A 43,758-nucleotide genomic window follows, 5' to 3' on the forward strand; every position below is an offset into this window, starting at 1 on the left:
GGCTGACGGGGGGGCAAGCGCGGCAGACCCGTTTCTCCCCAAGGCACCGGGGGCGTAGTAGAATGGCGGGTACAGGGAGCCGACCTATGAGCCGAGAATTCAACGTGATCATCGAGCGCGACGCAGAAGGCTACTACGTGGGTTCCGTTCCTGCCTTGAAGGGGTGCCACAGCCAGGCTAAGTCCTTGGACGAGCTGATGGTTCGCATCCGCGAGGCTATCGAGCTTTGTCTTGAAGCCCAAGGTGACAAGCTGGAGCCGCTCGACTTCGTCGGCGTCCAGAAGGTCACCGTTGGCTGATGGCCCGGCTTCCCAGATTGACTGGCAAGGAAGTCATCGCGGCGCTGCAACGGGTTGACTTTGAGGTGGCACGCGTCAAGGGTAGCCACCATTTTCTACGACACCCGGACGGTCGCGTGACGGTTGTCCCCGTCCACGCGGGCGAGATTATCGGTCCGGGACTGCTGGCGAAGATTCTTCGCGACTGCGACCTGACCCGCGAGAAATTCCTCGAGCTCTGTCGCGGGTGACACGAGTCGAACTCGCTCCGCTGCTGGCACCCTGAGCCAGGGGCTCAGTCGAAGCACCAGCCGGCCGTCTCGAGACCCCTGGTCCATATCAAGAGGTATGGCCGGGTGCGCTTCGGCCACTCCGAGCTGACGGGGGCAAACAACTCGAGACAGCATCCTTATCTGTGAGTACATTGTGATTACATCGTTCGGAGATCAGCCATGAAGGCGCGCCTCGTCCGAATGGGCAACTCTCGAGGAATTCGCGTCCCGAAGCCTCTGATGGAACAGACCGGCTTGGAAGAGGACGCGGAGATCGTGGTGGGTCGCTCTCGCGCAGGGTGGGTTGAAGCGTTTCGGACCATGGCCGGGCACGGTGACGACGAGTTGCTCGATGAAGCCCGATCCACTCGCTGGGACGAGGACGAATGGTAATGGCGGTAAAACCCGCCATCCGGGCGCTCGCCGCGGTCGCCATCCTTCTGATGACCGCCTGTGACGGTCGCCGGCGACCGAACATCGTCCTGATTGTGGCCGACGACCTGGGTTACGCGGACATCGGCGTCCACGGCAGCCGGGACATTCCAACGCCGAACATCGATCGGATCGCTCGCGAAGGGATTCGCTTCACAGACGCCTATGTCAGCGGCCCCTATTGCAGCCCGACGCGAGCAGGTCTCATGACGGGCCGGTATCCGCAACGGTTCGGCTACGAATTCAACCCCGATGGATCCCCGGATTTCGGATTGCCCCTGACCGAGACGACGATCGCGGACAGGCTGAAGGCTGCCGGTTACCGCACGGCCCTGTTCGGCAAATGGCATCTCGGCTCGGCGGATCGATTGCACCCGATGCGTCGCGGATTTGAAGAGTTCTACGGGTTCCTCGGCGCCGACCATTCGTATATGAATGTCGACTATGTCGATGTGGGCACGAATCTGCCCGACCCGCTGCTGGACGGCATGACGCCCGCCCCGTCGGTGACGTACCTCACGGACGCGCTCGGCGATCGGGCCGTCCGCTACATCGAGCAGCACGCGTCGGAGCCGTTCTTTCTCTATCTCGCGTTCAACGCCGCCCATGTGCCGATGGAAGCGCCCGAGAAGTACCTCGATCGCTTCCCGGACATCGCAGACCCGACGCGCCGCACCTATGCCGCCATGGTGGCCGCGATGGACGATGCGATCGGGCGAACGCTGACCAGCCTGCGCGATCAGAAGCTTGAAGAGACAACGCTGGTGATTTTCCTGAACGACAACGGCGGACCGACGATGCCGACGACGACGGTCAACGGGTCGAGCAACGCTCCCCTGCGCGGATCGAAGCGGCAGACCTGGGAAGGCGGCATTCGCGTCGCGTTCGCGATGTCGTGGAAAGGGCACCTCGACGCGGGGCGGGTGGATCACAGGCCGATCATTCAGCTCGACGTCGTGCCGACCGCGCTTGCCGCCGCGGGCGTGGCGACGAACGGAGCAGCGTTCGACGGCGTCGATCTCCTGCCGTTTCTGACCGGCGCAGCGCAAGGCGCCCCGCACGACACGCTGTATTGGCGCCTGGGCGGCACGATGGCGATTCGCCGGGGCGATTGGAAGCTGGTCAAGACTCGCGACGGCCCGCTGGTCGACGTCGATCCCTCGACGCTGACCGACCTTTCGGAAGCCGGTCTCTACAATCTCTCCGAAGACATCGGCGAGACCCGGAATCGGGCGGCCGATCGGCCGGACAAGGTGAAGGAGCTCAGTGACTCGTGGCAGCAGTGGAATCGCCAGCTGCCCAAGCCGTTGTGGGGACCTCGACCAGGGCCGAGCAAAGACTGAGGCCGTCGAACTACCACGGCCGGTTTACTTCACCACGATATAGCAGCATCCCTCAATATCGCAGCCGTCGTAGGGCAGCGGGCAGTCAGCCGGGACGACGCACGTGTACTGGCAGCCTGGGCCTTCCTGACAGGTCACGTCGTCCGAGCAGATCTCGGGCAGGTCGAGGAGCGGCGGCGTGGTGCCCGGCGGGCCGGGCAGGCAGCCGCCGAGCACCGTGCGGGCCGACGGCTCCCGCTCTGCCGCGTGCCCGCCGGTTGACGCCCCTCGCTTCGTCGAGATAAACTGCGCCATCACAGACGAACGCAGTCGTCCAACCACGAGGGGGAGCCATGATCGACCGCCGGCCCGCAGCGGGTACGTTCGCTGCTTTCGCCCTTATCTCAGTCCTGTTCAGTCCATTTTCTGGCCCGGGGGCGCTCGCGGCGGACCCCACTCCCGCCGATGCCGATCTGGCCTACCACCATGCTCCGATCCACTATCAGGACACCGACAGCACCAACGCCAGAGCCGATTTCATCTCGGCCTTCAGCTACGACGGGAACTTCGACGCCGAGGACAACTGGGACCACCTCGAATTGTTCCAGCAGTTCGCGCATGCCTATCACTCGGTCGTCGAGACCTGCACGCACTACTTCATCGACTACGGTTTCTTCCACCCCAGGGACTGGACGGATTCGAGCTTCGATCAGGAGCATGAAAACGACATGGAGGGACTCCTGGCCGTCGTCCGCAAGCCGGCGGGGGCGACCGATCCCCCGCTGGGCCGGCTCGAAGCGCTCGTGACCGTTTTCCACACTGACTTCTATTCCTATACGCCCGCCGACAGCCCGCTCGTCGGCAAATACGAGGACATCGACGGGACCGTCACCCTGCAGTCGTTCAATGGCTCCGGGCATCCGCTCACCGCGCAGCAATCAAAGGGGCACGGGCTCAAGGTTTGGCCGTACATCGACGATTTCACGGGCGCGGAGGACCAGGACGGCGTGATCTACTTCCCCACCGGCGCGGGCGAGGTGCCAGGCTCCGGGAACGACCGGGAGGTCGGGTACGGGCTCATTTCGTTTTTCGACGCCGGCGGCCTCTGGGAGCGGCAGATCCTGGAATCCGGAAGGAGCCGTGACGCCTCGCTGAGCTTCGCGTCATGGGGGCATTTCAAGGGGAACGAGAGCGGCGGCTGCGGCGACGGCATTACCGTCACCTGCTCCACCGACAGCGCCTCTCCCCCGTGGGGATGGGACGACGGAGACGACGGCCCGACCTTCGCCGGCGAGATGGCGCTCGATCCGGCTCACCTCGTGGACATGTACTTCGACCACGGAGCGGGCGGCGGCAGCTTCGGCCAGGCGTACGTCCGCAATCGGTATCTCGAAGACCTCAGGACCGCCGGCTACACTTCGGCCTTCCTGCCACGCGGCATGTCCGGCTCTCTGGATCTCGATGCGATGTACGCCAAGCTGGTCGGCCTCGACGGGGACGCGGACGGGTTGGAGAGCTGCGCCGAGATCAGCCTCGGCACCGACCCGAAAGATGCCGACTCCGACGACGACGGCCTCCTCGACGGCCTTGAAGTCCTGAGCCTGGGAACCGATCCGCTGCAGCAGGATTCGGACGGCGACGGCATCGACGATGGGGACGAAGACGCCGACGGCGACGGAGTCTCCAACGCCGACGAGATCGAGCAGGGGACCGATCCGGCCTCCGGCGACAGCGACGGCGACGGGCTGCCCGACGGCCTGGATCGGGATCCGACGGTCGCCGACCGCGACGGTGACGGACTGGTCGATGGCCGCGACGTCGAATTCGTTCAAACCGCCGTGGCGGGGCTCCCTTCCGACAGCTTCATCCCTGCCGGCGGCGGGACCCAGCACGCGATCGAATCGGTTCTCGAGGACGTCGAATCGCTTCTGCTCGTGGGAGACGTGAATGGGGCCCTGCGCAAGCTCATGGATCTGCGCCGGCGCCTCGACGGCTGCGGCACCCGGCCGGACCGGAACGACTGGATCCTGGACTGCGCGGCCCAGGTTAGCATCCGGTCGCTCATCGACCTCCTGGTGACGAACCTCGGCGGGGCGTGAGCTGTGCCCCTTGCGTGGAGGAAAAGCGCCGTTCGCCGGCGAGTCATGAGGTGATGCCATGATTCCGAAGAGTGCCCGCACCAGATTGCGGGACGGCGTCTGGATGCTGTTCTTTCTCGCGTGGCCGGCGCCGGAGTCGGTGCTGGCACATGCGAGTTCTGCTTGACGAGTGTGTGCCCCGACGGCTCCGTGACGACCTTCCCGCTCACGAGGTTCGCACCGTTCCCGAAATGGGCTGGGCATCCGAGGAGAACGGGCGACGCCATTCCAGGCCTCCAAGAGTCTCGCCCCATTCTTGACCACGAGCCTCTCGATCCTTCGCAACTCCACGGCCCCGAAGCCTGTTACCCGCGCAAGCGCCACCGGCTGTAGCCAAAACTTTGCCAGATACCGATCGCGTTGGACATGGATGTGCAGGGGCTCCGTTCCCTCGTTGCGCCGCCCTTTCGCGTCGAGGCTGAGCGCTACGGACAGTGGCCTGATCATGACGTCGGTCCGGCGCTACACCCTGTCTTCCGCGTCTTCCGCCACGGCGCTGCGCGCAGCGCATCATTATTCATACCCGCTCGTCAATTCGCTGCGCCGCTTCGTTTGCGGGGAGGACGCGCCGCATACCGGGCCCTGGCCGACCCGGTCCCGTGGGACCGGCCGTGGCCGGATGCTCACGCCGCGCCATACGTGTCGCAGCCCGGACGTTTTCCATCCGCTCGTGCGACTAAAGGGGGCGGGCGGTTCACCAGGTGCTCCGGGCCGCTTGAACTGCACCTTTCTCCACCTTTTTTATTGACTGCACCCCGGGGTGGGGGTATTTAGGCAACAAAACCTTGCCCTTCGACTCCATTTTCGCCCGCAAGGGACGGGGGGAACTGATGCTGCATCGGACTCTTCGCGCCGCCGCCACCACCGCGTTCATTCTCCTGGCCGCCGCATCGCTCGCGGGGCCGGCGTTCGCCCACAACCCGGCGGAGGTGCACCGGGCGCTCGGGGCGATGGAGGTCACCCAGTCGATCCAGACCCTGCCGCAGCAGGGGCTGGCGTCGAGCGTGCCGCTGACGGCCCACAAGCCCACGACCATCCGCGCCTACATCGAGGGGACGCGGCTCACGCACGTGCTGTTCGGCCACTTTCCGGACTTCACGCCGATCTCGGTGGACGGGACGCTGACGATCAAGCAGGGAGGGTCGACCATCGCGACCCTGGCGGCGACCAACGGGCCGATCTCGGTCACTCCCTGGCTGTCCGCCAATCCGGCGAGCGCCAACAGCAGCCTGAACTTCGACTGGGCGTTCCCGCCGAATGGCACGGTGAGCCTGGAGCTCGACATCACGACCAGCCCGGCGTCGATCACCGCCACCGATCCGCCGGCGCAGATGGTCACGTTCGTCCACAACCAGCGCCTGCGGATCGAGGGGGTGCGGCTGCAGTTCGACCACGACAACAACCCGGCCACGCCGCCGACCAAGACGCCGGACCCGGCGCTGGTGGCGAACGGGCTGGACTGGTTCCGCAAATCGGGGCCGATCGCCCCCTGCAAGCTGCAGTACTGGGTCAACCCGACGCCGCTGCAGTGGACGTCCGATCTCTCGAGCACCGTCGACCCGGGGGGCGTCCTGCGCTCGACCCTGGCCGGCATGCGGGTTCAGGGCTCGACGACCTACGACCAGGCGTACGGCTGGTGGCAGGGGGGCGTCTCGGGGAACGGCAACTCGTCGCTCCCGGGCTCCTGCGCCTCGACCATCGGGCGCGGGGCTTACGGGAACACCGACCCGACGCGGCACCAGAGGACGTTCACCCACGAGCTGTACCACAACTATCATCAGGTGCACTACGCGGACGGCGCGCCGGACGTGAACTGGGCGTGCGACGCCCACCCCGGGCTGGACACGAACAGCGGCCAGCTGGGCCTGGTCGGCTGGGACACCTCGACCGGGACGCCGGTCCCCTCGACCAAGCTGGACGTCATGGTCCCGGGGCAGGTGACCTCGGCGGCGTGGCAGGACTCGGCCCGCTACTCGATCATGTGGAACAAGTGGGACGACCCGGGGCCGGAGTCGCTCTTCGACACGTGCCACTTCAACTGGTGGCAGGCCTTCCCGCTCGAGACCTTCCTGCCGTTCGGGCCGATCCTGACCTCGGAGGAGAACCTGCCGAACGTCGACTTCATCCTGGTGACCGGGGGGATCGATCCGTCCCGCGTGGGGAAGCTGCACCCGGCCTGGCGGCTGAAGCGGCCGATCCCGCCCGACCCGCCCGAGGGGTTCCGCGAGGGGGACTTCGCCGTGCAGCTTCTCGGGCTGCAGGGGCAGATCGTCGACGAGCGGCGCTTCTTCGCTGACTTCGACGACCCGGACGGCGACGGGCACAACCAGTCCGATTACGCCTTCCTGATGCACATCGCGACACCGCTCGGCCCGACCGGGGCGCTCAACCTGAGCGAGATCCGGCTGATGGACCTGGCGAGGGGCGCGCTGCTTTCGTCGATTCGCCTCACGCCGGGCGTGCCCGCCGTGCAGATCCTGAGCCCCGATCCGCGGCAGACGCCGGTCTTGAACCAGCCGTTCGAGATCCGCTGGGCCGCCTCGGACGCCGACGGCGGGCCGCTGACCTACGCCGTGCAGTACAGCCCGGACAACGGGCAGCACTACCTGGCCCTGGCGAACAACCTGACGCAGCCGTCGTATATCGGCGACCCGGCCATCCTGCCGGGGGGCGCGCACATCGTCCTGCGCGTGCAGGCGTCCGACGGCTTCAACGTCGGCGAGGCGACGGCCGGCACGTTCCAGGTCCCGCGCAAGGCGCCGCAGGTGTTCATCCACTCGCCGGCGGAAGGCTTCCCGCCCGACCCCGTCATGCCGATCTTCGCGGAGTGCCGCGGGCTGATCCTGGTCGGATCCGGGACGAGCCCGGACGATGGGGCGCTCCCCGGCGATATGCTGGAGTGGTCGGACGACATCCAGGGACCGCTGGGCCGCGGCTACCTGCCTCCCGGCCCCTGCCTGACGGCCGGGATCCACAAGATCACCCTGACCGGCACGGACAAGGCGGGGCGGCAGGGGACGGCGTCGATCCAGGTCAAGGTCGTGCCCCCCGGGCTGGACAGCGACGGCGACGGGACGCCGGACTACGCCGATCGCTGCGGGGTCAATCCGGGCCCGCCCGGGAACGACGGCTGCCCGTACGCGCCGGACGCCCTGCCGCTCGACGTGAGCGTGCAGATCAACCCGGGGCCGCCGGGCGGGCAGTTCACCAGCTTCTTCGACGTCTTCTTCGACGTGACGATCACCAATCCCCGGCCGGCCGACGTGATGATCGAGACGCTGCACGTCTCGAGTTTCGTTCCGGGCGACAGCCTGTCCATGATCGACCTGCCGCTCCCGACCCTGCTCGGCCCGGGGCAGTCGCAGACCTTCAGGTACTCCTTCTTCGACGTGTTCGTCCCGCCCAGCCCGATCGTGTACGGCGACTACGCCGCCGTGTTCGAGCCGATGGCCGGGCCGAACAACCCGCTGGGCCACGGCGGGGTCGGGTTCCAGGTCGTGCCGTCTCTCGCCGCGCGCTGCAAGCCGATGCAGGTCGGCGGACCGCTCGGCTGGTCGGTCAAGGCCCCGATGCCCGACGGCCGCGAGGGGGCCGCCGGGGTGATCATCGGCGACAAGATCTTCGTGACGCACGGCGAGCGGGCCGGCTTCCCCGACACGTCCACCAACTTTGTCTACGACATCCCCTCGAACACCTGGGGGGCCGCCGCCTCGGCGCCGCTGCGGCGGGCCGAGCTGACCGGCGTCTGCATCGAGACGCGCGACGGCAGGGCGAAGCTGTTCGCGGTCGGCGGGCGCAACCAGGCGTCGGGGACGGTGCTGAACAACGTCGAGCTGTACGACCCGGCGGCGAACGCGTGGGCCGCGGGACCGCCGATGCCGACGCCGCGCCGGGGCCTGGGGGCCGCCTTCGTGCCGGGGCCCGGGGTCGCCGGGGGCCAGCTCGGCAGCGTGTACGTGATCGGCGGCGGCGACGGCCTCGCCCCGCGCTCGGGAACGCCGCTGAAGGCCAACGAGGCGTTCGACGTGGACCTGGGCGTCTGGGTCGCGAAGGCCCCGATGATCCGCCCGATGATGGACGTCTACTCGACGACCTACTTCCCCGGGACCGGAAAGATCTACGTCATCGGCGGCTACAACGGGCTGGCCGAGGACCAGGCGGTGCAGGTCTACGACCCGGCGACCGACACCTGGAGCCTCGGGGCCCCCATGCCGACGCGGCGCTCCAACCTGGTCACCGGCGTCTGCGGCACGCGCATCTACGCCATCGGCGGCTTCGACGGCGTCAATCTATTGTCCCGCAACGAGGCCTACGATCCGTTCGCCGACGCCTGGATCGTGCCGCAGCCTCCCAAGCCGACCGCGGTCGCGGAGATCTCGTCCCAGTTCGTCTACACCGGCACGGAGATCTACGCCATCGCCGGCGTCCTGCCGGTCAGCCCGCCGAGCAGCGCCAACGAGGTCTTCACCTGCGGCGAGGCGCCGCCGTTCTGCCAGTCGGACGCCGATTGTGACGACGGGGTGTTCTGCAACGGGCGCGAGACCTGCCTCGCCACCACGGGGGCCTGCCAGAAGGGGACGCCGCCGATCTGCGACGACAACAACCCCTGCACGGCGGACCGCTGCGATCCCGGCCAGGACGCCTGCCGGAACGTGCCGCTGGCCGACTCGGAGACGGCCAACGGCCTGGACGGCCTGTGCGGCACGGCCGACGACAACCCGCTGCTCGACGGCCCGGACGGCGTGTGTGGCACGGCCGACGACGGCCACGGCGACGGGCTGTGCGATCCGATCGACAACTGCCCGTTCCGGTTCAATCCCGATCAGAAGGACAGCGACGGCGACGGGCTGGGGGACGCGTGCGACTGCGCCCCGAACGCCCCCGGGACGCCGGTGCCGGGCCCGGTCGGCCCCACGCTGATGCTGGCGAATACGCCCGTGCCCGGAGTCACGCGGCTCAGCTGGGGGGCCATCGCCCTGGCCGAGACGTACAACACCTACCGCGGCACGATCCCCCGGACGATGATGGGGAGCCGCGCCGCGCCCTACGACCACGGCTGCTTCGAGAAGGACGACGCGCAGCAGAACGGCCCCACCATCTCGGTGGACGGGATGGCGCCCCCCGCGGGGATGGCCTTCTACTACGACAACACCGGCCAGACCGGCTGCGGCGAGGGGCCGCTCGGCCAGGCCTCGAACGGCGACACCCGGCCGAACATGTTCCCCTGCTCCCCCGGGCCCGGGACCTCGGTCGAGACGCCGCCGCACGTCGATCCACCGGATCCGAACGCGCAGATCCCCTGCATCGGGAATCCGGACACCCTGCCGGCCGGCGTCGGGGCCCAGCTCCCGGCGTTCGAAGGGGACCCGATCTTCCTGAGCTTCCCGGTCGCCCTCGCGAGCACCCAGACCGCGGCCGAGGTGCGCCAGAAGTTCATCCTGCCCGCCGTGCAGGCGATGGGGACGTGCTTCACGCGGGGCGCCCAGGTCCTCTTTCCTCCGCCCGACGACGGCATCGCGCAGAAGCGGGCCGATTTCAGCGGACTGGCGAAGGACGTGGAGTTCGAGTTCATGAGCTTCCCCGAGCTTTTGCGCCCCGAGACGCAGCACATGATCGACGTCTTCCTCGGGCGGGTCCCGCCCGACGCGGAAATCGACGAGGCCCTGGAGACCGGCGAGGGGATGAACTTCGCCCAGTACGTCGCCGGGATCGAGCGCCAGGAGATCATCTATCCCTTCCAGCAGATGGAGAGCGGCGTGCCGATCGAGCACACCATGCTCCTCGCGTCCCGCTGGGAGGGGCAGGCGGTCACGAGTGTCCGGGGGGCGCTGGTGAACCGGTACAGCGTCGGCAACCAGGTCATGATTCCGATGGCCGACGCCCCGGCCGTGGGGATCAGCGCCCTGCGGGCGACCCCGGGTGTTCTGGCGGTCCTGTCGCAGCGGGCGGAGGACGGCCCGTACCTGGTCCTTCTCCCCTACGGCAGCGATCGCCAGGGGATCGTGCAGCTGCGCTACGCCTACCGGATGATCCTGAACGGCCTGTCGGCCGGCCTGGCGGACGGGCCGTTCCTCCTGTGGCTCGATGCCGCGACCGGCCAGATCCTCGAGATGACTCCCCTGTTCAGCGACGTCAGCGCCACGGGCGAGGTGTACAAGCGCGACCCCGGCCTCGGGACGGTCTTGCAGTCGTTCCAGGTCGATCCCGCCGCGGGGGGCCTGTACACGCTGAAGCTGGCGGGGGTGATGAACCGGGTCGACTACAGGGGGAACGGGTACGACGCCTCGGACATCAGCATCTCCGACAGCTCGGGGGGCAGCAGCGGCACGTTCGCCAACTTCAACCAGTCGCCGATCAACAATGAAGCCCAGGCGCTGTGCGCCTCGGGGACCAACAAGGCGTTCCAGCAGGTCGACTTCTTCGCCAGCATCTACCGCTATCGCCAGACGGTGCTGAGCAACGGCATCTTCACCCCCTTCCCCGCGTCGGTCTGGAACCCCAAGGTCGAGGTCAAGAGATGCGCCGGCGGCTCGAACAACGGCGGCTTCTGCACGGGCAACCTCGATTGCCCGGGCGGCACCTGCGGCAACTGGTGCAACGCCAACGCCTCGATGACGTACGGGGCGTGCGCCGGGTACTTCGACGCCGGCTGTCCGAACGTGCCGGGCGAGTTCACCAACTTCGCGCACGACAACACGGTCGTGGCGCACGAGCTGGCGCACAGCATCACGCCGCGCCTGACCAACGCCCGGCCGGGCGACTGGTGCTGCACGCCGTTCTGCTTCTTCCCCTGCGCCATGCCGCTCGGCTGGGGGAAGTTCCACGACCTGGCCGACTTCTGGGCCGACCACTTCGAGAACACCAACTGCACGGCGGGGTGGGTCGGCAAGAACATCGGCGGGCCCGTGAACAACAGCCTCAACTGCTCGCCGGGGAACAACGAGGCCGGCTACCTGCCGCGGCTGCACGAGGTGTCGGTGCCGTTCAACCCGGGGGACGCGGGGGATCATTTCCCCGAGCACCGCGGCCCGGGCACCAGCAGCTGCAATTACGACGACGGACAGATCGGCGCGGCGGCGCTCTGGCAGGTGCGGCTCGGCATGCGCAGCAAGTGCCGTCCCTCGGGGGTGCCGCAGTTCGGCGTGCGCTACCAGCGGGCGATGAAGCACACCGGCTTCTTCGGGGCCGCCCCCGCGTGCAGCGACCTCGGCATCTACCGGCACCTGTACGACCTCGAGACCGAGATGCTCGATCAGTGGGCCACCTCCGGGTCGCCGGGAGGGCCGCCGGCGTTCGCCCATAACGGACCGCACAGCTCGAACAAGGTCACCGCCGGCTTCGCGCGCGCCGGCGTCTTCCTGGTCCCGTACACCTGCCTGGACGGCGGGGCTCCCTGCCTGGCGGGCGAGAACGGGGCCGACGCGGTGATCGACGTGGACGACAACGATCCCGGCGACGACCTGACGCTGAACGGCGTCTACATGCCGGAAGTGGACTACCTCGAGCTGGCCGGGCCGGCCCCGACGTTCCACGTCTGGACGGGACCGCGCTACCGCCTGGACGGCGTCGGCGGCGACGCGACGTTCAGCAACCCCGCACCGTGCAACGCCAAGTTCAAGGTGGAGGTCTCGACCGATCCGACCTTCCCGTCCCCCATCATCGACAGCCCGTGGATCGACGTGGACCGCGATCCGTCGACCGCCGCCAGCCCGGAGTGCTACGGAACCTGGACCCCGAACGCCGGCAAGTGGAACCAGCTGCAGGCCGGCGGCGCCCTCAGCCGGATCTACTACCGGGTCAGGACCAGGGACGCGTCGGACGGCAACGAGCGGCTGTCCACGACCCCCGGGAACGGGCTGTGGAGCGTGCCGCCGCCCTATGCCGTCCTGACCGTGGACGGTGAGCCTGAATACTGATCGCGGTGCGGCGGACGCCTGATCGCCGGCGCTCCGCCGCGGCGCCCCGGGTCCTGGCCCTCGCGTGCGGCGTGGCGGCCGCGTGCGGCTCGCTCCTCGCGCGCGATGCCGCCGATGCGCGCGGGGCCGCCGACGCGCGCGATGCCGCCCCGGCCGCCGCGATTCTGCCCGCCGAGGCTCCGCCCGCACCGGGGCCGGCCGCCTTCGTCTCCACCCGTCACCCGGACACCGCCGACACCCGCGGGCCGTATCCGATCCTCTTCAGGCAGCTCGCCGGCCCCCCGGCGGTGGCGGGGCGACTGATCTACTCGGTCCTCGGAGCCGGCGGGCCTTCCGCCACGGAGCCGGGCGTCGTCCTCCGGCGCGGCCGCGACGCGGGGACCTGGGTCGGCGAGATCCCGGGCCAGGCGGCGGGCTCGGCGGTCGCGTACCACGCCGTCTTCTCGAGCGCCGCCGGCGGCGAGAGCCGTCATCCGGCCCGCGCCCCGGCGGAGTACCGCTTCCGCGTGACGGCGTCGAGCGTGCTTTCGGTGCGCGCCCCGTCCGCGGCGGAGCTCGCCCGCGGGCGATCGGCCGTGGAGATGCGCGTCGGGGCGTCCTCCCCTCCCGTCGCCGAGCTGGTGGCCCGTCTCGCCGACGAGGATCCCGGGTCCCTCGCCGACCGCCGCATCCCGTTCCAGGTGGTCCGGCGCGAGGGAACGGGCGGGCCGGCCGCCATCTACGTGCTCAGGGCGAGCCTTCCCGATCCGGCTCCCGGCGGGATCGTGGACTTCTACGTCGAGCTGCGCGACGCGGGCGGCGGATCGTCGCGCTGTCCCCCCGACGCGCCGGCGCGGGCGTACAGCGTCAAGCGGTCGATGCGGTCGCTGAGCCGGCTGGATCCGGGCAGGGCGTTCGTCCTGGGCCTCGGCGCTATGGACGGGGCGCGCTTCATCGGCCTGAGCGGCGGCGGGCTCTGGCTCGCCCTGGGGGACGGAACCCTGCGCCGGCTCGGTGCCGAGGCCGGCGTGGCCTCGGGACTGGCGCGGCTCGTCCTCCCCGACCCGGCGATCGGACGCGTCTTCGTCGGGACCGACAGCGGTGTCGTGGAGATCGGCGCGGACCCTTCGTCCTGGCTGCCCGTGGGCCCGCCGCGCTCGAACTCCTGGAGCCCCGCACCGCCGGCCTGGGGACGGGCCGCCTGGCGTCAGCGCGCCGGCCCCGGCGCCCTCTCGACCCTGGACGGCACTCTCCTGGTCCAGATCCAGGGAGAGGATCCCGGGGGACGGAGAACGGCCGAAGCGGAGCTCCTCGTGCTTCGGGACGGCCGGCTCGAGCGGCGCCCCCTGCCCGCTCCGGACGTGCCGCTCGCCGGGCTCTCGGCCGCGCTGTTCGACCCGATCGACGGCTGCTTCGTCCTGGGCGGGTTCGTGCGCCAGGGGGGGCAGGGGATGAGGCCCGCCGTCATGCGATCCTGCGGCGATGCGCCGCGCGTCATGGCCCTGCGCGATCCACCCGCCGGCGACCGGCCGGTGACTCTGCAGCGCATCGTGGCGCTGGCCCGCGATCCCGCCTCGGGAAGCCCGGTCGTGGCCCTCGACATGCTGACCGCCGACGCCGCGCAGCCGGAGGACGGCTCGCGCCCGGGGGACGGCTCCGACCGGCGGACCGTGCGCGGCATCTTCCGCCTCGACATGGAAACCGGCCGGCTGGCGCCGCTCGCCCCCGGCGCCGACGCCCTGGACGTCGAGGTCACCGGGCTCGCCACCGACTGGACGACCGGGCGGATCCTGGTCGGAACGTTCGGGCGCGGCCTCCTGTCGGCCGCGCAGGATGGCCTGCGGCCGCTCGCTCCGCAAGCCGGGGGCGGCGGGATACGGCCAGGTGCGCCCGGCACACCCCGCGAGATCACCGCCCTGCGGGTCGAGGAGGCGATCGGGACCGTTCTGGTCGGCACCTCGAGCGGCGCCTTCGAGATCTCCGCCGGGCGGGACCGCTGGCTGCCGATCGGGCCGGCCGGCGACGGCCCGCTCCTCGCCGACGCCCTGCCGGCCGACGCGGACGCGGGAAGCGGCCGTGTGCTTCTGTCATCCCACCAGGATGGGCTGGTCGAGCTGAAACGGGACGCGCGCGGCTCCTGGTCGATCGCACGGCACTGGCGGCCCGGCAGGGATTTCCCCGAGGGGGGCGCGGGGGACGCCCGCTACGCTCCGGGTGGCGGCCTGGTCGCGGTCCTGGAGTCGCGCGGGCTGGTCCTGATCGAGAAGGACGGGAAGGCGGCGGTCCTCGGGCCCGGGGACGGGCTGCAGGGGCCCTACGTGCAGCGGGTCCTGGCGCGCCGCGACGGGGACATCTGGGCCGTGCACCTGCCGCTGCCGTTCGGCGCCGACGCCCGCTCCTCGCTGCAGATGATCCACGCCGGCAGGGTGGCGCGCACCGTCGAGATCGCCGGCCGGGAGGCGGCCACCGTGGCCCGCTGGCTGGAGGTTCCCGGGCGGGACTCGGTGTTCGCCGCCACGCGGGCCGGGGTGCTGGAGATCCGCGCGGACGGAACCTGGGAGCGCCGCTCCACCGACGCGGCTTCGTCCATCGCTCGGGACCCGGTGAGCGGGACGATCGGCGTCGTCGGCGCGCGGGTCGAACGCTGGGACGAGGCTCGACTCCAGCCGGTTCTGTTTTCGCTGCGGCATCCGCGCCGGGCCCGTGGGAAGCCTGGCGCCGCGTCGCCGATCGATCTGGCGATCGACGGACGCGGCATCTGGCACGTGCTCTACCCGGGAGGGGTCATCGCCCTGCTCCGGCCGGACGCCGGGGCGGCCGACATCCTCGATCCGGAGGACGGCGTCCCCCCGACCGCGGTCCGCCTCCTCGCCGACCCGCGCACCGGCGACGTCTTCGTGGGGAGCGACGGGGAAGGAGTGGCGATCGTCGGCGCCACGGTCGGGGGCACACTCACTTCGTGCCGTGGCTGCGTTATTATTCGGGCCTCAACAGCCAGCCGGCGCCCAGGGACGCACTCGGGGAGGACACCGTGAAGAGCAGAAAAAGCGTCAACCGTCGTGACTTCGCCAGGACCACGCTTGCCGCGGGGGCCGCGGCCGTGGCGTTTCCCGAGGTGCTCCGCGCCGGGGTGGCCGCCGAGGCGGCCGAAGGGACCCGTCCGGCGGTCGACGCGCCCCCCGCGCCGGCCGGAGGGGCGGCCGCCCGGAGCTACCCGAACGGGTGGCGCGAAGGGACGACGATCCCGGCCGAGTATTACCTCGACCCGAAGCACTACCACAACGACGAGCGCTTCATCGCCGACCACTTCTGGCTGATGGTCGATCACGAGAGCCGGATCCCCGCCGCCGGCGACTACTTCGTCTTCGAGTACGGTCGTGGCGAGAGCGTCATCATCGTGCGCAACGGCGAGGGGGCGGTGAAGGCCTGGCACAACGTCTGCCGTCATCGAGGCTCGAGACTGTGCCGGGACAGCGACGATCCGAAGCCCGGGGATCCCCGCCTTTCGGTGCGCCAGCTGAGCACCAGCGGCAACACGCCGGTGTTCCGCTGCCCGTACCACGGGTGGACCTACGATCTGGACGGCCGCCTCATCCAGTCCTACAGGATGCAGAAGGATTTCGACCCGGCGAAGAACGGTCTCGTCCCCTGCCACGTGCGGGTCGCCGAAGGGCACATCTTCGTGAACCTGTCCCGGAAGGACGCGCCCCCCGATTTCGAGAAGAGCCTCGAGTATTTCCGGGATGTGGCCCGGCAGTACAGCTTCGCGAAGCTGAAGATCGGGCCCAGGCGCTTCTACCCGATCAAGGCCAACTGGAAGCTGGCGATCGAGAACTTCCTCGAGTGCTACCACTGCGGCCCCTCGCACAAGAACCTGGTGACGACCCACAACTGGGACCACCAGCTTTCGGACGAGCAGCAGGCCCGGAGGGACAGGGAGGTCGCGGCCTGGATCGCCCGGCAGTCGAGCGCGGCGGCCGCCGCGAAGCAGGCCATGGGGATGGGGGGGCCGAGCAGCCCCACCAGCTTCGAGGGGGAGCTGAACCCGGGCTTCCTCACCGGCTCGCTCGACGGGAAGCCGCTGGCGCCGCTCCTTCCCGGCATCAAGGACTGGACCCACAAGACCAGCATCGCGACCACCGACTGGTCGACCGCCTACTGGCAGGCATACGACGATCACGTCATGGTGGCCCGCTTCACGCCGCGCGACGTCGCCCTCACCGATTGCGAGATCTTCTGGCTGGTCCATCCCGATGCGGTCGAGGGAAAGGACTATAGCGCCGACAAGCTCATGGCCCTCTGGGGCATCACCATCCAGGAGGACATCTGGATCGTCGAGAACAACCACCTCGGCATCACGTCGGGCGCCTACAGCTCCGGGCGCTACGCCGGCAACGAGAACTATCCGGCCGACTTCATCAAGTGGTACATGACCGAGGTCGTCAAGGCGTGAGGGGGTTGCCGGCGGCCGGCCTCATGCTGCTCGCTCTCGGTTGCGCGGCGCGAAGGGGGCCGCAGGATCTCGCGGCGCCGCAGGACGTCGCGTCACGGCAGGACGCTGCGCCGCCGCAGAGTGTCGCGGCGCCCGCCGTCCCAGTCGCACCGCTCGCCCCGCAGCGCAGCATCCGGGACGGCGTGTACACCGAAGCGCAGAGCCGGCGCGGCGAGGCGGTCTACTTCACGTCCTGCTCGCAATGCCACAAGCCGACGATGACGGGACTGGAGGTCGTGCCCCCGCTGGTCGGCGAGGCGTTCCTGTCCCGCTGGAACACGCGCACGGCCGGCGATCTGTTCGAATGGATCCGGAAGGCGATGCCCTTCGGCAACACCCCGAAGCTGAGCGACCCGGAGTATGCCGACGTCCTCGCCTACATCCTGAGCCGGAATGGATTTCGCGCCGGCGAGGCGGAGCTCGCCGCCGATTTCGCCACGCTGGCGGAGATCCGGATGGCGCCGGCCGCGGACTGAGACGGCGGGATTGTTGACTTGCCTCCCCGATCGGCGTATTCAGGCTGAACCACGGAGGTTCCGCATGCCGATCTCTCCTTGGATCACAGGTGCGCTGTTTCTGTCGGCGATGGCGGCGGCGAGCGGACGGCAGCCGTTGCCGGCCGGCTATCGCTTCCCGACCGATGCGGACCGCACGCAGGAGTGGGCCGCCTCAAGAAAACCGACTCCCACACCGTTCCACGCCCGGGCGGATTTCGACGGGGACGGGCGCGAAGACGACGCCTGGATCCTGATTTCGACGCAGGGTCCGGGATGGGGCCTCTTCGTGTACCTGAACTCTTCAAGCGACCCGCTGGCCCTCGCCCTGGATCGAAACCGCGGCGACGTCCGGGCGCAGGCCATGGGCGTGAGGGTGGTGCCGAAGGGCACCTATCGCACGGGCTGCGGGAAGGGAGACTGGCGATGCGACCAGGATGAGCCCAAGGTCCTGCGCCTGAAGCGTCCCGCGATCGACTACTTCAAGTTCGAGGGGACGCACTCCTACATCTGGTGGGACGCCAGGACCAGGAAGCTCCGACAGACGCGAATGAGCGACTAGTCCCGGCGCCGGGCGGCGCGCCCGGGGGGGCCATGCAGCGCGCCGGTGGAGCCGGCCGCCCTCACCTCGGCGGCGGCCCGGTCTTGTCGATCAGGCGGGACAGGGCGGCCCGGTCCGCCTCGAGCAGCTCGTCGATGCGCTTTTTGCTGACCTCCGCGACGATGATGTGGCCGACCTCGCTGCGCACCTCGCTGAAGATCCCGTGGTTCTTCATCTTCTGGGCCTGGTAGACGTTGTCCTCCGTCGGGCTGACGTAGTGCACCGAGGTGGCCTTGTAGCGGTGGATCAGGAAGAGGTGCACCAGGTCCATCAGGCGCTTCTTGCGCAGCCTCTCGTCGAACGTGTTCTGGTCGCGGATCGACAGGATGCTGTGTCCCTTGCGGTCGAGGATGTTGGCGAAGACGACGTTGGCCATCCTCTCCTCCGTCTCGTTGAACAGGCCGAGCTCGAGGACCTCCGAGCCCGGGCTGTGCGGGCGCAGGTGCACGCGCAGCCTGATCGGGAGCTTGTAGTGCCCGGCCCACATCTCGAGCCACTCGGCGAGGAGCTTGCGCGGCACCTCGGTCTGGACCAGGTGCTGGACCTGGGTCGAGCCCTTCCCCATCGCCATGGTGGTCGCCGTGCGGCCGGTCGAGGCCATCAGGGCGCCGTCGAGGCGCGGGCCGCCGACCAGGGTCTGCGGCGTCCGGTAGGGTGACTCGAGCAGCCGGAACTTGCGCTGCAGGCGCGCCAGCGCCAGCATGCCGTCCTGCTTCAGCCCGGTGGCGAACTCTTCGGCCGCAAGGCCGTCGATCTGGTGCCCGCCGTAGGTGATGAAGTTGAACACGTACCCCAGCTTGCCGAGCTCCTCGGGGAAGCGGCGCATCTGGTCGTCGTTCATGCCGGTCGTGTCCCAGTTGAACGACGGCGACAGGTTGTAGGCGAGCATCCTGTCCGGGAACTCGGCGTGGATCGCCCGGGCGAACTTCGCCGCGTCGTCCAGGTTCGCCGTCTTGGTCTCCATCCACAGCAGGTCGGCGAAGGGGGCGGCCGCCAGCGACTTGGCGATGGAGTAGTCGATCCCGCTCTTGACGTGGTAGTAGCCCTCCGGGGTCTTCGTCGGCTCGCAGTCCCATACGACTTGAAGCCCGAGAGAGCGGGCCTTGTCGCGCACGGCGTAGTGCGACGCCTTGCGGGCGAAGGCCTGCCATTCGTCGGCGGTCATGTCGAACTTCTCTCCCTCCCCCAGCCGGAAATTCATGACGTCCGCGACGGCCTGCCCGCAGGTCTTGAGGCCGGCCTCCGCCTCCCAGATCTGCAGGCACTTGTTGACGATCGGGTCGAGCACCTTGTCGACGTTCGGCTCCTTGCCCGACTTGAAGGCGCGGGCCCCTTCGTCGATCAGGGTCGTCACGCCGGCGCGCTTCAGCCAGGCGACGGCGGCGGTGAACTCTTCGCCGGACAGCGCGAACAGCAGGTGCCCGCGGATCGCGTCGATCCCCGCGTCGTGCAGCGTCTTCAGGACGGCGATGTAGCAGGCCTTGAAGGTCGGCAGATCGAGGTTGGTTGCGCCGATGATGAACGGCTGGTCCCGCTCGTCGCCGCGGCCGTCGATGAAGGTGGCGGACTCGGCGTCGGTGCGGGCCACGATGAGGCCCGGCACCCCCATGATGTCGTACTGGAAGCGGGCGGCGTTGAGGCGCTTGATCTGCTCGTCCTGGGGGACCAGGACCTTGCCCCCCTGGTGGCCGCACTTCTTGACGCCCGGCTTCTGGTCCTCGATGTGGCAGCCGGGAATGCCGATCTCGACGAAGCGGCGGACCAGGTTGCGGACGTGGGCGTCGCCGCCGTGCCCCGTGTCGGCGTCGGCGATGATGAAGGGACGGTAGTCGATCGCGGGGGTGGCGGCGCGCTGCGCCTCGGTCATCCGCGCGCGGGCGAAGTGCTGGTTCTTGTCCGCCGCGAGCAGGGCCCGCACCAGCGGGGCCGCCTCGTCCGGCACCGCGCTCAGCGGATAGCTCGCCAGGTCGGCCCCCGGGTCCTCGTGCGCCGAGCCCTTGGCCGAGGTCGCCCAGCCTCCCAGGTAGATCGCCTCGATCCCGAGCCGCTTCATGGAGACCGCCTGCCCGGGGGAATACGGGCCGAAGGTGGTGATCTGCCTGCGCGTCTCGAACAGCTCCCGGAGCCGGGCGTAGAACCCCTCGGCCGCGGCGCGCGCCACGGCGTAGTCCCCCTGGATGGTCCCCTGCTGCTCGGCCACGTCGGCCGGCGAGTACAGCCGCACGATCCCCTTGAAGCGCGGGCTGTCGAACCACGTCCGGGCGGCCTCAACCTGCCTGTCGAATGCGCTCATCGTGTGCTCCTGCCTCTCTGCCCGCGGGCCGGGGGGCCGAAGTCCAGGTTCCCGGTGATCCGCCTGCCGTCCCTGGAGAGCGTCTCCAGGCACAGGCGGACCCGCTTCCCGGCCTCGTCCAGATCATGATTGTTCAGGTTGATGTTGAGCAGATCGATGAACCACGGCGGCTTGACGTCGGAGCGGACATAGGCGTCGACGATCGCGCGGGCGATCGGCAGGGTCGTCCCCTTCGAATCGTCGTGGACGTCCCGATTGCCCGCGCGGAGCAGCTTGTCGTATTCCTCCGCGAGCAGCCGCCCGAAGAGCGCGGGGGTGAACGGCTCGCCCGCTCTGGAGCCGGCCGCGGCGCCGCCCGCGCCCGGGGCGCCGTCCGCCACGGCGCCGTCGCCGGCCAGCCGCGCCCCCTTGTGCAGCCATTCCCACAGGATGCTGAGGCGGATCTCGCCCGTCGCCATGTCCTCCATCAGGTAGAGGACGTCGTCGTTGCCGAAGAAGTCTGCCGGCTTGAGCGCCGCGGCCTGGAGCCCCTGTCCGAACGCGTTCCCGTACTGCAGCGCCACGCTGAGCAGGTCGCGGGCGCCGCGGACCGTCCGCGGGGCCGGCTCGAGCGAGAGCAGGCCATCGGCGTCGGCGTCCGTGTAGGCGAGGGCCGGGAAGGCGCGTCCCAGCTGGTTGTCCTCGCCGGCCTTCTCCCAGACCGGGCGCACGATGTGCACCATCTTCCAGTGCGCCACCCATTTGCCGCTCGCCCCCGCGCTCTGCTCCCGCTCGGCGCCGGCCACCGCCCGGCGCATGCCGCTCTCGACCCCGGCCGCCGACCCGACGGGGATGTTGGGCTCCATCCCCCCCTGCCAGAGGGCGCGGCCCCCGTTCCGGTCGGGCGTGTTCACCGCGCGCCGGACGCGGTCCTCGTAGGTCCGCATGTATCCATAGGTCATCGTGACGTCGCCGATGTTCGGATGAAGGAACTCCGTGTCCCACGCCATCGCGTCGGCGACGCTGTTGATGTAGTCCCAGCGGCCGGTGTTGAAGCCGACGAAGTGCAGGCCCAGGGCGGCGCGGATCTCCATGAGCTGGAAGCTGGCCTCGAGCTGCTCGACCAGAACATACGCCTTGATGGTCCCGGCGGCCAGCCCCAGGTGCCCTTCCAGCGCCGCGAGGATGTCGTTCCACAGGGCGGCCTCCTCGGCCGTCTGGATCTTCGGCAGGTACAGGACGATGGACGCGCCGGCCCGCCGGAGCGCCGCGTGGGTGTTTGCCACGTAGAGCGCCGTATCGACGATCGACGCGGAGAACCCGGCGCCGTCGGCGCAGCGCACGTGCCGGTCGTCCAGGTGGAGCCCGCGGGGGCGGAACAGCTGCGTGGTGAACGTCAGCTGCGCCTTCCAGTCGTCGACGATCGGCCGCCCCAGGAAACCCCGCGCCCAGCCGTTCATCTCCTCCGCCACCTGCCCGGCGACCTTGAGGAACTCGGGGGCGCGCGCGGTGGCGATCTTGAGGCTCCTCTGGTTGTCGAGCGACATCGTCCCGACCTGGCCCAGGGCGTCCTCGCCGTCGAACATCCAGCCGTCGGCCCCCGACAGCAGCGCGTAGGCCACGTTGCGGAGGCTCGTCTCGAGAGGGGCGTTCGGCCGCGCCGCCGGCCCGGTCCCCTGGATCCATTGCCGTCGCAGGTCGCGCGGGATCTCGGGGCCGGTGAACCTCCCCGCGCGGGCGTCGCGGACCTTGATCCCGGTCCGGGGGATCACGGAGTCCGGGTCGAGGAAGCCGATGCGCGTCTTCGTCCCCGCCCGCTCCGCCCGCCGCCGCATCCGGGCCTCCATCAGGGCCCCTCGTTCGGCATCGAATCTGGCCAGCGCCGCCAGCGCCCCCCTGGCCTCGGACGTGAAGAGGTCCGCGTACTCGCGCTCGACGCCGTCGCGGATCTGAAGCGCGGGTGTCTTTCCGGCGGTGCCGGCGCGCTTCGGGCCCGTGCCCGTGGGGGCCTTCATGTAAGCCGCCAGTCTACAACGAGATCTTCCGGCCGGTTTCCTTGTCTGCGCCGGGGTTTGGGTGTAAACAAATTCCAGTCGGCACCCGGGGGCTCGACTGGTTCTTTGCCGCAGACGACGACGGGCCGGTCGACCAGAGGCCCGAGGAGCAGGTCAACTGAGAGGCCGGATCATATGCAATTAGTTGATTGCCTTTCTGGCTGGCCGGCGTATAATGCAACCAGGAGGTAGCATATGAACCCATCCACCGATCGCATCGAGAGAGAGATCCTGCTCAAGGCGCCACGGGCCAGGGTCTGGCGCGCGCTGTCCAATGCCGAGGAGTTCGGCCGCTGGTTCGGCGTGGCGCTCAAGGGAAAGACGTTCGCGGCCGGGAAGCGCGTGCAGGGGCCGATCACCTATCCCGGGTACGAGCACCTGGTGTTCGACGTGATGATCGAGCGCATGGAGCCGGAGCGCCTGCTCTCCCTGCGCTGGCACCCGGCCGCCGTGGAGCCTTCCGTCGACTATTCCAAGGAGCCGAGCACGCTGGTGGTCTTCGAGCTGAAGGAGGTCGAGGGGGGCACCCTGCTGAAGCTGGTCGAGTCCGGCTTCGACGGCCTCCCGCCGGCGCGCCGGCTGGAGGCGTACCGCATGAACAGCGGAGGCTGGGACATCCAGATGAAGAACATCGAGAAGCATGTCGCCGCGTCGTAGCGCGGCTTCGAAGCCGTTGCCGCTGCGGGGCCCGGCGCTCAAGAAGTTCGCGCCGATCTTCGCGGCGCTCGGCGACGAGACGCGCCTGCGTCTCGTCGCCGTCCTGTGCGCCGGCGGGGCGTTGTCCATCGCCCGGCTCACGTCCGGGACGGACATCACGCGCCAGGCGGTCACGAAGCACCTGCACGTGCTGGCGGACGCCGGCCTGGTGCACGACATCAAGGTCGGACGCGAGCGCCGGTGGGCGTTCGAGCCGGCGCACCTGGAGGAGGCGCGGCGCTCCCTCGAGGTGATCGCCCGGCAGTGGGATCATGCGCTCGGCAGGCTGAAGGCGGTCGTGGAATCTTGATCGATCCCCCTTTCCAAACAGGACGCGCGGCGTTAAGCTGTGGCCTTCCAAGGAGGACCTATGCCCTACGTCGATGGTTTTGTTGTGCCGGTGCCGAAGAAGAAGGTGCGGGACTACCGCCGCATCTCCCAGAAGGCGGGACGGATCTGGCGCGAGCACGGCGCTCTCGAATACCGGGAGTGCGCCGCCGACGACGTGAAGGTGGGGAAGCTCACGTCGTTTCCCCGCAGCGTCAAGCTCAAGCCCAACGAGACGGTGTTCTTCTCGTGGATCGTGTACAAGTCGCGGGCCCATCGCGATCGCGTCAACAAGAAGGTCATGAAGGACAAGCGCCTGGCCTCCATGATGGATCCGAAGGCGATGCCGTTCGACACCAATAGGATGATCTACGGAGGCTTCAAGACCCTGGTCGACGCCTGATCGCCGGGCGGGACGGTCCGCGATCGGATCGGCGCGGGGCGGCGGAGGCCCCGTCTGAGCCATGAGCGACCCGCTCTTCTGGCATCGCCTGCAGTTCGGCTTCACCATCACCTACCACTACATCTTCCCCCAGCTGACGATGGGGCTGGCGCTCCTCATCGTCGTGATGAAGCTCGTGGCGCTGCGGGGCGGGAAAGCCGCCTGGAACGACGCCGCGCGGTTCTGGATCCGGATCTTCGGGCTGTCGTTCACCATGGGGGTCGTCACCGGCATCCCGATGGAGTTCCAGCTCGGGACGAACTGGGGATCCTTCGCCCAGCGGACCGGCGGCGTCATCGGCCAGACGCTGGCGATGGAGGGGATCTTCGCGTTCTTCCTCGAATCGAGCTTCCTCGCCGTCCTGCTGTGGGGCGAGCGGCGGCTGGGCCCCCGGCTGCACTTCGCCGCCGCCCTCGCGCTCCTCGCCGGGAGCTGGCTGTCGGGCTATTTCATCATCGCGACCAACGCCTTCATGCAGCACCCGGTCGGCCATGCTCTCGACGGGGACGGGACGTTCCGGCTCGCCTCTCTCGCCCGGTTCGTCTTCAACCCCTGGGCCGTCGCCCAGTACCTGCACAACCAGATCGCGGCCGTGGTGACCGGGGCGTTCGTGATGGCGGCGGTGGGCGCCTACTGGACCATCAGGCGGTCGCACGGCGAGGTGGCGCGCGCCTCGCTGCGCACGGGTGTCGTCGCCGGGCTCCTGGCCTCCATCCTCGTGGCGTTCCCGACCGGCCACGCGCAGGGACGGATGCTCGCGGCGCACCAGCCGGTGACGCTCGCGGCCATGGAAGGGCGGTTCGAGAGCGGCCCGCGGGCGCCGCTCGCCATCATCGGCCAGCCCAACGTCCACGCGCGCAAGCTCGACAATCCGATCCAGCTCCCGGCGGTCCTCTCCTGGATCGCCTACGGCGACTTCTCGGCCAACGTGCGGGGCCTCGCCGAGTTCCCGGAAGGGGACTGGCCGACCAACATCGAGCTCCTCTATTATTCGTACCACATCATGATCGGCCTGGGGACGCTGTTCATCGCCGTGATGGGTCTGGCGACGGTCTTTCTCTGGGGAGGCCGGCTCTGGTCGGCGCGCGTCGTGCTCTGGATCCTCATCCTCGCGTTCCCGTTCCCGTTCATCGCCAACACCGCGGGCTGGCTGACCGCCGAGTTCGGCCGCCAGCCCTGGCTGGTCTATGGCCTGATGCGCACCGCCGAAGGGGGCTCCCCCACCGTCCATGCCGGCACGACCCTGTTCACGACGCTCGGCTTCGCCGGTCTCTACTTCGTGCTCGGCGTGCTGTTCCTCGCCCTGGTCGCGAAGGAGATCGGGCACGGTCCGGCGCGACGCGCCTGAGGAGATCGGGTCATGGAAACGCTCTGGTTCGCGCTCGCCTCCGCGATGGTGGCGATCTACGTGGTGATGGACGGCTTCGACTTCGGGGCCGGCGTGCTGTATCGCCGGGTCGCCCGGAACGATCGGGAGCGCCGGCAGGTGCTCGCCGCCATCGGCCCGTTCTGGGACGGCAACGAGGTCTGGCTGATCGCCGGAGGGGGCGTCCTGTTCATGGCCTTTCCGAAGGTCCTCGCCTCGGCCCTGTCCGGCTTCTACCTGGCGATCATGCCGGTCCTGTGGGTCCTGATTCTCCGCGGCATCTCGATCGAGTTCCGCTCGCACGTCGACGATGCCATGTGGCGCGCGTTCTGGGACGCGACGCTCGCCATGGCCTCGACGCTCGCCTCCCTGCTCCTCGGCGTCGCGCTCGGGAACCTCATCCGCGGCGTGCCGCTCCTGGAGGACGGCTGGTTCTCGCTCTCGTTGTTCGAGTCGTTCTCGCCGCGCGGCGCGCTCGGCCTCCTCGACTGGTACACCGTCCTCGCCGGGCTGCTCGCGCTCGCGGCCCTGGCGCACCACGGGGCCCTCTTCCTCGCCTGGAAGACGGACGGCCCCGTGCGCACCCGGAGCCTGAAGGCAGCGGGCGTCCTCTTCCCCGCGGTCGTCGTCCTCTGGCTCGCGGCGACCGCGGCGACGGCGTCGGTCGCTCCGGAGCTCTTCCCGGCCCTCGCGGCCCGGCCGGTCGCCTGGCTGGCGACCGCCCTCTTCCTCGTCGGCCTGGCGGGGACCTTCGCGGCCCGCCGTGCGGGGCGGGACTTCCTCGCCTTCGTGGCCTCGGGCGCCTTCCTCCTCGGAATCCTCGGCGCGACCGCCGCCGCGGTCTATCCGACCATGATCCGGTCGATCAGCGAGCCGTCCCGCTCGCTCACCGCATTCAACGCCTCGGCGGGCAGGGAGTCGCTGGCGGCCGGCCTGTCCTGGTGGCCGGCCGGCTTCGCCCTGGCCATCGTCTATGCGGTCGTCGTGTTCCGCCTCCACCGCGGCAAGGTGCGGGCGGCGGACGGCGAAGGCTACTGAGCCGCGGTATCATGATCCCGGACAGCACGATTCCCATGTGACTGAGGATTGAACGAATGGCGGACGAACGACCGGCGCGCACTCGAAGCGCGGGGCCCTTTGTGGGTGTCGGGGTGGCCGTCGGGGCCGGGGTCGGCGCAGGAATCGGCGCGGCGACAGGCAACCTGGGGGTCTGGCTCTCGGTTGGGATCGCGGTGGGCGCTGCGGTTGGAGCCATGCTTTCGAGGCAGCCAGGCCGGTCGGAATAGGAGGTCCATCATGGCCAGGAAGATCCTGATTGTCCTCGCGATCCTGGGCGTCTTTCTGGCCGTCGCGGCGGTCGTCGTCGGCATGCAGCCCGACACGTTCTCGGTGCAGCGGTCCGTGACCGTGGCGGCGCCGCCGGCGGCGGTGTTCGATCAGGTCAACGACTTCCAGGCCTGGGACGGCTGGTCCCCGTGGAAGGAGCTCGACCCGAACGCGACGAAGACCCTGTCGACCCCGTCCGCGGGCAAGGGGGCGACGTTCGGCTGGTCCGGCAACGACAAGGTCGGCGAGGGCAGCCTGACCATCCTCGAGAGTCGACCCGGCGAGATGGTCGATATCGAGCAGGTGTTCGTCCGGCCGCTCGCGGGGAAGGCCCGGATGGTGTTCACCTTCGCGCCGGAAGTCGGCGGGACCAAGGTGACCTGGACGATGGACGGGACCAACAACTTCCTCGGCAAGGCGATGTGCATGATCGTCGACATGGACGCCATGCTGGGAAAGGACTTCGACCGGGGCCTGGCGAACATGAAGACCGTCGCGGAGAAGGGCGGCGCGGCACAGGCGGCCACCGCGCCGTAGCCTCGATGACCCCATGGGAGATGCAGACGATGAGAATCGCAGCCGGTGTCGTCCTCCTCCTGCTTCCGGGCGCTCTCCTGGCTCAGGAAACGCCTCCACCGATCATCGACATGCACCTGCATGCCTTGGGGATCTCGTGGTTCGCCTCATTGGCGGGCCCGCCACCGATCCCTCATTGCGTCCCCATGACCGACTACCCGGTCCCGGAATCCGGCCGCCGCTGGCTCGAGGTTGTTCCGCTCGCGGGACCTGGCCTGCCGCGCGACCCTGTCTCCCATGACGGATGACGACGTGATGTCGAAGACGCTGGCGATCATGAGGAGGCGGAACATCTACGGCGTGACGAGCGGCGGCCTGGTCGATCGCTATGTGAAAGCCGCACCGGACCGCGTCATCCCGAGCCTGTCGTTCGCGGGCGGGCCCGAGGCGCCGAGCGTGGCCTCGGTGCGGAAGTCGCTGAGCGACGGCCCATTCGCCGTTCTTGGGGAGGTGACGGCGCAATACGGTGGAATGGGGCCGGACGATCCGTCACTCGAGCCCTACTGGGCACTGGCGGAGGAGTTGAACATCCCCGTCGGCATTCATATCGGCACCGGCCCGGTCGGAGCCCCGTACCTCGGGTTCGATCGCTACCGGGCGCGGCTCCACAGCCCGGTCGCCCTGGAGGAGGTCCTGGTCCGCCACCCCAACCTGCGGGTCTACATCATGCACGCCGGCTGGCCGATGCTCGATGATCTGCTGGCCGTCCTCTGGACCCATCCGCAAGTGTACGTGGACGTGGGAGCCATTGTCTGGGCCCTGCCTCGCGCGGAGTTCCACCGGTACCTGCAGCGCATCGTGGAGGCCGGCTTCGGCAAGCGCGTCCTCTTCGGCTCCGACCAGATGATCTGGCCGGAAACCATCGAGATGGCCATCCAGAGCATCGAGTCGGCTGCGTTTCTGACAGCGGAGCAGCGGCGCGATATTTTCTTCAACAATGCGGCCAGGTTCCTGCGATTGTCACCCGAGCGGATAGGCGGCATGCACGGAGGCAAGCCGAAATAAAGGACGGGTCACCTTGTCTTCGTCCGTGCCCGAGGCGTTCACGATGAGCGTCTGGCGCATCGGGGCCCTGGTGCTGGCGGGCGCCATCGGTGCGGCGCCGGCGGGCCCGCCCGAGACCACGCCCTGCGACAACTTCGGGCATGTGAGCCCGGGCCTGTACCGGGGCGCGGAGCCCGACGATCGCTGTCTCGAGCACCTGGCCGGGCTGGGGATCAGGACGGTCGTGAACCTGCGCGACGAGAAGGACGCGTCGGATCGCGAACGCCGGCGGACGGTCGCTCTCGGAATGCGCTACGTCAACCTGCCGATGTCGGGGTTCGAGCGCCCGGCGCTGCCCGAGGTGCGAAAGGCCCTGGCGGCCATCCTCGAGCCCGGGGTCCAGCCCGTCTTCGTGCACTGCAAGCGCGGCCGGGATCGCACCGGGGTCATCGTCGCCGCCTACCGGATGACGCACGAGGGCTGGACCGCCGACCGGGCGGTCGAGGAAGCGCAGCGGTTCGGGATCGCCTGGTGGCAGGTCCGGATGAAGAGGTTTATCCGGGAGTTCGACCCGGCCGGCGGCTAGCGCCTGCAGGTTTCGTCGCCGCGCGTGGCGGTCCGCAAAAGGCCCTGACGTAGAGCGGCCGGCTTTCTTTCCCCGTTCGGCGGCCGCTTGTGGCATGCTACGCGCAACGATGGCTGACACGGGAACCGTCCCGGCCCGCGCATGGAAGCCTTGATCGGCCCCCTGGTCTTCCTCGCCATCCTCTGCATGGCGGGGGGCCCCATTCTCGCGCTGCTCGCCCTGGCGCGGATCAAACGGCTCACGGAGGAGAACAACCGCAGGGAAGACTTCGCGGAGCGACTGGACGCGGTCGAGGAGCGGCTCGCGGCGCTCGCCCGGCGCACGGCGACGCTCGAGGCTTCGCCTGCGGGAGCACCGTCCTCGGAGAGAGCGCGCCCCTCTCCCGCACCCGAGCGACCCGCGCCGGCGCAGGCCGCGCCACCGCGGCCGGAGAAGCCGGCCCCGCCGCCACCGCCTGTCGCCACCGCTCCGCCCGGCCCGGGCATCGAGGAGGAGGCGGCCGGGGTCGAATCGCCACTCTTCACTCCCCCGCGGCCGCCCGGCCGCACCAGGGCGCCGATCGACTGGGAGCGCTGGATCGGCATACGCGGCGCGGCGGTCGCCGGCGCCGTCGCGCTCGGCCTCGCCGGCCTGCTCTTCTTCAAGTACTCCATCGAGCAGGGGCTGATCACTCCGACGATGCGGGTGGTGTTCGGGACGCTCACGGGCCTGGGATGCCTGGTCGGCTCGGAGTGGCTGCGGGGCCGCGGATACCGGCAGACGGCCGAGGGAATCTCCGGCGCGGGGGTCGTGATCCTCTACGCGGCGTTCTGGGCCGCCCACGTTCTCTATCATCTCATCGGCATGCCGCTGGTGTTCGGCCTGATGGTGCTGGTCACCGCCGCGTGCTGCCTGCTCGCCGTGCGGCACGCCTCGCTCATCGTGGCGGTCCTCGGCCTGGTCGGCGGCTTCGCCACGCCCCTTCTGCTGGCGAGCGGCTCGGATCGTCCGATCGGCCTGTTCGGATACGTCCTGCTCCTGGACCTCGGCCTGCTCGCCGTCGGCCACAGGCGTCGCTGGCCTTCGCTCGGCATTCTCAGCCTGCTGGGAACCGTGCTCCTGCAGGGTCTCTGGATCGTCACCCGCATGGGACCCGAACGGCTGATCCTGGGTCTCGGCATCCTGGCGATCTTCGCGGTGCTGTTCGTCCTCGGCGGACGGTTCGCCGGCCGCGGCGAGCGCCGGGGCGCATGGATGTGGAGCCAGGCCGGCGCCATCCTCTTTCCCTTCGCCTTCGCCGTCTATTTCGCCGCCCGCCTCGGGCTGGGGCCCCACCTGTATCCGATCGCCATCCTGCTGGCGCTTCTGGGCGCGGGCGCCTGCTGGGTCGCCCGCGATCAGGGCGTGCCGGCCCTGGCCACGGGGGCGGCCACCTCGTGCGTCACCGTCGTCGCCGTGTGGCTGCTGCAGCGCACGCTGGTCCTCCCGCTGGCCTGGGAGACCGTCGCCGCGACCGCCGGCCTGGCCGCGATCTTCCATGTCTTCGTCGAGCTGGATCCCGAGCCGCATGGCAACGAGGGGCCCGTGCCGGCGGCGCTCGTGGCGGCGGGCGGGTTCTTCATCCTCCTGCTGTTCGCGTCCACCGCTCCCACCGTGCCGCTCGTCCCCTGGCTCGCAGGCTGGGCGGCGATCGCCGCACTGATGTATCGCCATGCCGCCTTTCCGCGCCGGGCGGGGCTTCAGGTCGTGGCCGCCTTCGGGCTCGGGCTCGGCCTCTCCATCGCCCACCTCCTGCACCATGACAGCCCTCTCTTCCCGGCACCCGGGAGCTTCCTGGCGCTACTGGCCGGAGCGTCCGTCGCCCTGCAGGCGGTCGCGCTCCTGCGGCGGCAGCCCGAGGTCCGCGCCTTCGCCGAGCATGCCGCGGCCACGCTTCCGGCGGTGCTCCTGGTCCTTCTCGCGGCGGCGCCGCTCACCCGGTCCCTGGGGCCTCTCGCGGCCCTCGGCGGCGCGCTCGTCCTCGGCATCCTGGTGCTGACGGCGGCGACCCGGCTGGGGAGCGGGGCCTGGTGCGCCACGGGCGTCGGCGCGACCCTCCTGGTGCACGCCGGCTGGACCTTCGCGGGCCGGGGCCCGGAGGCCCCCGCACCCGAGCCTTTGACGGCCCTTCTGGCGCAGGCGGCCGCGGTCGTTCTCTTCACGGCCTGGCCCCTCGTGGCCGTCAGGCGGCTCTCGGGCGACCGGCTCGCCTGGTATGCCGCGGCCCTCGCGGGCCCGCTGTGGTTTCCGTCCCTGCGACGGTTCTTCGTGGCGGCCTTCGGCGACGCCTTCATCGGCGTGCTGCCGATCGCCCTGGGCGCCCTGTCCCTGATCGCCGCGGACCGGGCCCGCCGCTCCTGGCCCGCCGCGGATCCGATACGGCGCAGCGCCCTGGTATGGTTCTCGGCGGTCGCGCTCTGCTTCGTCGCGCTCGCCATCCCGCTGCAGCTCGAGAAGCAGTGGATCACGATCGGCTGGGCGCTGGACGGCCTGGCGGTCCTCGCCCTCTGGAAGCGGCTGGACCACCCCGGCCTGAAGTACCTCGGGCTGGGGCTCCTGGGCGCCACGACCGCGCGGCTCGTCGCCAACCCGGCCCTGCTGTCGTACTACCCGCGCTCGGGGATCCGGATCGTGAACTGGCTCATGTACACCTACCTCGTGCCGGCCGCCGCCCTGCTCGGGGGGGCGGCGCTTCTCAGGCCGCTCGAGCCGGCGCGCGCCCGCCCCTGGGAGACCGATCTCTACCGCAAGGGCCACGCCGTCGGAGCCATCGGGTCGGCCCTGGCCGCCATCGTCGTGATCTTCGTCTGGATCAATCTCACCATCGCCGACTGGTTCGCCACCGGGCCGTCCCTGAGCCTGCGCTTCGGCGACCAGCCGGCGCAGCGGCTCACCGTGTCGATCGTCTGGGGGATCTACGCGCTCATCCTGCTTGGATTCGGCATGGCGCGCGACTCGCTCGGCCTGCGCTGGATCAGCCTGGGCTTTCTCCTGGTGACGATCGGGAAGGTTTTTCTTTACGACCTCGGAGCGCTCCAGGACCTGTACCGCGTGGCGTCGCTCGCCGGCCTCGCCGTCTCGCTGATCCTCGTGTCCCTCCTGTACCAGCGTTTCGTGTTCCGCAAGGCCCCGCAGGAGAGGACGTGAGCCGAAGGGTCGCCCTTGGCCTGGGGCTCGCCGCCTTCGCGTGCGCCCGGGCGGCGCGGGGCGAGGCGTCCCAGCCCGTCGAACTGCGGCGGCTTTTTCCGCAGGAGGCAGAAGTCCTGGCCGCGGGGGACGGCCTGTCCCGCCTCGTCCTGCCTCCCGGGATCCTGACGGCCTGCCGGCCCGATCTTTCGGACCTCCGCCTGTTCGACTCGCGGGAGAGCGAGGTCCCGTTCCTCGTCGACGCCGGCGCCGGCGCGGCCGGCGGCCTCGAGGTGACCCGGCGCTTCGAGCCCCGGGTCCTCGACGCCGCCCGGGCCGAGATCCGCCGCGAGGACGGACCGCCGCTCCGCCGGGAGACGATCGAGATCGACCTGCCCGCCACCGGGGTCCGGGGCGGACCCTGGGTGCTGATCGTCGAGCCGCGGCACGGCGAGTTCGTCGCCCGCGTCGGGGTCGAGGGGATCGACGCGGCCGGAGGCGCCACGCGGCTGATCGAAGGAGGCTCGGTCTTCCGGATCGCCGGCGGGCGCGCCGCCGAGAAGCTCCGCCTGCCCCTGCCCGCGTTCAACGGGCCGCGGCTGCGCATCGTCCTCGAGACGGAGCACCCGTTCTGGCTCGAGCCGGCGCTGCGGCTCGAGAGCGCCCGCTCGATCGAGCGGGCCGGAACGATCGCCGTGCCGCTCGAGGTGCTCTCGGTCCGCACCGACGCGGGACGCACGGTCGTCGACCTCGCCCGGCCGCGGGGGATCGTTCCCGGCCTGCTGAGGATCGACTCGTCCACGCGGACCTTCGACCGGAGGGTCGAGGTGTGGGACGACGGCCCCGCGGGCGGCGGCAGCGCGCTCGCGACGGGGCCGATCTTCCGCGTCGAAGGGCTGGTCCCGGTCGGAGAGCAGGACCTGGCCCTGCGCCCCGCGCGCGGGGACCGGCTGCGCGTCGAAATCGACGACGGCGACAGCCCGCCCCTCGAACACCTGGCGTTTTCCGCCGTCGTCGCCCAGCCGTCCCTCATCTTCTCGAAGGGGACCGGGCACGCGGGCGAGGTGTTCGGGACCCTGCGCTTCGGAGGCGGGCGGGCGCGGGCGCCCCGCTACGACCTGGCCGGGCTCCTGCCGGCCCCCGCCCGGACCGTCACCGGCAAGCGGGCCGAGGCGGCCATCCGGCTGTACGATCCGGCGACGGTGCGCCCGGCGCGTCTCGGCGCGATCCGCCCGAACGCCGCCTACGACGGGGCGCCGGCGCTCGGATTCGCCATGCATCCCGGGGCCAGGGTCGACCGGCGCCTCTTCAGCCATCAACGGGCGCTCGCCGTCCCGTCCTCCACCGAAGGGCTGTCGCGCCTGCGGATCGAGCCCGCCGATCTCGCCGTCCTGAGCGACGATCTGTCCGACCTGCGGGTCGCCGACGAGGCCTCGCGCCAGTGGCCGTATCTCGTCGAGCGGGAGGGGACGACCGACCTCGTCCCTCTTCAGGCCCCGGAGCCGAAGAGCCGGGACGGCACCTCGCGCTACGCGCTGCGCCTGCCGGTCACCCCGATGCGCTTCGACCGCCTGATTCTGGACACCGGCGTCGCGTTCTTCGACCGCGGGTTCCGCCTCGAAGCGAAGTCCGGATCCGGCGGGGAGACGACCCTGCTGCGCGGCCGGCTCGCGCGCCCGGTCGGCGATCCGCGCCCGCTGAGCATCGACGTGCCTCCGGTCCGCGTGACGTCGATCGACCTGGTCATCGAGGACGGCGATGACGCCCCCCTCCCGTTCCGGTCCGCGCAGGTCCGCGTCGTCCTGCCCGAGGTGTTTCTCATGGCGCCCGAAGGCCGCTACGCCCTTCTGCTGGGCGCGCCGGACCACGACGCGCCGCGCTACGAGCTCGAGCGGGTGCGCGACGTCGTCCTGGCCGTCCAGGCCGCCCCGATCGAAGCCGGTCCGCTTCAGGACAACCCGGAGTACAGCCTCAATGCCCGGTTGAGGGGGAAGGGGTATCGCCAGACCGCCCTTCTCTGGGCCGCGCTGTCCGCGGCGGTCGTGGTGCTGGTGATCCTGACCCTGCGCCTGGCGCGGCGCGAGTCGTCACCCGCGGCGTGACCGCGAGACCCTGAACGCCTGACGCATCCCGCCGCCCGGGTATAATGGCCGCTCTCTAACAGGAGCGAAGCCATGAACTCGTCACGTCGTGCCTTGCCTCTGTGCGGCGCCCTCGCGCTCCTTGCGGTGGCCGCCGCTTCGTCCGCGGCGGCGCCGGCCGGCCCGCGCCCGGCCGACACGGTCATGCTGAACGGGAAGTTCCTGCTGTACCAGGGGATCGAGCAGAGGGCCGGCGGGGACCGGAGCGCGGCCGCGAACTCGAGCGCCGGCGGGGGGCGGCCGGCGTTCGCGCAGGCGGTCGCCATCTCCGATGGCCGGATCGTGTTCATCGGGACGAACCGGAAGGCGAAGCGCTACACGGGCCCCCGGACCCGGATCCTCGACCTCGAGGGGCGCATGGTGATGCCCGGGATCGTGGACGGGCATTTTCACGGGACGCGCCCGACCGATTGCGAGATGGGCTACGCGGGGGGGACGGTGGCGCAGGTCCTCGCCAGGCTCCAGGCCTGCCTCGACAGCCCGGGCCAGGCCCCCCTCAAGGGGTCGAACGTCCGGTTCTCCGCGCACCACCTGTTCGGCGAGGCGATCCTGCCGCCGGGGACGGCGCTGACGCGCTACGACCTCGACCGGCTCGACACCACCCGTCCCGTCTCCGTCGACAACGCCGACGGGCACAAGTTCTGGATGAACAGCAAGGCGATCGAGAACGCCGGGATCGGCCCGGCGACCCCCGACCCGCCCGAAGGGGAGATCGGCCGCGACGCGGACCGCAAGCCGAACGGGTTCTTCGCCGACTTCGACGCGGGCAACTGGGGCGAGACCGCGCCGGTGAGCGAAGCGTCCCGCGTGGAGGGGGTCCGGAGGACGATCGCGGACGCCAACCGGATGGGGATCACCTCCGTCTTCCTGCCGGGCGGGACCGAGGACGAGATCGCCCAGTGGGCGAAGGTCCAGGATGAGGGCGGACTGACGCTTCGGGCCAACCTCGGGCTGTCGGCGTCGTTCGTGCGCGGCAACAGCGACCTCGCCGACCTCCGGAAACAGATCGCGGCGCTCGACGAGTACAAGCACTTCGCCCGGGGGCTCCTCGACGTGACGAGCGTCAAGGTGTATTGCGACGGCGTCCTGGAGTACCCGGCCCACACCGCCGCCATGCTCGCGCCGTACCGCGTCAACGCCGGGACCCTCGACAGGCCGATCTGGAAGCCCGGCACCTTCCGGGGACCGGATCCGTCCTGCTCCGACGCCCGGGCGGGGTTCGTCGAGCTCGACCGGGCGGGCTGGCAGATCCATGTCCACGCGATCGGGGATCGCGCCACACGGGACGCGCTCGACAACTTCCAGGCCGCCCTCGAGACGAACGGCGCGCACGATCGGAGGCACACGATCACCCACCTCGAGGCGATCGACGCGGCGGACGTGCCGCGCTTCGGCAGGCTGGGCGTGGTCGCGAGCATGTCGCTGCAATGGGCGCGACGGGATGCCTACCTGGTCGAGGGGACGGTCGGCTACATCGACGAGGTGCTGTATGGACACCTGTTTCCCGGCGCGGGGCTCTGGCGCTCCGGCGCCGTCATCGCCGGCGGCAGCGACTACCCGGTCGATCCCCTCCTGCCGTTCGTCCAGATCGAGACCGCCATCGACCACACGGGGGAGGCCGTCCCCGGCGTCCACCCGGGGGCGCTGAGCCCCGAGGAAGGGATCCCCGACCTCCTCGCCGTGATCCGCATGCACACGATCAACAGCGCCTGGCAGATGCATCAGGAGAAGAACGTCGGCTCGATCGAGGTCGGCAAGTACGCGGACCTGATCGTGGTGAGCCAGGACCTGTTCGACGTCCCCACGGAGACGATCTCCGACACGCTGGTCCTCGCGACGATGCTGGGCGGGAAGGTGGTCTACGAGCGCCCCGACGCCGGCCTGCGGATCGGCCCGGGGTCGAAGTGAGCCGGGACGTCTCCGATCCCGGCGCCGGCCGGATCGGGGACATGCCCCCCTCCGAGTTCCGCGAGGAGGGGCATCGTCTGGTGGACTGGCTCGCGGAGTACTTCCGCTGGTCGCTCGAGAACCCGGTCCTGTCGCGCGTCCGGCCCGGGGCCATCCGCGCCGCCCTCCCTTCCGAAGCCCCCGAGGAGGGGGAGCCGTTCGAGCGCATCCTCGCCGACTTCGAGCGGGTCCTCGTTCCGGGGCTGACGCAGTGGAACCACCCGGGCTATTTCGCCTACTTTCCGTGCGGCTTCTCGTCCCCCGGGGCGCTGGCCGATTTCCTGTCCACCGCCGTCAGCCAGCAGGCGATGCTCTGGCGGACGTCGCCGGCGGCGACGGAGCTCGAGGAGGTCGCCCTGGCCTGGCTGCGGCGGGCCCTCGGGCTTCCGGAGGAGTTCGAGGGGGTCGTCTACGATACGGCCTCCACGGCGGTCGTGCACGCCCTGGCCACGGCGCGCCACGAGCGGGCGCCCGAGGTGCGCTCGCGGGGGCTGACCGGGCGCGGGTCCGGCGCGCTCCGGGTCTACTGCTCGGAGCACGCGCACTCCTCGGTGGACAAGGCGGTGATCGTCCTGGGGCTGGGGCACGACCATCTGAGGCGCATCCCGGTCGACGCCGGGTTCCGGATGCGGCCCGACGCCCTGGCCGCGGCGATCGACGAGGACCGCCGGGCCGGGCACGTCCCCCTGGCCGTGGTCGCCACCGTCGGCACCACGTCGGTCACGAGCGTCGATCCGGTCCCGGCCATCGCCGACCTCTGCGCCTCGCGGGGCCTGTGGCTGCATGTGGACGCGGCCTACGCCGGCGCGGCGGCGGTCCTGCCGGAGTGCCGCGCGACGATCGCGGGGGTGGAGCGTGCCGACTCGTTCGTGGTGAATCCGCACAAGTGGATGTTCACGCCCTTCGACCTGAGCGCCTTCTACTGCCGCAAGATGGACCTGCTGCGCGCCGCCTTCGGGCTGACGCCCGAGTATCTGAAGACTTCGGAGACCTCCGAGGTCCGGAATCTCATGGACACCGGCTTCCAGCTCGGCCGGCGGTTCCGCGCCCTGAAGCTGTGGATCGTGATGCGCTACTTCGGCCTCGAGGGAATCCGGGCGCGGCTGCGCGAGCACCTGCGCCTGGCCGGCCTGCTCGCGGACTGGGTGGACGCCGAGCCCGGCTTCGAGCGGGTCGCGCCGGTCCCCTTCAGCGTCGTCTGCTTCCGCGCCCTCCCCCGGAAGGCGGACGGCGGGAGCCGGGGGGGCGGCGCCGGGGACGACGCCGCGGTGAACGCCTTCAACGAGCGCCTGCTCGGTTCGCTCAACGATTCCGGCGAGGTCTTCCTGTCCCACACCAGCCTCGGAGGCCGCTACGTCCTGCGCTTCGCCATCGGCAACATCAGGACGTCGGAAGCCGATGTCCGCCGGGCCTGGGACCGGATCCGCGAGCTGGCGCGAGGGCTCGCGGGAGGGGCGCGGCCATGATGAGGCATCCGCGCGGCCGGCGCGGCATCGGCCTCGTCGTGCTTCTCGCGGCTCTCGGACTTCCGGCCGCCGGGCGCGCCCACCCCCCCTCGGTGTCCTCCTGCGAGGAGGCGAAGCGGATCAACGGCTGGTGCGAGCCGGCGCACGTCGGCTACGTGGCGTCCGTCGAGATCCGCTCGCGGTTCCTGTACGAGGTGCTGGACGCCCACGGCCACGCCATCGATCCGGCGAAGGTGAAGTGCGAGACCTGCCGGAAGGCCCTGGAGACGGACGGCTACTGCCGGGCGCACCGGATGGGTTACGTCCACGGCGAGGCCTTCCTCTCCCCGCTGACGTACCACCTCGCCCGGGCGCGGACGATCGATCCGAAGACGATCACCTGCGCGGACTGCCGGAAGCACACCCGGGGCATCGGCTGGTGCGAGAAGGACCAGGTCGGAATTGCGGGATACTTCGCGATCGACGACCGCAGGGAGTTCGACGAGCTGGCCCGGGACTACGAACTCCTCCTGGCGGCCGTCAAGAAGTCATCCGAGTGCGAGACCTGCGCGGGCGCCATGATCACGGACGGCTACTGCGCGGTTCACCGCCTGCAATACAAGGACGGCGCGCCCATCACCGGACCATAATCCCCGGGACCCCTCGGGGCGACGCCCGGCCGGAACGTCCGCGGCGTCAGGGGTGCCCGCAGCCGTTGGTGAGGCTCCGGGTCACGGCGCAGATGCCGGATGAGCCGCCGTTGCCGGGGCCGTTCCGTTCGTTCCCCAGGCTGTCCTTCCCCCACGAGCCTTCGACGCCGGCGGAGTCGGTCGTCACGACCACGAACCAGATCAGCTTCAGGCCGTCATCGGGAGTCGGAGCGCCGATCCAGTCGTAGGGGACCGTGTTCCCGATGTTGCACACCCCTCCGAGCGGCGTGTAGATCCCCCCCGGGGCCGACGGCAGCCCGCTCTTCTGGCCGTAGATGATGTGATGATTGGCCGCGTCGGTGGTGCAGCTTGCGACGTCGTACGACAGCCTCAGGCTCGAGGCGGCCGGCGTGGGGGCTGCCACCGTCAGGGGCGTCGTCCCCCCCAATCCGTCGGGGACGGCGGGAGGCCCGCCGGCCGCGCCGATCGTGCCGGTCTGATTGAGGAGGTTCGTGGGGGAGTTGCGCCGGACGAAGGGGGTGTTGGTGGTGTCGTTGGGGTCCTTGTTGAGCGAGTTGATGCCGTCGGTCGGCACGATCGCCCCGAACGTCCAGGTGTCATAGACGGCGAATGTGATCCGGTCCCCGGCGGTCGAGAAGAAGTTGTCGACGATCTTGTAGTCCCTCGGCGGCACGCCCGGCAGGGCGGCATAGCCGTCCGTCGCGAGCAGGAGGTGGTCGTTCGGCGTCGCCGTGGTGAGATTGGCGGGGAAGGTGAAGGAGTTCGTGTTGCTTGAGAGGCGCTGGCCCCCGATGAAAATCTCGCCGCCGGCGGAGCCGCAGCAGGTGGTCATCTCGATGAACTGGATCGTGCCGTCGGCGTTGCTGTAGACCTCTTCGATCCGCCACAGGTGGACGCCGCTCCAGGCGGGAACGCTGCTGCACACGAGAATGACGGCACAGGCCAGGAACCACGATATGCGCGCTGGGAGTTTCATCGCCCCCTCCATCCGACAGGAACTCGGTCTCGACGCACTGCGGTCAGGTCCACGACAATCGGGCTGTCCGGGGTACGGCTATTCTATACGGCGAGATTCCCCCGGAGTAAAGTCCAGACTGCCGGTTATACTGGATGGCCGTCGGTGCCATAAGTCACGGAAGACGGCCCCTTCAGGGGGTTGAGTCGAGCCGATGAGCCAGCCCCAGCCGGCCATCAGGAACATCTCCGACACGGCGCACTGGGCCGCGGTGTACCGGGCGCGCGAGTCGGAGCGCCCCGACGCGCTGTTCCAGGACCGGCACGCGCGCCGGCTGGCGGGCGCCCGCGGCGAGCAGATCTTCGGCTCGCTGCCCGCCAGGGACAGGAACGAGTGGGCCTGGGTGGCGCGCACCGTCCTGTTCGATCGCTTCGTCGTGGATCAGGCCGGGCAGGGGGTCGACACGGTCGTCAACCTGGCCGCCGGTCTCGACGCGCGGCCGTACCGGATGCCGCTTCCCGCAGCGCTCCGATGGATCGAGGTGGACCTGCCCGGGATCCTGGCCCACAAGGAGGAGATCCTCAAGGACGAGAAGCCGTCCTGCGTCCTGGAGCGCGTCCGGCTGGATCTGGCCGACGTGGAGGCCCGGCGCGCCCTGTTCGATCGGGTGGGCCGGAGTGCCCGCAGGGCCCTGATCATCACCGAGGGGCTGCTCATCTATCTTTCGGCCGACGAGGTGGCCGCGCTGGCGCGCGACCTGGCCGCTCCCGCCGCGTTCCAGCGCTGGGTCCTCGACCTCGCCTCACCCGGCCTCCTGCGCCTGATGCGGAAGCGGGTCGGCAAGGAGCTCAGCCAGGCCAGCGCCCCGTTTCAGTTCGGCCCGGAAGAAGGGCCGGAGTTCTTCACGCCCCATGGCTGGCGCCCGGCCGAGGTCCGATCGCTTCTCCAGGCCGCGGCGCAGCTGCGGCGCCTGAACCTGATCCTGCGTCTCATGTCGCTCCTGCCGGATTCGACCGGCCGCCAGGGATCGCGGCCGTGGTCCGGGGTCTGCCTGATGGCCAGGCAGGGATCGTGAGCCCTGGGAGCCGGTCCGGATCATGGACCGGCTCCGGCGCGACTCTCTCGAGGGATAATCGAACGATGGCAGCCTACATCATCGTGGATGTCGAGATCACCGACCCGGTCGCATACGCCGCCTACATCCGGGTCGTTCCGAAAACGCTGGCCCACTTCGGCGGGACGTTCCTGGTGCGCGGCGGCAAGGCGATGACGCTCGAGGGCTCATGGAGCCCGAAGCGGGTGGTGGTCCTCGAGTTCCCGAGCTTCGAGCACGCCCGGGCGTGGTGGGCATCGGAGGAGTACCGCGCCCCCAAGGCCCTGCGCCAGAGCGCCTCGGTCACCGACATGATCCTGGTGGAAGGGGTCTGAGGGCTCCGGCCGTATAATGCCCGCACACCATCAGTGCGTCCGCCCTCGGACTGGAACAGGATGACTCCATGACCTCCCGCACGCGACTCCGGCTGGCTTTCGCCTTCTGCCCGTCCGCCATCGGTTCTTTCGCGTTCTTCGGCCCTCGGGTTCTGGCGGCGGCGTGGCATCCGTTTGGATTGCAGGGAATCGAACTCCGTCCCCTGGCCGTGGCCCCCGGCCGCCTCTGCGCCGGGACGGCCGGGCGAGGCGTCTTCTGCCTCGACCTATGAGCGTGACGGCCGATCCGGGGCTGCCGGCGCTGTTCATCGGGCACGGCTCCCCGATGAATGCCATCGAGGACAACGAGTTCCGGCGCGGCTGGGCGGGGGCGGCCCGCCGTTTTGCGAGGCCCCAGGCGGTCCTGTGCGTCTCGGCCCACTGGGAGACCAGCGGCGTGTTCGTCACGGCGGCGGAGAGACCGGCGACGATCCACGATTTCACAGGCTTCCCCGACGATCTCTTCGAGGTGCGCTACCCCGCCCCCGGCTCGCCGGCGCTCGCCCGACGGATCGCCGGGATGCTCGGCGGCGCCGGGGTAGGCCATGCCGATGCCGGCCATGCCGTGGTCGGCCATGTTGCGACCGGCCGCGTCCAGGCTGCCCTGGACGGCGAGCGCGGTCTCGACCATGGGGCGTGGAGCGTCCTGCTGGCGATGTACCCCGACGCGGACATCCCGGTCGTGCAGCTCAGTCTCGATACGTCCCGGGCCGCGTCCTTTCACTACGCGCTCGCCCGGGAGCTCGCGCCGCTCCGCCGGGAAGGGGTGCTTATCCTCGGAAGCGGCGACATCGTCCATAACCTGCGCGTCATGGATTACTACCGTCCCGACGGCTACGACTGGGCGCTGCGGTTCAATGACGAGGCCCGCAGGCTCATCCTGGCGCGCGACCACGACGCGCTCGTCGACTACCAGGCGCTCGGGCACGACGCCCGGCTGGCGGTCCCCACCCCGGAGCATTACCTGCCCCTTCTGTACGTCCTGGCGGTCCGGGGGGCGGGGGATGAAGTCGCCTTCTTCAACGACCGGGTGGTGATGGGCTCCGTCTCGATGACATCGCTCGTGATCTCGTCGAACCCGGGAGGGAACTCATGAACCAGGCGATCATCGACCTCTACGACGAGTACACGCACGCACCGCTCGACCGGCGGGTGTTCCTGACGCGCCTCGCGCGGCTGACCGGCAGCATGACGGCCGCCCTGGCGATCCTCCCTGCCCTCGAGGCGGACCGCGCGCTGGCGGCGATCGTCCCACCCGACGACCCGCGGCTGGAGAGCGGTCGGATCACGTACGCGGGAAGCGGGGGCAAGGTGGCGGCCTATACGGCCCGGCCCCGAAAGGGGGGCAAGACGGCGGCGGTGATCGTCATCCACGAGAACCGCGGCCTCAATGCCCACATCGAGGACGTGGCCCGCCGCGTGGCGATCGAAGGGTTTCTCGCGCTGGCTCCGGACCTCCTGTCCCCGCTCGGCGGCACGCCCGCCGACGAGGACGCCGCGCGCGAGCTGATCGGCAAGCTCGATCCGGACGTGACGATCCTCAACCTGAAAGCCGCCGTCGCGTTCCTCGCGAAGCACCCGAAGACCACCGGCAAGGTGGGGGCGGTCGGGTTCTGCTGGGGCGGGGGGATGGCGGGGGAGCTGGCCGTCCAGTCCCCCGACCTGCGCGCGGCGGTCGTGTATTACGGCCGGCAACCCAGGACGGCCGACGTCCCCCGGATCACGGCACCGCTCCTTCTGCATTATGCCGGGCTCGATACGCGCATCAACGAGGGGGTCCCGGCGTTCGAGGAGGCGCTCAAGCAGGCGGGGAAGAAGTACACGCTTTACCTGTACCCGGACGTCCAGCACGCCTTCCACAACGACACGTCGGAGGCCCGCTACGACAAGGAGGCGGCGCGTCTCTCCTGGTCGCGCACCGTCGCCTTCTTCAAGGAGCATCTGCGGGGGGAACGCCCCCGGCCCGCCTTCTGATCCCGGCCGGCATGCCCTCCCGACATTAAAGATGATAGGCTTTGCCCGGTTCGATCCCGGTCGGGCACCCTGGCGCTGAGCGACGGGTGCCCCTTAGCGAGGGGACCCCATGGCCAACCCGCTGTTCGCCACCAAGTCGTACGAGACCCTGATGAAGGAAATGGCCGGCGAGCACCGGCTGCGCCGCGTCCTCGGGCCGGTCGCCCTGACCAGTCTCGGAGTCGGCGCGATCATCGGCACCGGCATCTTCGTCCTGACGGGCGTGGCGGCGCACGACAAGACCGGCCCGGCGCTGATGCTGTCGTTCGTCTTCGCCGGCATCGCCTGCATCTTCGCGGCGCTGTGCTACGCCGAGTTCGCGTCGATGGTGCCGGTCGCCGGATCGGCCTACACCTACGCCTACGCCACCATGGGAGAGCTGTTCGCCTGGATCATCGGGTGGGACCTGATTCTCGAGTACGCGGTCGCGTCCTCGACCGTGGCGCACGGCTGGTCGCATTACTTCCAGGCGCTTCTCGATCAGTTCAACGTGCATCTGCCCACCGTCCTGACCAACGCCCCGTTCGACTACGACCCGGCGACCGGCCACCTGGCGGCCACCGGAACCTGGTTCGATCTGCCGGCCATCGCCATCGCGGCGCTCATCACGGTCGTGCTGGTCATCGGCATCCGGGAGAGCGCCGGGTTCAACGCCTTCATGGTCATCGTCAAGCTGGCGATCGTCTTCTTCGTCATCGCGGTGGGGGCGTTCTACGTCAACCCGGAGAACTGGAAGCCGTTCGCGCCGTTCGGCCTGACGGGCCTCGCCTTCTTCGGCAAGACGATCTTCGGCCAGACGGGGGCGGGAGGTGAGCCGCTCGGCATGATGGCGGGCGCGGCGGTCATCTTCTTCGCCTACATCGGCTTCGATTCGATCTCGACGCACGCCGAGGAGGCGAAGAACCCGCGGCGCGACGTGCCGATCGGCATCATCACGTCCCTGGTCCTGTGCACCATCCTGTACATCGCCGTGGCGGCGGTGCTCACCGGCATGGTCCCGTACAACCAGATCAACATCGACGCGCCGGTCTCGGACGCCTTCCGGCAGGCCGGCCTCCCCTGGGCCCGCTTCCTCATCTCGGTCGGGGCGATCACCGGCATCACCTCCGTGCTCCTGGTCATGATGCTCAGCCAGCCGCGCGTCTTCCTGGCGATGGCGCGTGACGGGCTCCTGCCGCAGAGCTTCTTCGGGGCGGTGCACGACCGTTTCCGCACCCCGTGGAAGTCGACCATCCTCACCGGCTGCTTCGTGGCCACGCTGGGCGCCTTCGTGCCGCTGCGCATCCTGGCCGACCTGGTCAACATCGGGACGCTCCTGGCGTTCGTCATGGTGTGCGCCGCCGTCCTCATCATGCGCCGGACCAATCCGAACGCCCCTCGCCCCTTCCGGGCGCCGTTCGTGCCGCTGACCCCGATCCTGGG

At 69.9% G+C, this 43,758-nt stretch carries 34 protein-coding genes and 1 pseudogene; 30 read left to right on the forward strand and 5 right to left on the reverse strand.

All coding sequences use genetic code 11. The features are described from left to right. Nucleotides 1-86 precede the first annotated feature (86 nt). The 4 genes from VGV60_05270 to VGV60_05285 all read left to right on the forward strand — a co-directional run bounded on the left by VGV60_05270 (nt 87) and on the right by VGV60_05285 (nt 2,325). Entirely contained in the window at nt 87-299 is a 213-nt protein-coding gene (locus VGV60_05270; protein HEV8700664.1) for a type II toxin-antitoxin system HicB family antitoxin, read from the forward strand. Continuing rightward, nucleotides 299-529 (forward strand): type II toxin-antitoxin system HicA family toxin, encoded by a 231-nt coding sequence (locus VGV60_05275; GenBank protein HEV8700665.1) that lies wholly within the window; start codon nt 299-301, stop codon nt 527-529. Before VGV60_05270 ends, VGV60_05275 begins: the two co-directional genes overlap by 1 nt. A gap of 201 nt (nt 530-730) precedes the next feature. Further along, the gene (locus tag VGV60_05280; protein HEV8700666.1) at nt 731-943 is read left to right on the forward strand and encodes an AbrB/MazE/SpoVT family DNA-binding domain-containing protein; all 213 of its coding nucleotides are present in this window, start codon (nt 731-733) and stop codon (nt 941-943) included. Beyond that, nucleotides 937-2,325 carry a sulfatase-like hydrolase/transferase gene (locus tag VGV60_05285; protein HEV8700667.1) on the forward strand — a complete coding sequence of 463 codons (1,389 nt, stop codon included), beginning with the start codon at nt 937-939 and terminating at the stop codon, nt 2,323-2,325. The genes VGV60_05280 and VGV60_05285 overlap by 7 nt, the downstream gene beginning before the upstream one ends. A gap of 24 nt (nt 2,326-2,349) precedes the next feature. Here the strand turns inward: VGV60_05285 and VGV60_05290 are convergent, their stop codons facing one another. Next, nucleotides 2,350-2,622 (reverse strand): hypothetical protein, encoded by a 273-nt coding sequence (locus VGV60_05290; GenBank protein ID HEV8700668.1) that lies wholly within the window; start codon nt 2,620-2,622, stop codon nt 2,350-2,352. Nucleotides 2,623-2,657: 35 nt separating this feature from the next. Between VGV60_05290 and VGV60_05295 the strand changes: the two genes are divergently transcribed. After that, nucleotides 2,658-4,403 (forward strand): hypothetical protein, encoded by a 1,746-nt coding sequence (locus VGV60_05295; GenBank protein HEV8700669.1) that lies wholly within the window; start codon nt 2,658-2,660, stop codon nt 4,401-4,403. 261 nt (nt 4,404-4,664) lie between these two features. On the opposite strand, the pseudogene VGV60_05300 reads toward VGV60_05295, so the two are convergent. Continuing rightward, nucleotides 4,665-4,889, reverse strand: a pseudogene (locus VGV60_05300) (DUF4160 domain-containing protein). A 383-nt stretch (nt 4,890-5,272) separates the two neighbouring features. Here VGV60_05300 and VGV60_05305 point away from each other — a divergent pair. From VGV60_05305 to VGV60_05325, 5 genes are all read left to right on the forward strand, one after another. Further along, nucleotides 5,273-12,358 carry a kelch repeat-containing protein gene (locus VGV60_05305; GenBank protein ID HEV8700670.1) on the forward strand — a complete coding sequence of 2,362 codons (7,086 nt, stop codon included), beginning with the start codon at nt 5,273-5,275 and terminating at the stop codon, nt 12,356-12,358. Between the two features lie 5 nt (nt 12,359-12,363). Next, nucleotides 12,364-15,372: a hypothetical protein gene (locus tag VGV60_05310; protein ID HEV8700671.1), complete on the forward strand. Its 3,009-nt coding sequence runs from the start codon at nt 12,364-12,366 to the stop codon at nt 15,370-15,372. Next, entirely contained in the window at nt 15,369-16,790 is a 1,422-nt protein-coding gene (locus tag VGV60_05315; protein HEV8700672.1) for an aromatic ring-hydroxylating dioxygenase subunit alpha, read from the forward strand. Before VGV60_05310 ends, VGV60_05315 begins: the two co-directional genes overlap by 4 nt. Continuing rightward, nucleotides 16,787-17,305, forward strand: coding sequence for a cytochrome c (locus VGV60_05320; GenBank protein HEV8700673.1), 519 nt, complete (start codon nt 16,787-16,789; stop codon nt 17,303-17,305). The genes VGV60_05315 and VGV60_05320 overlap by 4 nt, the downstream gene beginning before the upstream one ends. Nucleotides 17,306-17,369: 64 nt before the next feature. After that, the gene (locus VGV60_05325) at nt 17,370-17,885 is read left to right on the forward strand and encodes a hypothetical protein (GenBank protein ID HEV8700674.1); all 516 of its coding nucleotides are present in this window, start codon (nt 17,370-17,372) and stop codon (nt 17,883-17,885) included. Between the two features lie 61 nt (nt 17,886-17,946). Here VGV60_05325 and aceA read toward each other — a convergent pair whose 3' ends face one another. Together aceA and VGV60_05335 are read right to left on the reverse strand one after the other, a co-directional pair. Further along, nucleotides 17,947-20,217 (reverse strand): isocitrate lyase ICL2, encoded by a 2,271-nt coding sequence (gene aceA / locus VGV60_05330; protein ID HEV8700675.1) that lies wholly within the window; start codon nt 20,215-20,217, stop codon nt 17,947-17,949. Further along, nucleotides 20,214-22,211, reverse strand: coding sequence for a malate synthase (locus tag VGV60_05335; protein ID HEV8700676.1), 1,998 nt, complete (start codon nt 22,209-22,211; stop codon nt 20,214-20,216). The genes aceA and VGV60_05335 overlap by 4 nt, the downstream gene beginning before the upstream one ends. Nucleotides 22,212-22,445: 234 nt before the next feature. On the opposite strand from VGV60_05335, the gene VGV60_05340 reads away from it, so the two are divergent. The 14 genes from VGV60_05340 to VGV60_05405 all read left to right on the forward strand — a co-directional run bounded on the left by VGV60_05340 (nt 22,446) and on the right by VGV60_05405 (nt 37,880). Next, entirely contained in the window at nt 22,446-22,907 is a 462-nt protein-coding gene (locus tag VGV60_05340; GenBank protein ID HEV8700677.1) for an SRPBCC family protein, read from the forward strand. After that, nucleotides 22,891-23,256, forward strand: a complete 366-nt coding sequence (locus VGV60_05345) for a metalloregulator ArsR/SmtB family transcription factor (protein HEV8700678.1) — start codon at nt 22,891-22,893, stop codon at nt 23,254-23,256. Before VGV60_05340 ends, VGV60_05345 begins: the two co-directional genes overlap by 17 nt. Nucleotides 23,257-23,316: 60 nt before the next feature. Beyond that, nucleotides 23,317-23,676 (forward strand): DUF1428 domain-containing protein, encoded by a 360-nt coding sequence (locus VGV60_05350; protein ID HEV8700679.1) that lies wholly within the window; start codon nt 23,317-23,319, stop codon nt 23,674-23,676. A gap of 61 nt (nt 23,677-23,737) precedes the next feature. Then, nucleotides 23,738-25,063, forward strand: coding sequence for a cytochrome ubiquinol oxidase subunit I (locus VGV60_05355; protein ID HEV8700680.1), 1,326 nt, complete (start codon nt 23,738-23,740; stop codon nt 25,061-25,063). 12 nt (nt 25,064-25,075) lie between these two features. Beyond that, nucleotides 25,076-26,119 (forward strand): cytochrome d ubiquinol oxidase subunit II, encoded by a 1,044-nt coding sequence (gene cydB / locus VGV60_05360; GenBank protein ID HEV8700681.1) that lies wholly within the window; start codon nt 25,076-25,078, stop codon nt 26,117-26,119. 258 nt (nt 26,120-26,377) lie between these two features. Beyond that, nucleotides 26,378-26,944: an SRPBCC family protein gene (locus tag VGV60_05365; GenBank protein ID HEV8700682.1), complete on the forward strand. Its 567-nt coding sequence runs from the start codon at nt 26,378-26,380 to the stop codon at nt 26,942-26,944. 29 nt (nt 26,945-26,973) lie between these two features. Further along, a complete protein-coding gene (locus VGV60_05370) occupies nt 26,974-27,231 on the forward strand; it encodes a hypothetical protein (GenBank protein HEV8700683.1) in 258 nt (85 codons plus the stop codon). Between the two features lie 7 nt (nt 27,232-27,238). Next, nucleotides 27,239-27,988 (forward strand): amidohydrolase family protein, encoded by a 750-nt coding sequence (locus VGV60_05375; GenBank protein ID HEV8700684.1) that lies wholly within the window; start codon nt 27,239-27,241, stop codon nt 27,986-27,988. 43 nt (nt 27,989-28,031) lie between these two features. After that, nucleotides 28,032-28,553 carry a tyrosine-protein phosphatase gene (locus VGV60_05380; GenBank protein ID HEV8700685.1) on the forward strand — a complete coding sequence of 174 codons (522 nt, stop codon included), beginning with the start codon at nt 28,032-28,034 and terminating at the stop codon, nt 28,551-28,553. A 150-nt stretch (nt 28,554-28,703) separates the two neighbouring features. Further along, complete coding sequence (locus tag VGV60_05385; protein HEV8700686.1) at nt 28,704-31,718, forward strand: DUF2339 domain-containing protein; 3,015 nt, start codon at nt 28,704-28,706, stop codon at nt 31,716-31,718. Beyond that, nucleotides 31,715-33,799: a hypothetical protein gene (locus VGV60_05390; protein HEV8700687.1), complete on the forward strand. Its 2,085-nt coding sequence runs from the start codon at nt 31,715-31,717 to the stop codon at nt 33,797-33,799. Before VGV60_05385 ends, VGV60_05390 begins: the two co-directional genes overlap by 4 nt. 72 nt (nt 33,800-33,871) lie before the next feature. Further along, complete coding sequence (locus tag VGV60_05395) at nt 33,872-35,746, forward strand: amidohydrolase (GenBank protein HEV8700688.1); 1,875 nt, start codon at nt 33,872-33,874, stop codon at nt 35,744-35,746. Next, the gene (locus VGV60_05400) at nt 35,743-37,251 is read left to right on the forward strand and encodes a pyridoxal-dependent decarboxylase (protein ID HEV8700689.1); all 1,509 of its coding nucleotides are present in this window, start codon (nt 35,743-35,745) and stop codon (nt 37,249-37,251) included. Before VGV60_05395 ends, VGV60_05400 begins: the two co-directional genes overlap by 4 nt. Further along, nucleotides 37,248-37,880: a hypothetical protein gene (locus VGV60_05405; protein ID HEV8700690.1), complete on the forward strand. Its 633-nt coding sequence runs from the start codon at nt 37,248-37,250 to the stop codon at nt 37,878-37,880. Before VGV60_05400 ends, VGV60_05405 begins: the two co-directional genes overlap by 4 nt. A 46-nt stretch (nt 37,881-37,926) precedes the next feature. On the opposite strand, the gene VGV60_05410 is transcribed toward VGV60_05405, so the two are convergent. Further along, a complete protein-coding gene (locus VGV60_05410) occupies nt 37,927-38,877 on the reverse strand; it encodes a hypothetical protein (protein HEV8700691.1) in 951 nt (316 codons plus the stop codon). A gap of 193 nt (nt 38,878-39,070) precedes the next feature. Here VGV60_05410 and VGV60_05415 point away from each other — a divergent pair, with 193 nt between their 5' ends. From VGV60_05415 to VGV60_05440, 6 genes are all read left to right on the forward strand, one after another. Next, the gene (locus tag VGV60_05415) at nt 39,071-39,931 is read left to right on the forward strand and encodes an SAM-dependent methyltransferase (GenBank protein ID HEV8700692.1); all 861 of its coding nucleotides are present in this window, start codon (nt 39,071-39,073) and stop codon (nt 39,929-39,931) included. Between the two features lie 65 nt (nt 39,932-39,996). Beyond that, entirely contained in the window at nt 39,997-40,284 is a 288-nt protein-coding gene (locus tag VGV60_05420; protein HEV8700693.1) for a DUF1330 domain-containing protein, read from the forward strand. Between the two features lie 68 nt (nt 40,285-40,352). Further along, nucleotides 40,353-40,556 carry a hypothetical protein gene (locus VGV60_05425; protein ID HEV8700694.1) on the forward strand — a complete coding sequence of 68 codons (204 nt, stop codon included), beginning with the start codon at nt 40,353-40,355 and terminating at the stop codon, nt 40,554-40,556. Between the two features lie 2 nt (nt 40,557-40,558). Next, nucleotides 40,559-41,419, forward strand: a complete 861-nt coding sequence (gene ygiD / locus VGV60_05430) for a 4,5-DOPA dioxygenase extradiol (protein HEV8700695.1) — start codon at nt 40,559-40,561, stop codon at nt 41,417-41,419. Continuing rightward, nucleotides 41,416-42,297, forward strand: coding sequence for a dienelactone hydrolase family protein (locus tag VGV60_05435; GenBank protein ID HEV8700696.1), 882 nt, complete (start codon nt 41,416-41,418; stop codon nt 42,295-42,297). The genes ygiD and VGV60_05435 overlap by 4 nt, the downstream gene beginning before the upstream one ends. A gap of 109 nt (nt 42,298-42,406) precedes the next feature. Then, nucleotides 42,407-43,758, forward strand: a 1,352-nt coding sequence (locus tag VGV60_05440) for an amino acid permease (protein ID HEV8700697.1), incomplete at its 3' end; no start/stop codon positions are given.

Source organism: Candidatus Polarisedimenticolia bacterium (genome assembly GCA_036001465.1).
Classification (GTDB): Bacteria; Acidobacteriota; Polarisedimenticolia; order Gp22-AA2; family Gp22-AA2; genus Gp22-AA3.

Excerpts from the sequence above, each read along its gene's own strand:
- VGV60_05270 (HEV8700664.1), top strand. The coding sequence starts at position 87 with ATGAGCCGAGAATTCAACGTGATCATCGAGCGCGACGCAGAAGGCTAC.
- VGV60_05340 (HEV8700677.1), top strand. The coding sequence starts at position 22,446 with ATGAACCCATCCACCGATCGCATCGAGAGAGAGATCCTGCTCAAGGCG.
- VGV60_05415 (HEV8700692.1), top strand. The coding sequence starts at position 39,071 with ATGAGCCAGCCCCAGCCGGCCATCAGGAACATCTCCGACACGGCGCAC.
- VGV60_05295 (HEV8700669.1), top strand. The coding sequence starts at position 2,658 with ATGATCGACCGCCGGCCCGCAGCGGGTACGTTCGCTGCTTTCGCCCTT.
- VGV60_05335 (HEV8700676.1), bottom strand. The coding sequence starts at position 22,211 with ATGAAGGCCCCCACGGGCACGGGCCCGAAGCGCGCCGGCACCGCCGGA.
- VGV60_05285 (HEV8700667.1), top strand. The coding sequence starts at position 937 with ATGGTAATGGCGGTAAAACCCGCCATCCGGGCGCTCGCCGCGGTCGCC.
- VGV60_05425 (HEV8700694.1), top strand. The coding sequence starts at position 40,353 with ATGACCTCCCGCACGCGACTCCGGCTGGCTTTCGCCTTCTGCCCGTCC.
- VGV60_05370 (HEV8700683.1), top strand. The coding sequence starts at position 26,974 with ATGAGAATCGCAGCCGGTGTCGTCCTCCTCCTGCTTCCGGGCGCTCTC.
- VGV60_05355 (HEV8700680.1), top strand. The coding sequence starts at position 23,738 with ATGAGCGACCCGCTCTTCTGGCATCGCCTGCAGTTCGGCTTCACCATC.
- VGV60_05395 (HEV8700688.1), top strand. The coding sequence starts at position 33,872 with ATGAACTCGTCACGTCGTGCCTTGCCTCTGTGCGGCGCCCTCGCGCTC.
- VGV60_05365 (HEV8700682.1), top strand. The coding sequence starts at position 26,378 with ATGGCCAGGAAGATCCTGATTGTCCTCGCGATCCTGGGCGTCTTTCTG.
- VGV60_05280 (HEV8700666.1), top strand. The coding sequence starts at position 731 with ATGAAGGCGCGCCTCGTCCGAATGGGCAACTCTCGAGGAATTCGCGTC.
- VGV60_05375 (HEV8700684.1), top strand. The coding sequence starts at position 27,239 with ATGTCGAAGACGCTGGCGATCATGAGGAGGCGGAACATCTACGGCGTG.
- cydB (HEV8700681.1), top strand. The coding sequence starts at position 25,076 with ATGGAAACGCTCTGGTTCGCGCTCGCCTCCGCGATGGTGGCGATCTAC.
- VGV60_05405 (HEV8700690.1), top strand. The coding sequence starts at position 37,248 with ATGATGAGGCATCCGCGCGGCCGGCGCGGCATCGGCCTCGTCGTGCTT.
- VGV60_05420 (HEV8700693.1), top strand. The coding sequence starts at position 39,997 with ATGGCAGCCTACATCATCGTGGATGTCGAGATCACCGACCCGGTCGCA.
- VGV60_05345 (HEV8700678.1), top strand. The coding sequence starts at position 22,891 with ATGTCGCCGCGTCGTAGCGCGGCTTCGAAGCCGTTGCCGCTGCGGGGC.
- VGV60_05380 (HEV8700685.1), top strand. The coding sequence starts at position 28,032 with ATGAGCGTCTGGCGCATCGGGGCCCTGGTGCTGGCGGGCGCCATCGGT.
- VGV60_05350 (HEV8700679.1), top strand. The coding sequence starts at position 23,317 with ATGCCCTACGTCGATGGTTTTGTTGTGCCGGTGCCGAAGAAGAAGGTG.
- VGV60_05435 (HEV8700696.1), top strand. The coding sequence starts at position 41,416 with ATGAACCAGGCGATCATCGACCTCTACGACGAGTACACGCACGCACCG.
- VGV60_05275 (HEV8700665.1), top strand. The coding sequence starts at position 299 with ATGGCCCGGCTTCCCAGATTGACTGGCAAGGAAGTCATCGCGGCGCTG.
- VGV60_05305 (HEV8700670.1), top strand. The coding sequence starts at position 5,273 with ATGCTGCATCGGACTCTTCGCGCCGCCGCCACCACCGCGTTCATTCTC.
- VGV60_05410 (HEV8700691.1), bottom strand. The coding sequence starts at position 38,877 with ATGAAACTCCCAGCGCGCATATCGTGGTTCCTGGCCTGTGCCGTCATT.
- aceA (HEV8700675.1), bottom strand. The coding sequence starts at position 20,217 with ATGAGCGCATTCGACAGGCAGGTTGAGGCCGCCCGGACGTGGTTCGAC.
- VGV60_05325 (HEV8700674.1), top strand. The coding sequence starts at position 17,370 with ATGCCGATCTCTCCTTGGATCACAGGTGCGCTGTTTCTGTCGGCGATG.